A 56,595-nucleotide genomic window follows, 5' to 3' on the forward strand; every position below is an offset into this window, starting at 1 on the left:
ACGGGCTGCTGCATAACGGGCTGACGGATCACGGGCTTTGGGGATTGAGCGCCGCACCATTCACGCGGGGGAGGTGAAGTCAAGGCGACGGGGGTGCGGGGGCGAGGCCGGGCGCCCGCCCGAAGTCTGCGCGAAGTCCGCCGGAACGCGGCGGAAATGGCCCCGAAACCCTTCCGGAATCGACCCGCGATTCCCATATTAGTCCCATGAATTCCAACGCTTTTTTCGATATTCTGCGGCAGGCCGCGGCGGAGGCGTCCGAGCCGGCCCGCGCGCCCGCCCCCGCGGCGGGCGAGCGGCAGACGCGCGAGGGGCAGACACGCGAGGGGCAGGAGGGCCGATGGCGCGTCCTGCCCCTCGAGGGCACCTTCGAGATCGTCTACGAGGATTCGCGCGGGGCCTGGAGCACCCGGCGGGTCGAGGCGCGCGAGCTGAAGCTCGGGCCGGGCCGGACGCTGCTGGGCGGCATCGACCGGGGACGTGGCGGCTACCGCGGCTTTCGCGCCGACCGCATCCGTCGGCTCACCGACCCGGCCAGCGCCACGCGGATCGAGGCCGGCATCCTCGACTGGCTCCTCGCCCGGGCCGAGGCGCAGCGCCGGGAGCGCGCGGCCCAGATCCGGGCCCTGGCGTCCCGCCGGCGCGGGGCGAGCAGGTCGGATACGCCGCGCGACGCCGCCGCCTGACCGTCCTCGGGCGCGCGAATTCTGGTGACCGGGTCCGGCGTCCCTCGCCTGAGGCGAGAACCTTCGGTATAGCCGATTCTATGGATTTGATCGCCACCACTGCGGCCCTGGCCGAGGCCTGCACCCGCCTGTCCGCCCATCCCTTCGTGACCGTCGACACGGAGTTCATGCGCGAGACGACCTACTATCCCAAGCTCTGCCTCATCCAGATGGCGGCGCCCGACGGGACGGGCGTGCTCGTCGATCCCCTCTCCCCCGACCTCGACCTGGCGCCGTTCTTCGCCCTGATGGCCGACGAGGGCGTGGTGAAGGTGTTTCATTCCGCCCGCCAGGACCTGGAGATCATCTGGCTCCTCGGGGGCCTGCTGCCGCAGCCGTTCTTCGACACCCAGGTCGCCGCCATGGTCTGCGGCTACGGCGACTCGGTCTCCTACGAGCAGCTCGTCAACGACGTGGCCAAGGCCAAGATCGACAAGTCCTCGCGCTTCACCGACTGGTCGCGCCGGCCGCTCTCGGACGCCCAGCTCAGCTACGCCCTCTCGGACGTCACCCACCTGGTGAAGGTCTACGAGGTGCTGGCCGGCAAGCTCCTCTCCACCGATCGCGGCGAGTGGCTCGACGAGGAGATGAGCGTGCTCACCTCGCCGGAAACCTACCGGGCCGATCCGGCCTCCGCCTGGCGCCGCCTGGCGGGGCGGATGCGCAAGCCCCGCGAGATCGCGGTGCTGATGGAGGTCGCCGCCTGGCGCGAGCGCGAGGCCCAGAACCGCAACGTGCCGCGCGGGCGCATCCTCAAGGATGAGGCGGTGATCGACGTGGCGACCTCCGCCCCGCGCAGCGTCGAGGCGCTGGGCCGCCTGCGCTCGATCCCCGCCGGCTTCGAGCGCTCGCGCACCGGCACCGACATCCTGGCGGCGGTGGAGCGGGGCTTCACCCGCGACCTCTCGGACATCGCGCTGCCCGAGCGCACCCGCAGCCGGGGCGGCAACGGGGCGCTGGTCGAGTTGCTCAAGGTCCTGCTGAAGGCCGTGTGCGAGACCGAGGGCGTCGCCCCGAAGATCATCGCCACCGTGGACGACCTCGAGGCCATCGCGGAGGACGACGCGGCCGACGTGCCCGTGCTGCACGGCTGGCGCCGGGCGCTGTTCGGCGAGAAGGCCCTGGCCCTCAAGAGCGGTCGCCTCGCCCTCTCGGCCGAGCGCGGCCGGGTGGTGGTGCGCGACTTGGCGTGAGCCAGTCCGGCGTGAGCCAGTCCGGCGTGAGCCAGTCCGGCGTGAGCCAGTCCGGCGTGAAACCCTCCGGCGCGACGCCCCGCGGCGGAGGCCCGGTCGGGCGGCCGCCGTGGAGCTGAAGTGGCTGGAGGATTTCCTCAGCCTCGCCCAGACCCGCAGCTTCTCCCGCTCGGCGGAAGCCCGCCACGTCACCCAGTCGGCCTTCAGCCGGCGCATCCGGGCCCTGGAGCTCTGGCTCGGCGTGGCCCTCGTCGACCGCAGCACCTACCCCACCACCCTGACCCCTGAGGGCCGCCGCTTCCGCGACACCGCCGAGGAGAGCGTGCGGGTGCTCCTCGGCGCCCGGGCCGACCTGCGCGCCGGCCTCGACGCCGCCGAGCCCCTGGTGCGGATCGCCGGCCTGCACACCCTGGCCCTGACGTTCTTCCCGGCCTGGTTCCGGACCCTCGCCCCGCGCACCGGACCGGTGGCGACGCGGCTCCTGCCGGACGACTTCCACGACTGCCTGCAGGCCCTGGTGGAGGGCGGCGCGGACTTCCTCCTGACCTTCCATCATCCGGGCGTGCCGATCCCCCTCGACCCGGCGCTCTACCCCCACCGGGTGGTCGGGGCCGACGCGCTGGTTCCGGTGCGGAGCCCGGACCTCGCCGCCGGGGCGGAGGGCCGGCCGCTGCCGCGCCTCGACTACGGACGGGATTCCTTCCTCGGCCGCGTCAGCGCGCTCGCGCAGGCCGAGCTCGGCCTGCCGCCGGGGCCGGTGGTCCACGCCAACCCGATGGCCGAGGCCCTGAAATGCATGGCCCTCGAGGGACACGGCCTCGCCTTCGTGCCGCGCAGCCTCGTCACCCGGGAACTCGCCGAGGGCCGCCTCGTCGCCAGCGGGCCCGCGATGCCCCTGGAGATCCGCCTCTATCGCAACGGCGCCCCGACCCACGGCCCCCGGGCGCGGGCCGCCGTGGCGGCGATCTGGGCCGCGGCCGAGGCGGGGCCGTCCGGACCCGCATGACGCCAGAAGCGGGTTCCTCCGAACCCGCATGACCCCAGGAGCGGGTTCGTCAGAACCCGCATGACGCCAGAGGCGGGTTCGTCCGAACCCACACGACCCAAGGAGCGGGTTAGTCCGAACCCGCATGGGCCGTTCCGACACGGCATTGGCCCCCGCGCCGGTCCTCGCGCATCCCGTCAGCGGAACGCGCGACGGGGATCAGGATGATGGCGGGGAACGAGGTGCTGGGCGCGCCCGTGTTGGGTGTCCTCGGCGGCATGGGGCCGATGGCGACGGTGGATTTCCTGCGGAAGCTCGTGGAGGCGACGCCGGCCGCCCGCGACCAGGACCATCTTGCCGTGATGGTGGCCCAGGCCGCCGACATTCCCGACCGGACCCGGGCGATCCTGGGGCAGGGGCCCGACCCGCTCCCGGCGATGACCCTGGCCCTGCGCCGCCTCGAGGCGGCCGGCGCCACCCGCCTCGCGATCCCCTGCAACACCGCCCACCATTGGCACGGCGCGCTCCAGGCGCTGACGCCCGTCCCGATCCTGCATATCGTCGACGCGGTGGCGGCGGCGCTCGCCCGCCGGGGCCTCGCGGGCGGACCGGTGGGGCTGCTCGCCACCGACGGCACCCTCCGGTCCGGGCTCTATCCCCGGCATCTCGGCCGCCACGGCTTCACCTGCCGCGTGCCCGCGGACCAGGCGGCGGTGATGCGGGCGGTCCGCCTGGTCAAGGCGGGGCAGGGGGCGCAGGCGCGGCCCCTGCTGGAGGCCGCGGCCGCGGCGCTGGTGGCGCAGGGGTGCCGGCAGGTGGTGATGGCCTGCACCGAGATCCCCCTCGCCCTGACCGATCCGGCCGGGCCGCCGAGCGCGGTCCTGCTCGACGCGACCGACGCCCTGGCGCGGGCCTGCGTGGCGGCGGCCGCGCCGGCCCGCCAAGCGGCGTGATCCTGCTGCCCGGCGCGCCTGCCGCGATGCCGCGGCCTCAATTCGCCTTGGCGTTCACCTCGAGGCGATCGAACAGCGCGGCCGGGGTCGGGGCGGCGCTGAATTCCAGCATGCCGATGCCGGCGGCGTTCTTCGGCCGCAGGCTCACCGAGAGGCTGCCGGGCTTGGTCACGAACTGGCCCATCGCGGCGCCGATCGCCTTGGCGCCCACCGAGTTGCCGAGGATCGCGGGCACGCCGAACACGCTCGCGGTGACGTATTCCTGCTTCAGCTCCTCGGGCTTGAGGCTGAGCACCTTCGACTGCGCGGCGATGAAGCGGTCGAACAGGCCGGTATTCTCGACCGTGAGGTCGAGGGCCTTGGCGGTGGCCGACAGCATGGCGAAGCTCGACACCGCCACGTCCGGGTTGAAGACCTCCGGGCCGATGCCGCCGATCATGCCCTTGATGCGCAGGCTGCCCATGTCCTTGCCGGAGACCGAGACCTCGCCGAGCTTGAGCTCGCGGGCGGTCTCGTCCCAGGAGGTGTCGGCCACCAGGGCGAGGTCGAGGTCGTTGTAGCCGTAGAGGCCGAGGGAGCCGAGGCCCGGCACCCCCGCCACCGCCGAGGCCGGCAGGGTGAGACCCGACAGGCTGAGGCGCCCGGCCGTCGGCACCCCGTCGCGCGGGGGCGCGAAGTTCATCGAGCCGTCGCGCAGGCCGACATGAAGGCCGACCTGGGTCGGGGCGGGCGCCGTCCTGTCGGCCAACGCCTTGTCGGTCAGCATCTTCTCGGCCGGGTCGCGGGGCGCCTTCGCCTCGGGCGGCAGGTCGAGGCTGAGATCCTTCAGGGCCAGGGTGCCGAGGGCCGGGGTCAGCAGGCGCAACTCGGCATCCGAGGGCGGCGTGGTCAGGGCAGCGAGCTTGCGCAGGGCCGCGACCGTCGGGCCGAGGGAGAAGCCGTCGAGGGAGAGCCGGGCGAGGCGCGCCTTGGCGCCGTCGACGCCCGCGAAGCTGATGTCTTCCAGGAGGAGGCCGGCACCGGTCAGCCCGAGGCGGGCGATGCCGAGGCTGAAGGCGTCCCGGGGCTTGGCCTCCTGGACGCTGAGGCCGGTGGCCTCCAGGGAGCCGACGGAAACGGCCTCGGCGAGGTCGGCCCCGAGGCTCATCAGGCGCGTGCGCTCGGGCAGGGCCAACCGCTCGTAGTCGACGGCCGTGAAGGCCTGGAGCGCGCCCGTCCAGGTCGCCGGGATCTGGCGGCCGCTGAGGTCGCGCCCCTCGATCCGGGCGATCTTCACGGCGGTGCCGCGGGCATCCACGTAGGCGACGTCGTCGACCGCGAAGGTGGCGTAGATCCGCTGCAGGGCGCTCTTGCCGTCGCCCGGCTCGCCGTAGAGGCGGGCGAGCACGGTCATGTCGAGATCGGTCGCCTGCATCCGGCCATAGGTGCCGGTGCCCTTCTGGGGGCCGCCCTCCAGGAGGATCGAGGCCCCGGCGGCGGTGACCTCGGCGGCGCGCCCGGCCCGAACGTCGCGGGCCACCACGTCGCGGTAGGTGACCACCGGCGTCGCTCCGGCGGTGCCGGTGCGCTCCACCCGCAATTCGGGCATCGCCAGGCTCGCGGCGTCGAGGCGCACGAGGCGGGAGGCCCAGGATTCGCCCGGGCCGGGCTTGAGCAGGGCGGTGAGTTCGTCCTTCGAGAGACGGGTGCCGCTGGCGGTGAGGCGCGGGGCCTTCAGCACCGTGTCGCCGAAGGTCAGGGTCACGTCCTGCAGGGTGACGTCCTGGACCGCCGAGGCGGCCTCCTGGGCCTGCGCCGCACCGGGCTGCACGGCGCCCCCCGCGCCGAGGAGGACGAGGACACAGGCCGAGGCACCGGTCGCCCACGCGAGGAGGGGGCGGCCTTTCGAGCAGGTCATGGGCTTATCCGGATCGCTGGCGAAGAGGCGCTTTCAGGGGAAAGGCCCGGAGGCGTCGGGGAGAGGGCCCATCCGTGCCGCAGTTTCACGCGGGAGGCAATCGCGTGGGCGGGCCCCCGCGGGGGCCGCGCCGCATTCACAGCGAGAACGAGGTTCCGCAGCCACAGGAGGCGGTGGCCTGGGGGTTCTCGATCTTGAAGGATTGCCCGATCAGGTCGTTCACGAAGTCGATGGTCGAGCCGCTCATGTATTCCAGCGACATCGGGTCGACCAGGACGGTGGCGCCGTCGCGCTCGATCGCGACGTCGTCGGCGGCCCGGGCCCGCGCGATGTCGAAGGCGTAGGAGAAGCCCGAGCAGCCGCCGCCGTTCACGCTGATCCGCAGGGAGGCGCCGGGCGGCTCGGCGCCCATGATCTCGTTGATGCGCTTGGCGGCGCGGGGCGTCAGGGTGATGTCGGCCATCGGGGTATTCTCGCGGGGTGCTCTCGAGATCCGCCGGCCGTCCCGGCCGATCGTGGCGCGTGGCGGCGTTGGAACAACTGCTAGGGAACACAAGATATGCCTGGGGGCCCGATGCTGCAACGCGTCGGAGGACCGGGCCGGGGCGGGCGGACCGTTCCCGGTCGATCGAATGTGGGGCGGCGAGACGTGATGCAGGCGGACGAGACAGGTCCCGGCGCGGCCCGGCGGCGCGGCGAGCGCTGGCGGGCGCCCTATGCCACCGATCCGGCGGCCACCCGCGGACGCCTGATCCCGGAGGCGATCTCGCCCACGCGCAGCGATTTCCAGCGGGACCGCGACCGCATCATCCATTCCTCGGCCTTCCGGCGCCTCAAGCACAAGACCCAGGTCTTCGTGCATCACGAGGGCGACCATTACCGGACGCGGCTGACCCACACCCTGGAGGTGAGCCAGATCGCCCGGGCGCTCGCCCGGGCGCTGGGGCTCGACGAGGACCTCGCCGAGGCCCTGGCCCTCAGCCACGACCTCGGCCACACCTGCTTCGGGCATACCGGGGAGGACACCCTGGATGCCTGCATGGCGGACCATGGCGGCTTCGACCACAACGCCCAGGCCCTGCGCATCGTCACCCGGCTGGAGCGGCGCTATGCCGGCTTCGACGGGCTCAACCTCGCCTGGGAGACCCTGGAGGGCCTCGTCAAGCACAACGGCCCGCTGCTGGAGCCGGACGGGCATCCGACCCGGCGCTGGGCCGGCCGGGGCATCCCGGCCGCGATCCTCGAATACAACGCCCTCAACGACCTGGAACTGGCCCGCTTCGCCGGGCCCGAGGCGCAGGCCGCGGCCCTGGCCGACGACATCGCCTACGACAGCCACGACCTCGACGACGGCCTGCGCGCCGGCCTGTTCGACCTCGCCGACCTCGCCGCGGTGCCGTTCCTGCGCAGCCTGCTCGACGAGATCGAGCGCCTGTACCCGGACCTGGAGCCCTCGCGGAAGATCCACGAGCTGGCGCGGCGCGTCATCACCCGCTTCGTGGAGGACGTGATCGCCGAGAGCACCCGGCGCCTGGCGGCGCTGAACCCGCGCTCGGTGGCCGACATCCGGGCGGCGCGGGAGCCGGTCATCGCCTTCTCGGCGGCGATCGCGGAGGCGGACGCGGCGATCAAGACCTTCCTGTTCGCCCGGATGTACCGCCATCCCGGCGTGCTCGCGGTGCGGGCCAAGGCCAACACCATCGTGTCCGACCTGTTCGCCCGGTTCACGGCGGAGCCCGCGGCGATGCCGGAGGAATGGTCGTCGGGGCTGGACGGGGCGGAGCCGGGACGCGTCGCCCGCCGGGTCGCCGACTACATCGCGGGCATGACCGACACCTACGCGGCCCTGGCCCACCGGCGCCTGTTCGCGACCACGCCGGACCTGCACTGGAGCCCGGGCGACCGCAGCCTGCCCCTCACCGATCCGTAGGGGCCCGGGCGGGCGACCTCAGAGCGTCAGCCCCTCGTGGAACAGGTCCGGAGAGATCGGCAGCATGAAGTGCACGCCGATGCCGCCCTCGAAGTGGCGCACCACCCGGCCGGGGGTGCGCCCGACCATCAGGCTCATGCCGATGGCCGGGGTACTGGTCGTGCTCAGCGCCACGCCCGACATGGAGATGTCGATGATGCGCGCCGGCACCTCGCGCCCGCTCTCCAGGCGCAGGACGACGCCCGGGACCAGGGGCGTGAGGCGCTCGTGCGTGCGGCCCTCGGGCAGGCCCAGGCTCTCGCGGTTGGCGAGCCAGGTCAGCTGCGAGGCGATCTTGTCGCGCTTGCGCGGCGTCGCGCTGAGGCGGACGGCGAAGCCGCCGGGGCTCAGGCGCGCGATGGTGCCCTCGATCCGGCCGACATGTTCGAGATAGAGCACCACCCGCTCGCCGATCTCGCCCGGGACGGCGCAGTTCAGGCGGACGCCCCCCGGCGACATGTCGACGGTCTGGCACGGATATTCCCGCCGGTCCGCGAGCATGTAGCGCCCCAGCATCGAGACCTTGACGCGGTGGTGCCGGCGCAGGTCCGAGATCCGGACGTCACGGGGCAGCCTCGCGGGCGGACGGGCGGCGACCTCGATCATGGGGGCAGGGCGACTCGTTTCGAGGCTTCACTGCCGATCAGGCTAACAGCCGCTGGTTACGAAAGCTTTTCCCGTCAGGCGCGGCCGCCGGGATGGACCAGGAGGTGGCCGCGGCGGAGCGGCGCACTGTCGTTGGCGGGCTCGGGCAGGTTCTGCAGGGTCGCCCGGGCATCCCGGTAGGCCGGGGCGGTCTCGTGGCCGAGGATGCGCAGGGAGGTGGTCCGCATCTGGGTCAGGGGACGCAGGCCGAGCCAGTGCGGCACGCAGGTCGGGCTCAGGGCGCCGAGGATGCGGGTCTGCGTCTCGCCGTGGTGGCGCAGGGGCAGCAGCAGGAGTTCGAGGTCGATGGTCTCGTCGCGCTCCGTCAGGCCCTGCAGGCCCGCCACGGCCCCGACGGTGTCGACGGCCACGGCCTCGATCAGGAGCCACGGATCGGCGTCGGGCCGTCCCCAGAGGCCGGCGAAGTCCCGTCCCTTCAGCTCGCGCCCGAACAGGGCGCAGACATGGGTCCCGGCCAGGCGGACCGTGGCCGCCCCGCGCGCCATGTCGACCTCGAGGATCAGGCTGTCGGCCAGGAGGTTCCGGATCTCGCCGGGCTCGATCTCGCTGCGTTCCGGCGCGGCGCGGGAATTCCGCAACCGATCCCAGTAGGCGTGGAGCAGGCGGCTGGTCGGATGCTTCATGGGAGTCCCACAATGGCACGGTCCGGCGACGGACCTTCTCGAATCGGGCGCTTTCGGGACGGTTCTGGGCCGCTCCCGAAGTCTGTGCCAGGCTCGGCGCAGAGCTTATGCCGACCACCCTCGCGGCGCCCCCTTAACCTTTCATCAAGGTTAATGCGCTGCGCGGGTTGTCCACCGGCAAGTTCGGTCAACCGGCAAGTTTGCGCGCGCCCCGTGCCGGCGGATTGTCCCAGACGGCGCGGCCCGTTCCCGCGCCGCGGGGCTGCTTTCGCGTGCCGCGGCCTTGTTTCGCGTGCGGCAGGGCTTGTTTCCCATCCGGCAGGGCTTGCGGCCCCGCCTGCGGCCCCGACATGGTGGCCGCATGGATGCCAGCCCCGACCTGCCGCCGCAGAACCGCGTTCCGATCTTCAACATGCCGGGCGTGGTCACCGCGTCGATCGGCGTGCTCGTGGGCATCCACGCCCTGCGCGAGTTCGTCCTGCCGGACACCTGGGACATCGCGGCCCTGATCGACCTCGCCCTGATTCCGGGGCGCTGGAGCGTGGCCATCGATCCGGCCCGGGCGGAGGCGTTGCTGCGGAGCGCCACGGCCCTGGCGGGCGACCCCGACGTCGTCGAGGCCCGGCAGGCCTTCGCCCGCTACGTGGTGGCCGACCCCGCCGCGATGCCCTGGACCTTCGCCACCTACGCGCTGCTGCACGGCTCGTGGATGCACGTGATCTTCAACACCGTCTGGCTCGCCGCCTTCGGCTCGCCGGTGGCCCGCCGCTACGGCGCCTGGCGCTACGGCCTGATCGCCCTCGTGGGCACCGTGGCGGGCGGCATCCTCCACGTCCTCCTCGATCCCCTGAGCACCGCCCCCCTGATCGGGGCCTCGGCCGGCGTCTCGGCCCTGATGGCGGCGGCGGCCCGCTTCGTGTTCCAGCCGCCCCCCGTCTATGCCGGCGCGCCCCCCTGGCAGCGCCCGGCCTCGCCCCCGCTCCAGACCATCCCGGAGCTGATGCGCAACCGCACCGCGGTGGTGTTCCTGGCGATCTGGCTGGTGACGAACTTCCTGTTCGGCGTCATCGCCCTGCCGCTGGGCGCCGAGGCGACCTCGGTGGCCTGGGACGCCCATCTGGGCGGCTTCATCGCGGGCTTCTTCCTGCTGCCGCTGCTCGACCGGGCCCGGCGCTGACGGCGGGCCCGGTCGGCCACCCCGGATAATGCATTATCCTGCGATATTCGCGGACAGATCCTGCGGGATCTTGCCATATGCGGCCGCACGCCACACAATCGCCATAGACCGAGCCGGGCACCCTGCCGTTCTGGCCAAGCCCGGCCGCCCCGTCCCCGGGGTGACTTGAGGGAAAGGACACGTCTATGACCGTTGCTCGCATCCTCGCCGAGAAGGGCCGCTCCGTCGTCACGGTGGAGCCCCAGCGCACCCTCGACGAGGCCATCCACCTCCTGGCCGAGAAGCGCATCGGCGCCGTCGTCGTCAGCGATGCGGACGGGGCGGTGCGCGGCATCCTCTCCGAGCGCGACATCATGCGGGCGCTCGCCGCCAAGGGCGCCAACGCCCTCGACGCCCTGGTCTCCGAGCACATGACCGCCGAGGTCACCATCTGCACCCGCGCCTGCAGCATCGAGGAGGTCATGCACCTCATGACCGAAGGCCGCTTCCGCCACGTGCCCGTGCTCGAGGATGGCCGGCTGGCCGGCCTCATCTCCATCGGCGACGTGGTCAAGCGCCGGATCGAGGCCGTCGAGGCCGAGCACCGGGCCATGCGCGACTACATCACCATGGCGTGAGGCGGGGATCGGGCCCGGATCAGGTCCGGGCGGCGGCCGCCGCCACGAGGCCGCGGATCTGCGGCAGGGCGGCGCGCGCCGCCTCGCGGCCGAGGGCGATCCCCTCGGCCGCCCGGTGAAACTCGAACAGGCCCATCCCGGCCAGGCGCGGCACGACGGCGATGTCGGGCGGGTCGCCGGCCAGGCGCGCCCGCGAGATCCGGTCCTGCGTGATGTTGAAGGCGTCGAGCATCACCCGCGCCATGCCGGGGGTGGCGAGGCCGTTGGCCGGCGCGGGCTCGCGATCAGACATGCGATCGGACTCGGCGTGGCGCGGGCCCGGCCGGCGCAGGATCCAGCGCCGGGGCCGGCGGGGGGCGGGCAGCACCGCCTCGGCCGTGACCCGCGCGGGCGCCGCCTCCCGCACGCCGGGGCGCGGGTCGCCGTTGAGATTGACGCAGATCACGAGGTCGGCCCCCAGGGCCCGGGCGATCGTCACCGGCACCGGGTTGACCAGGGTCCCGTCCAGGAGGAGCCGGCCGCCGCAGCGCACCGGCGGGAAGATGCCCGGCAGGGCATAGGAGGCGCGCAGGGCCTCCACCAGGCTGCCCCGGGTGAGCCAGACCTCCTCGCCGCTGTCGAGGTCGGTGGCGACGCTGGCGAAGCGGATCGGCAGGCCCTCGATCCGGCGGTCGGCGAGGTCGCGCTCCAGGCGCCGCTTCAGGCGGTCGCCCGCGATCAGGCCGGAGCGGAGCCGCAGGTCGAGGAGCCCCATCACGCTGCGCCGGGTCAGCGACAGGGCGAAGGCCTTGAGCAGGCCGAGCTGGCCCGCCGCGTAGCAGCCGCCCACCACCGCGCCGATGGAGCAGCCCGCCACCACGGCCGGGTGGAGGCCGGCCTCCTCGAGCACCTCGATCACCCCGATCTGCGACCAGCCCCGGGCCGAGCCGCCGCCGAGGGCGAGGCCGATGCGCGGGCCGGGGACGGGGGGCGCCGCCACGGGCTCGACGGCCCCGGCGGGGAAGCGCGCGCGCGTGGGGGCGGCCTGGCGGATGTCCGCCTGGGCGGGACGCACCGGGGACAGGCCGTCCCACATCAGCGGCACCGGGTTGAGGGAGAGGGGGCCGACAGAGACCGGGCGCAGGAACACGGAACGCAGGGAACCGGGACGCAGGAACACGGAACGCGGGGATCGCGGCAGGGTTGGCCCCGCCCCGGACGGACGGGCCGCGCGCCGGGATCAGGCATCGGCGGGCCGCAGGGTCGCGTGGCCGGTCGCCGGATCGTGATCGACGCGGCGATAGAAGCAGGCGCGCCGGCCGGTGTGGCAGCAGCCGCCGTCGCCGCCGACCGCGACGCGGATCAGCACCGCGTCCTGGTCGCAATCGACCCGCATCTCGACCACGCGCTGGATCTGCCCGCTGGTGGCGCCCTTGTGCCAGAGCTCGCCGCGGGAGCGGGACCAGTACCAGGCCTCGCCGGTCTCCAGGGTGCGGGCCAGGGATTCGGCGTTCATGTGGGCGAGCATGAGCACCTGCCCGTCGGCGGCGTCGACGGCGATGCAGGAGACGAGGCCGTTCGCGTCGAAGCGGGGCGTGAACACGGCCCCCTCCTCGACCTCGGCCCGGCTGCCCGGCTCCGGGAAGGCGCCGGTCATGGGGAGAGAGACGTCATCGCGGCCCGGCTCAGGACTTGTTGCGCACGAGGGTGAGGAAGCGGACCTGCTCGTTGGCGTCGTTGCGGAAGGCGCCGCGGAACTGGGTGGTGATGGTGGAGACGCCGGCCTTCTGGACCCCGCGCATGGCCATGCAGAGGTGCTCGGCCTCGACCATCACGGCGATGCCGCGGGGCTTGAGGATGCTCTCGATCACGTCGGCGATCTGCGCCGTCATGGTCTCCTGGGTCTGGAGGCGGCGGGCGAAGGTGTCGACCACGCGGGCGAGCTTCGACAGGCCGACCACGCCCTTGGTCGGGTAGTAGGCGATGTGGGCCAGCCCCATGAAGGGCACCATGTGGTGCTCGCAATGGGAGTAGAACGGGATGTCGCGCACCAGCACGATGTCCGAGTAGCCCTCGACCTCCTCGAAGACCCGCTCGAGGAGCGCGTCGGCATCCTGGCCGTAGCCGCCGAAGATCTGGCCGTAGGCCTTGACCACCCGGGCCGGGGTGTCGCGCAGGCCTTCGCGATTCGGGTCGTCGCCGGCCCAGCGCAGGAGCGTGCGCACGGCGGCCTCGGCCTCCTCGCGGCTCGGGCGGCCGGTGGCGATGGCGTCCGGCACCCGCTGGGCGGACGCGGGCAGGGGCGCGATCTCGGGGGCGCTCTCGGGCGCGGGCGCAGGCACGGAGGTCGCCCCGTCGGGGGCGCGCGCGTTGTCGTTGCGCATGGCGCTGAGGGCGCCGTTCTGGCGTGTCGGTTCCATCCCGGATTCCTCCGTCTCGGTCAGGCGGTAGGAGAGGGACTTGAGCGCGGCATCCATGGCATCTTCCGCCCGGGCGATCCGGGTCGTCATCGGGTGGCTGTCAGGCTTTGCGTACATCGTCGAACCATGGGGCCGTCGGGTGAGGACGGCCGATGCCCGGACGGTGCCGTCTGCCGTGGCGCAACCCTGGCCGTGGGCGCGACCCGGGTCGACGAGCCGCCTCCTCGCGAAACGGTGCGTGGGGGCCTATATCGTCGTTATCGCGCCGTCGCGCAATGCAGGCCGCGCGGATCAGATCTCCGGGATCGAAAGCCGGCTTCGTGCCCGGCCCTCCCGGTGGAACGGCAAATGGTCCCGGCGGAACGGCAAGTGGCGCCGACGGAACCGCAAGTGGACGGAACGGCAAGGGGATCGGAATTCCATGCTCGACGACATCTACAACCGTCGCATCCTCGAACTGGCCGCCGACATCCCACGCCTGGGACGCCTGGCGACCCCGGATGCCAGTGCCACCGCGCATTCGAAACTCTGCGGCTCCACCGTCACGGTGGACCTCGCGGTGCGGGACGGCACGGTCACCGATTTCGCCCACGAGGTGAAGGCCTGCGCCCTCGGCCAGGCCTCGTCCTCGCTGATGGCCCGCCACGTGGTCGGCACCAGCGCCGGGGAGCTGCGCGAGGTCCGCGCCGCCATGCGGCGGATGCTCAAGGAGGGCGGCCCGGCGCCCACGGGCGCCTGGGCGGACCTCGCGGTCCTGAAGCCGGTGCGCGACTTCAAGGCCCGGCACGCCTCGACGCTCCTGACCTTCGACGCGGTGGTGGACGCCCTCGACCGGATCGAGGCCGGGGCGGTGGCGGCCGCGTAGCGTGCTGCTCCGCCGCGTCGCCCACGGGGCGATCCGCACCTATCAGCTCACCCTGTCGAGCCTGGTCGGCCGCCAGTGCCGGCACTGGCCCTCGTGCTCGCACTACACGGACGCGGCGATCCAGCGATACGGGCTCTGGGCGGGCGGCTGGATCGGCGTCGCCCGGATCTGCCGCTGCGGCCCCTTCGGCACCCACGGCATCGACCTGGTGCCGGAGGCCCTGCCGGCGCGGGCCGCCTGGTTCACCCCCTGGCGCTACGGCCGCTGGCGGGGCGTGAACGCGCCGCCCTCGCCCTTCTCCGGGGAGTCCTTCTCCGGAGACTCCTTCTCCCCTGAGCCTTTCCCCCCTGAGCCCTGCACCTGCGACGCCGGCAGGGGAGGGGGCGGCGCCTAGACCGGCGCCGCCGTGATCCACTTCAGGAACACCAGCGTCCCCGTCACCGTGAGGGCGCCACCGATCCGGGTGGCGATCTGGGCGAAGGGCATCAGCGCCATCCGGTTGGCGGCGGTGAGGATCGCCACGTCGCCGGTGCCGCCCTGGCCGCTGTGGCAGGCGTTCACGATGGCGGTCTCGATCGGGTACATGCCGAGCCGGCGCCCGACGCCGTAGCCCGTCGCCATCAGGGTGACGACGGTGGCCACGATGGTGATCAGGTTCGGCAGCGTGAAGGCCGCCACCAGCTTGTCCCAGGGCGTGAGCGAGACGCCGATGGCGAAGAGCAGCGGGTAGGTCATGCCCACCTGCACGAACTTGTAGACGATGAAGCCGCCGGCCTGGAGCCGGGGCGAGACCGCGCTGGCGAGCTTGGCCAGCACCGCCAGGAACAGCATCGCCACGGGGGCGGGCAGGCCGGTGAGGTGGTGGCACATCACGCCCAGCAGGTAGAGCGTCACCGCCGTGAGGCCGGCCGCCGCCACCGTGGCGGCGTCGATCGGTCCGGTCTCCACGGGCGCGGTCGCCTCCATGTCGTTCTCGGTGTCGGGCTGCAGGCGGCCCTCACCGGTGAGGTGCGGCTTGCGCTTGCCCACCGCGTTGAGGGTGCCGGCCAGGATGATCGCCGTGAGGCTGCCCAGCATCACGGGCGGCAGCACCTGGGCGAAGACGTCGCCCTGCGGGAGCCCCAGGATGTTGCCGTAGCCGATGGAGAGCGGGATCGCGCCCTCGCCGACGCCGCCGGCCATGATCGGCACCACGATGAAGAAGAAGGTGTGGTGCGCCCCGAGCCCCAGCAGGGTGCCCACCAGGGTGCCGACGCAGCCCGCCGCCAGGGAGCCGAGGCCGAGGGGGACGAAGATCTTGAGGAAGCCCTTGATCAGCACCGCCCGGTCCATGCCCAGGATGCTGCCGACGATGATCGCCGCGATGTAGAGGTAGAGGAAGTTGGTGAACTTGGTGAAATCCGTGATCGCCTTGACGATCGGCCCCGGGATCAGCGCGTAGTAGACCAGCGCCGAGGGGATGAAGGTGGCGAAGATCGCCCCCGCCCCGATCTGGCGCAGGACGGGCAGGCGCTTGCCGATCTCCGCGCAGGTGAAGCCGCCCAGCACCAGGACGGCGATCATCGTCGGCGCGTCGGCCTTGATCTCGCCCTCCGCGGTCAGCACCCAGAGCAGCGCCGCCAGGATCAGGTAGACCGGCAGCGGGATGATGCCGATCTGGATGTCGACGAGACGCCACCAGCCCTGCGGCCAGAATCGTGTTCCGGTCTGGACCCCCGGCAGGTGGGCCGTCGTGGTGATCGCGACGCCCTCGGGGTGCGCCGTCGGTACGCGGCTCGGCATGAACGTGTCTCCCGGCGAAAGCCCTGTCTGCCCCGGGGGGCCGGCTCTCGTCTGATTTTCTGGATCTCGTTGCTGGTCTCGACCGTGTGGAACGGAAGGCCATCCGTCAGCAGAAGTCGGGGCAGGCCGTCTTTGTCAATTGATCGGCCCGCACGCGGCCGCAATGGTGATTGAGGATCACTGGCGATTGTCAGTGACCCGGGACGGGACCCGCGGCCCCGGGGCCGGGAGCGGATGCGCGGAATCCGCGTTCCTTCGCGCTGCGAATGGGTCTAAACGGCCCGGCGCGGCGCCGCATCGCGGCCGCCCCGATCAACGACCCGCCCGACCCGCCCCCGCTTACCTGCCGCGTACGCAGGAGTGAGCCTCCAAGGAGCCCCGGCCATGCCGATCCTGACCTTCCCCGACGGCAACACCCGCAGCTACGACGCCGCGATCACCGGCCGTGCGGTCGTCGAGGGCATCGCCAAGTCCCTGGCCAAGCGCACCGTCGCCATGGCCCTCGACGGCACCGTGCGCGACCTCGACGACCTCGTCGAGCGGGATGCCCGCATCGAGTTCCTCGACCGCACCGATCCGCGCAGCCTCGAGCTGATCCGGCACGACTGCGCCCACGTGCTGGCGGAGGCGGTGCAGGCCCTGTGGCCGGGGACGCAGGTCACCATCGGCCCGGTGATCGAGAACGGGTTCTACTACGACTTCGCCCGGGACGAGCCCTTCACCCCGGAGGACTTCCCGAAGATCGAGGCGAAGATGCGCGAGCTCATCGCCCGCGACGCCCCCTTCACCAAGGAGGTCTGGAAGCGGGACGACATCCGGGCGCTCTTCGCCGAGAAGGGCGAGGCCTACAAGGTCGAGCTCGTGGACGCGATCCCGCCCGGCGAGGACCTCAAGGTCTACCGCCAAGGCGACTGGTTCGACCTCTGCCGCGGCCCGCACATGACCTCCACCGGCAAGGTCGGCACCGCCTTCAAGCTGATGAAGGTGGCGGGCGCCTACTGGCGCGGCGATTCCAACAACCCGATGCTGACCCGCATCTACGGCACCGCCTGGGCCTCCAAGGAGGACCTCGACGCCTACCTGCACCGCCTGGAGGAGGCCGAGCGCCGCGACCACCGGCGCCTCGGCCGGGAGATGGACCTGTTCCACTTCCAGGAGGAGGGACCGGGCGTGGTGTTCTGGCACGCCAAGGGCTGGACCGTGTTCCAGGAGCTGATCGCCTACATGCGCCGGCGCCTGCGCGGCGACTACCAGGAGGTCAACGCCCCCCAGATCCTCGACAAGGCCCTGTGGGAGACCTCCGGCCACTGGGGCTGGTACCGCGAGAACATGTTCGCGGCCCAGAGCGCCGGCGACGAGGCCGAGGACAAGCGCTGGTTCGCGCTGAAGCCCATGAACTGCCCCGGCCACGTGATGATCTTCAAGCACGGCCTGAAATCCTACCGCGACCTGCCCCTGCGCATGGCCGAGTTCGGCGTGGTCCACCGCTACGAGCCCTCGGGCGCCATGCACGGCCTGATGCGGGTGCGCGGCTTCACCCAGGACGACGCGCACATCTTCTGCACCGAGGACCAGCTCGCCGACGAGTGCCTGAAGATCAACGACCTGATCCTCTCCACCTACGCCGATTTCGGCTTCGGCGAGATCGTGGTGAAGCTCTCGACCCGCCCCGAGAAGCGGGTCGGCTCCGACGCGCTCTGGGACCACGCCGAGGACGTCATGACCCGGGTGCTCGCCCAGATCGAGGAGCAGTCCGGCGGCCGGATCAAGACCGCGATCAACCCGGGGGAGGGCGCCTTCTACGGGCCGAAGTTCGAGTACGTGCTGCGCGACGCCATCGGGCGCGACTGGCAGTGCGGCACGACCCAGGTCGACTTCAACCTGCCGGAGCGCTTCGGCGCGTTCTACGTCGATGCCGAGAGCGGCAAGAAGCCCCCGGTGATGATCCACCGCGCCATCTGCGGCTCCCTGGAGCGCTTCACCGGCATCCTGATCGAGCACTTCGCCGGGCATTTCCCGCTCTGGCTCGCGCCCGTGCAGGTGGTGGTCGCCACCATCACGGGCGATGCCGACCCCTATGCCCGCGCGGTGGTCGCCGCCGCGACCCGCCTCGGCCTGCGGGTGGAGTCCGACCTGCGCAACGAGAAGATCAACTACAAGGTCCGCGAGCACTCCCTCGCCAAGGTGCCGGTGATCCTCGTGGTCGGCCGCAAAGAGGGCGAGGAGCGCACGGTCTCGATCCGGCGGCTCGGCAGCCAGCAGACCCGCACCGGCGGCCTCGACGAGACCCTGGCGGCCCTGGTGGCGGAGGCGACCGCGCCGGACCGCATCCGGGCGGATTCGGTGGTCGAGACCGTGCCGAGTGCCGACGTCGTCCTCGACGGCCGGCACGGCGAAGCGCCGACGCCGTGAGGCGCCGCGTCCCGCCCCGGAGCCGGGGCGGGGCTCACTGTGCCTTCGCTGTCTCGGCTATGGCTCACCCGGTCTCGGCTGATCCGGCCTCCGCTCACCCGGTCTTCGCTCACCCGGCCTTGGCGATGACCTCGACGTCGCGGTTGAGGCCGCTCTCGACCTTGAACTCGCGGGTGTAGACCTGCCCGTCGTGCCGGGCGATCAGGACGTAGTCGCCCTCCGCCAGGGTCACCTGCGGGAAGGCCCCGATGGCCTCGCGGATGGTGTCGCCGCCCGGCGTCAGCACGCTGAAGGCGGTGCCGGCGAAGGCCTCCGCTCCTTCCGCGGCGACCAGCTTCAGGGTCAGGGTGGCGGCGCGGTGGTTCAGGGTGGCGTCCGTGACCTTGCCGTTCTCCACCTTGAGGTCCGCGCGCTGGATCGCGTTCGAGCCGCCATAGGTCGAGACCACGTGGTAGGTGCCCTCGGGCAGGCGCAGGAGCTCGCCCGCCTTGACGCCGCTGCGCACGAGGCGCCCCTCGGAGTTCGTCCCGATCGGCACGAAGACCGAGAAGGCGAGCTGGTCGGGACTGAGCTTCACGTCGCCGATGGCGCCCGAGAGCTTGAGCGCCCCGGCGCTGACCTTGAGCTGCTCGGCGGCCGGCTGGCCCGCCATGACGACGCGGCGCGAGGCGCTGGCGAAGCCGTAGGTCACGGTCGCCACGTAAGCGCCCGGCGCCAGGGTGAAGCTCGGGTCGGCCGCCTCGGAGCGGGCCACGATGGCGGGCTTCGTGCCGTCGGTGCGATCCTCGTAGATGCGCCAGGCGAGGCCGGAGCGCAGGGGCTTGTCGCCGCCCGCGAACACCGCCGACAGGGTCAGGGCCGCGCTCGCCACGCTGGGCAGCGGCGGCACCGAGGGGTCCGACATCGACGGCGCGGACAGGGAGGGCGAGGGGAGGTTGGGCCCGATCCGGTTGTGGAAGGCGTTGCCGTCCTGCGCCGCGGCGGTTCCGGGGTGACCGCCGAGGAGAAGGGCGCAGCTCAGCCAGACCGATCCGTACCCTGCCCGCGCCATCCCGCACCTCCCCCATCCCGACCGGGGCGTCCCGCCGGCGTTGCCAATCCGCCGCCGGCGCGCCATGTCACGGGCGGCCGCCGCGCCCGGTGCCCGCCCTCTGGAACCGGACCATGGCGGCGGCAAGGCCGTGGTCCCCCCGAGGACCGGTCGGCCCCGCCTCTCTCGCTCGATCCTGCTCCAGGGATGCCATGAACGCCACCCTCGATCTCCTGCGCACCCGCCGCTCGGTCCCGCCCCTCCGCCTGGACGGGCCGGGCCCGGACGCGGCCGAACTCGACGCGCTCCTGACCATCGCGGCGCGCGTGCCGGACCACGGCAAGCTGGCGCCCTGGCGCTTCCTGGTGATCGCGGGGGACGCCCGCACCCGCATCGGCGACGCCATCGCGGCGGCCTATGCCGCCGATCACCCGGAGGCCGACGCCGCCCGCCGCGACCTGGAGCGCAACCGCCTCGCCCTGGCGCCCCTGGTGGTGGCGGTGGTGTCGCGGGCGGGTCCGCACATCAAGATCCCCGAATGGGAGCAGGTGCTCTCGGCCGGCGCGGTGGCGATGAACCTCGTGGTGGCGGCCAACGCCGCGGGCTACGCCACCGCCTGGCTCACCGAGTGGTTCGCCTACGATTCGCGCATCCTCGACGTCCTCGGCCTCGAGCCAAGCGAGCGCCTCGCGGGCTTCATCCATATCGGGCGCGCCCAGGAGGTGCCGCCCGACCGGCCCCGCCCGGCGCTCGCCGACATCGTCACCCGGCTCTGAGGGGCACCCCATGCATTACGACGCCGAGACCAAGGGCCTGCCCCACAACCCGCTGAAAGCCCTGGTGGCCCCGCGCCCGATCGGCTGGATCAGCGCGATGAGCCGCGACGGCGCGGTGAACCTCGCGCCCTATTCCTACTTCAACGCCGTGGCGGCGGGCCCCGACATGGTCATGTTCTCCTCGTCCGGGCGCAAGGACGCGATGACCTTCGCGGAGGAGGGGGGCGAGTTCGTCTGCAACATCGCCACCTACGACCTGCGCGAGGCGGTGAACGCCACCTCGGCGCCCCTGCCCCGCGGCGAGAGCGAGTTCGCCTATGCGGGCCTGACCCCGGCGCCATCGCGAAAAGTGCGGCCGCCCCGGGTGGCCGAATCGCCGGCCGCGCTCGAGTGCAAGTGGCTGCAGACCGTGCCGCTCACCCCGCTGGACGGCAGCGACGCCTCGCACTTCCTGGTGATCGGGCAGGTGGTCTCGATCTACATCGACGACCGCTTCATCCGCGACGGCCTCGTCGATACCGGCGCCATGCGGCCGATCCTGCGCGGCGGCTACTTCGACTACTTCACCGCCGAATCCGACACCCGGTTCGAGCTGCGCCGCCCGGCGGGCGGGGGCGGATAGCGTTCGTCAGGGACAAGGGGGAACCGGTTGTCCCGAAACGACGACCGTCGAGACAGACCCTGGGCGCCCCGGCGCCGCCGCCCCGGGCGCTCCGCGATGGCGATGCCCTCGATGACGAGGGCGAGGGCCAGGGCGTCGTGCCCGCGGAAGGGCTCGCCCACCAGCAGGATGGCGAGGCCGGCGACCGGCGACCGGGGGGGGGATAGCCCGCCCTGCCCGGTGGGGACAGGCCGTCCGGCGCAACACCGCCCGCGAAATCCACCCGCGGCCGCGGCGCCAACACGTGGCCGCGGCCCGGCGGAGAACCGGAGCCGGCCCCATCCCCCGGTATCGATCGGCCGGCCGATTCCCTCTGCGGGTGAACACCGTTATGCCGGGCGGAACACGGCGGCGACACGACCGCGGACCAGGGGAGGGCGAGACATCCGGTGACGTGGCGATCCCTCCTCCTGGCCGGCGTGCTGGCGGCCGGCCTCGGCGGCCTCGCCGTCTCGCCCCCGGGCGCCCGCCTCCTGGGCGAGCTGCGCGCGCATGTCGAGGCCCTCCAGGCCCGCCCCGGGCCGGCGAAGCCCGCGCACCTGCCGGCGCAGCGCACCGCCGTCGAGGAGGGCCGCACCGTGGTGCGCCTCTCGGCCGCCGAGCGCGCCCGCATCGGCATCACGACCGAGGCCCGGCCCCTGGCCGACCACCGGGAGGAGTTGCAGGCCTATGGCAGCGTCCTGGACCTCGCCCGAGTCACCGACCTGACCAACGCCTATGCCAGTGCCCGGGCCGCCCTCCAGACCGCCCAGGCCCGCGCCGAGGTCTCGCGCAGCGCCCTGCAGCGGGCGAAGTCGCTCGGGCCATACGCCACCACCGTGCAGGTCGAGACCGCCGAGGGCACCGCCCAGACCGACCAGGCCGCCCTGGCGGCGGCGGAATCCCAGGTGCGCACCCTCTCGGCCACCGCCCAGCAGGAATGGGGACCGGTGATCGGCCGGGCCATCGTCGAGCGCTCGGCCGTCGTCACCCGGCTGATCGAGCGGACGAACTTCCTGGTGCAGGTCACCCTGCCGCCGGGGGAGGGCCTGAAGGGCCCGCCGGCGGCGGCCTTCGCCGAGGTGCCGCCCCAGAGCGCCCGGGTCGCCCTGGCCTACGTCTCGCCCGCCACCCGCACGGATCCGCGGATCCAGGGCCTGAGCTTCTTCTACACCGTGCCGGGCGACAGCGGCTTCCTGCCCGGCATGAGCATGCTGGCCTTCCTGGCGGCCGACCGCAGCGTCACCGGCCTCAGCGTGCCCGAGGACGCGGTGGTGCACTGGCAGGGGGCGGCCTGGATCTACCGGGCGGTGGGGGCCGACGCCTTCGCCCGCCACCGGCTGAAGGCCGACCCGCCGATGTCGGCCGACGCCTTCGTGGTGGAGGATCTGCCGGGCGGCACCGAGATCGTGCTCTCGGGCGCGCAGGCGCTCCTCTCCGAGGAGATGAAGAGCCAGCTCCAGGTCTCGGGCGGCGTCGATGACGATTGAGGCGAGGGGGCCCGAAGGGCCGGGCGGTCGCGGCCCGCAGGCGGCCCTGGTCGCCTTCGCGGTCCGCTTCCGCGGCATCGTCCTGGCGCTGAGTCTGGCGCTCGCCGCCTACGGCTTCGTCGTGCTGGCGGACGCCCAGTACGACGTCTTCCCGGAATTCGCGCCCCCCGCCGTGGTGATCCAGACCGAGGCCCCCGGCCTCAACCCGGAGCAGGTCGAGGTGCTGGTGACGCAGCCCGTGGAGGTCGCGGTCAACGGCCTGCCGGGGGTGGTCTCCCTGCGCTCGAGCTCGATCCAGGGCCTGTCGGTGATCACCGTCACCTTCGGGGCAGGCAGCGACATCTACCGGGTGCGCCAGCTCGTCACCGAGCGGCTGACGGCCCTGGCCGGCCGCCTGCCCCAGGGCGTCCTGCCGCCGGCGATGACGGCCCTGACCTCCGCCACCAGCACGGTGCTGCTCGTCGGCCTGACCACGCAGACCCGCTCGGACATGGACCTGCGCACCCTGGCGGACTGGACCGTGCGCCTGCGCCTCCTGGCCGTGCCGGGGATCGCCCAGGTCTCGGTCTATGGCGGCGCGGTGCGCTCGCTGCAGGTGCAGATCCGCCCCCACGACCTCGTGCGCTTCAACATCGGCGTCAACGACGTGCTGGCCGCCGCGCGCAAGGCCACCGGCGTGCGCGGCGCCGGCTTCGTCGACACCGCCAACCAGCGCATCGCCCTGCAGACCGACGGCCAGTCGCTCAGCCCCGAGGCGGTCTCGCGCACGGTGCTGATCAACGAGGGCGGGGCCAGCGTGACCCTAGCGGACGTCGCCACCGTGGTCGCCACCGGCGAGCCGGCGATCGGTGCCGCCCTGGTGGATGGCCGGCCCGGCGTCCTCCTCATGGTCGGCGCCCAGTACGGCGCCAACACCCGCGCGGTCACCGCCCGGGTCGAGGCGGCCCTGGAGGACCTGCGCCCGGCCCTGGAGCGCGAGGGCGTGACCCTGCACGCCGACCTGTTCCGCCCGGCCAACTTCATCGCCATCGCCAACGGCAACGTGCTGCAGGCCCTCGGGCTCGGCGGCATCCTGGTGGTCGTGGTGCTGTTCGTCTTCCTGTACGACTGGCGCACCGCCGTGATCTCGGCGCTCGCCATCCCGCTCTCGCTCATCGCCGCCGTGGTGGCGCTCCAGGCGCTGGGCGAGAGCCTCAACACCATGACGCTGGGGGGGCTCGCCATCGCCATCGGCGAGGTGGTGGACGACGCGGTGATCGGCGTCGAGAACGTGGTCCGGCGCCTGCGCGAGAACCGCCGCCTCGGCGGCCCTCGGCCCGAGGGGAGGGTGGTCCTCGACGCCATCCTGGAGGTGCGCACGGCGGTGGCCTACGCCACCATCGCGGTGCTGCTGGTGTTCCTCCCCGTCCTCGCCCTGTCGGGCATCGCCGGCCGGCTGTTCGGCCCCCTGAGCCTCGCCTACATCCTCGCCGTGGTGGCCTCGCTCGCCGTTGCCCTCACGGTGACCCCTGCCCTGGCGATGTGGCTGCTGACGAACCGGCGCGAGGCCTCGACCCTGGACCCGCCGGTGATGCGCGCCGCGCGCCGCCACTACGCGAGCCTGCTGACCCGGATCGACCGTGCCCCGCGCCTGGTCATGGCCTGCGGCCTCCTCGTCACCCTCCTGGGGGCCGCCGTGGTGCCGTTCTTCGGCTCGACCTTCCTGCCCGACCTCAAGGAGGGCCACCTGATCCTGCACATGGCGGCCGCGCCCGGCACTGCGCTGCAGGAATCCATGCGCCTGGGCACCCGCATCACCGCCGCCCTCAAGGAGATTCCCGGCATCCGGGCGGTCGCCTCGCAGATCGGCCGGGCCGAGGCCGGCCAGGACACCGCCGGCACCCATTACAGCGAGATCCACATCGACCTGGAGCCCGGCCTCGACGGGGCGGGGCAGGGGGCGGCGGAGGCCCGGATCCGGGCCGTGATGGCGGGCTTCCCCGGGGCCGCCTTCTCCCTCAAGACCTTCCTCACCGAGCGCATCGAGGAGACCGTGTCGGGCTTCACCGCGCCGGTGGTGGTCAACGTCTTCGGCACCGATCTCGGCGCCATCGAGACGGCCGCCCGGGACATCGCCCGCGAGCTCGCCGAGGTGCGGGGCGCGGCGGACATCCAGCAGAGCTCCCCCGCGGGCTTGCCCCAGGTCAATGTGGGCCTGCGGCCCAACGACCTGCGCCACTGGGGCCTCTCGGCCATCGAGGTGATGGAGGTGGTGCGCACCGCCTACCAGGGCGACATCGTCGGCCAGACCTATGCGGGCAACGCGGTGTTCAACGTCCTGGTCATCCTCGATTCCGCCACGCGGGGCCGGCTCTCCGCCCTGAGCGACCTGCCCCTGCGCGGCTCCGGCGGCCGGGTGGTGCGCCTCGCGCAAGTGGCGGACATCTACGAGACCTCCGGCCGCTACCAGGTCCAGCACGAGGGCGCGCAGCGGGTCCAGGCGGTCACCGCCAACGTGACCGGCCGCGACATCGCCGGCTTCGTGGCCGATGCCAAGCGCAAGATCGCCCGCGAGGTCGCCCTGCCCCCCGGCACCTATGTGGGCTTCGCCGGCTCGGCCGAGGCGCAGGCCCGGGCCCGGCGCGACCTCCTGGTCTATTCGGGGCTGGCCGGCCTCGGCATCGTGCTGCTGCTGGCCATCGTGACGGGGAGCCTGCGCAACCTCATGCTGGTCCTGGTCAACCTGCCCTTCGCCTTCGTGGGCGGCGTGCTGGCGGTCTTCGCCACCGGCGCCGTGCTGTCGCTGGGCTCGATCGTCGGCTTCGTGACCCTGTTCGGGATCTCCCTGCGCAACACCATCATGATGATCGCCCATTACGAGCACCTCGTGGGGGAGGAGGGGCAGGCCTGGAACCGGGACACCGCGGTGCTCGGGGCCGCCGACCGCATGGTGCCGATCCTGATGACCTCCCTGGTCACCGGCCTCGGCCTCCTGCCCCTCGCCCTCGGGGCCGGCGAGCCCGGCCGCGAGATCGAGGGTCCGATGGCCATCGTGATCCTCGGCGGCCTCGCCACCTCGACGGTGCTCAACCTCCTGATCCTGCCGACCCTGGCCCTGCGCTTCGCGCGCTTCGGCACGCCGCAGGGCAGGGCGCTCGAACCGGTCGCCTGAAACGCCCTCGCCCCGCGCGACCCGGACGGCGCGGTGGCGTCGACCAGGAGGGCCGGATCCCGGCCCGGACGGCGGCCGGATGGCCGTCCCGGACCCGTGCTCAGACCCCGGTTCGGGCCTGGGAACGCCGTTCGCATAAGATATATTATGGAACTAGAACCCACCGGACTGGGGCAGGGGCCTCAGGCTACGAAGGGTTCACCCATTCCCGACACCCCGTATTCATGCAATCTCCACACGGCCGATTCACGCCGTTGCCAGTTCTCCGGCGCGCAACGGCCGCCCGGGGTGCTAAACCGCTGGCGGACGACACAATTCCTCCCCATAATACATGATACCGGGCACCATTCGAGCGGATGCCCATCCGAATCGATCCTCTCCGAAGCGAATGCGATGCCGATCCTTGCGCGCCCCTCCGCTGCCCTGAGCCTGGTCTTGCTGGCCGTCGGATCGGTTGCGCTCGCCACCGGCACCCCGGGGCGCGCGCAGGCCGAGCCGCAGCGCACCGCCCTGGTGCAGCCGCCCCAGGCCGCCGCACCGGAGGCGGCCCGACCGCTCGTCCGGACGGCGATGCCGCGCCGGGCCCTCGCCCGCCTGCCCCGTCTCGCCGGCCTGATCGCCCAGGGCCAGGCCGTCCGCATCGTGGCCTTCGGCTCGTCCTCAACCGAGGGCTCCGGCGCCTCCTCGGCGGCCACCACCTACCCGGCCCAGCTCCAGCGCGACCTCACGGCGCGTCTCGACGCGATGGGCGCCGCGCATTCCGCCGTCACGGTGCTGAACCGCGGCAAGGGCGGCGACGATTCCGAGGCCATGGCCCGGCGGCTGGAGCGCGACGTGCTCGCCGACAAGCCGGACCTCGTGATCTGGCAGACCGGCAGCAACGACCCCATGAGCGGCGTCAGCGTGGAGCGCTTCACCGAACTCACCCGCGCCGGGATCCTCGCCATGCGGGCCACCGGCGCCGACGTGGTCCTGATGGACCAGCAATGGTGCAAGAAGCTCTCGACCACCGACGGGGCCGAGGCCTACGGCGCCGCCCTGCACGCCATCGCCACTGAGCTCAACGTGCCGGTGATCCGCCGCAATGCGTTGATGCGCGCCTGGGCCGCCCAGGGGCTGCTGACCCCGACCCAGATGATCGGTCCCGACGGCCTGCACATGACCGATGCCGGCTACGACCGCCTGGCCCGCGCCGCCACGGCGCAGCTCCTGGCCAATGCGGGCCTGCCGCCGGACGCCGGCAGCCAGAACTGAGGCCGGCGCGGGGATCGGGGGAGGCGGCGGACCGCCCTCCTCCCGAGAGATCCGGTATGCCGAGAAATCCAAAGTCCCGAGAGATCCAAAGGGCCTAGAGATCCAGCGTGACGCTTAAGCCGTCATGGGCCGGCACGACGTTCGGCGGCAGCTTGGCGCTCAGCGTGGCGTAGTCGAGATCCGTGTGCAGGTTGGTCAGGATGGCCCGGCGCGGGCGCACCGTCTCGATCAGCGCCAGGGCATCCGAGACCGAGTAGTGGGTCGGATGCGGGGTTTCCCGCAGGGCATCGATGATCAGCAGGTCGAGGCCGTGCAGCCGCGCCTGCGACGCCTCCGGCATCAGGCTGACATCGGGCGCGTAGGCCGCCGGACCGAAGCGGAAGCCGAGGGCCGCCTCGTTGCCGTGCTCCATGCCGAAGGGCAGGGCCGTGATCGCGCCGCCCGGCCCGTCCACCACCGTCGCTTCCCCGTCCGCCAGGTCGTGCATGTCGAGGATCGGCGGATACTCGCTGCCGGGGGGCGTCTCGAAGCAGTAGCCGAACCGGGCCTCCAGAAGGCTGCGCGTGCGGGCGTCGGCGAAGACCGGGATGCGCCGGCGCATGTGGATGACCAGGGGCCGGACGTCGTCGATGCCGTGGGTGTGGTCGGCATGGGCATGGGTGAACAGCACCGCGTCGAGGTGCTTCACCGCCGCGTCGAGCAGCTGCTCGCGCAGGTCCGGCGCGGTGTCGACGAGGAGGGTGGTGGCGGCGCTCTCCGCGTCGCCGTCCTGCCGCTCCACCAGGAGCGAGCAGCGCCGACGCCGGTTCCGTGCCTCCTGCGGGTCGCAGGCGCCCCAGCCGTAGCCCACGCGGGGCACGCCCCCGGACGAGCCGCAGCCGAGGATCGTCAATCGCAATGCGCCCATCGGCACCTCCGCCCCCGTTGGTATCGGAGGGGGCGGGGGCCTGTCACGCCCGATCCGAGCCCCCTGCCCGGCTCAGGCCGCGGCCTTGTGGAACAGGCGGTGGAAATTGGCCGTCGTCAGCGCGGCGAAATCCGCCGGATCCATGTCGAGGGTCTGGGCGAGGGAGCGGGCGGTGTCCGCCGTGTAGGCCGGCTCGTTGGTGCGGCCGCGATGCGGCTCGGGGGCCAGGAAGGGGGCGTCGGTCTCCACCAGGAGGCGGTCGGGTGGGATCGACCGGGCGATCGCCCGCAGGTCGTGGGAGCGCCGGAAGGTGACGATCCCGGAGAAGGACACGCAGAAGCCGAGTTCGACGCCGACCTCGGCCAGGCGCGCGCCCGACGAGAAGCAGTGCAGGACGGCCGTGAACGCGCCGCGCCCCATCTCGTCGACTAGGATCGCCTCCATCTCCGCATCGGCGTCGCGGGCGTGGATGACCAGCGGCAGGCCGGTCTCGCGGGCGGCCGCGATGTGACGGCGGAAGACGCGCGCCTGAACCGCCTCGGGGGCGGCGTTGTCGTAGTGGAAGTCGAGGCCCGCCTCGCCGATGCCGATGCAGCGGGGGTGATGCGTGTGCGCCACGATGGCCTCGGTCGGCACATCGGGCTCGTCGCCCGCCCCGTCCGGGTGGGTGCCGATGGTGTGCCAGATCTCGGGGTTGGCCTCCGACAGGGCTTCGTAGGTCCGGGCCTTGGCCACCCGGGTGGCGATCGTGACCATCCGGGTCACCCCGGCCGCCCGGGCGCGGGCGAGGACGTTGGGCAGATCCGCCGCGAAATTCGGGAAATCGAGGTGGCAGTGGCTGTCGACCAGCATGAGGCGAGGCTCGGAAAACGGTGGGGTGGGCAGGACGTCGTGGAAGACGCCGGGGAAGTCGCCGCGGTTGACACCGCGGCTCACGCCGACGGCGCCTCCGGCTCGACGAAGCGCGGGAACAGGCCGACGGGGGCGGGGAGCGGCGTACCGGGCACGAGGCGACCGCCCTCCCCCACATCGGCCAGCCGGCGCCGGTCCGCCGGCACGGCCAGGAGGTCGAGGAGCTTGGCGCCGGAGCCCGGCATGAAGGGCTGCACCAGGATGCCGATGGCCCGCAGGGTCTCGGCCACGACGTAGAGCGAGGCCGCCATCCGGACCGGATCGGATTTCCGCAGGACCCAGGGCTTCTGCGCGTCGAAGTAGCGGTCGGCGGCGGTGATCACGGCCCAGATCTCGGCCAGCGCCGTGTGCAGGGCGAGCTTGTCCAGCGCCGCCCGCACGGTGGCGGGCAGCCCGTCGGCCAGGGCCAGCAGCGCCCGGTCGTCCTCCGTGAAGGCGCCGGGCTCGGGAACCGTCCCCCCGAGGTTCTTGGCGATCATCGAGAGCGAGCGCTGGGCGAGGTTGCCGAGGCCGTTCGAGAGGTCCGCCGTGTAGCGGGTGATGATCGCCTCGTGGCTGTAGTTGCCGTCGCCGCCGAAGGGCACCTCGCGCAGCACGAAGTGGCGCACCGCGTCGACCCCGTAGGTGGCGATCAGGTCCATCGGGTCGACGACGTTGCCGAGCGACTTCGACATCTTCTCGCCCTTGGAGAGCAGGAAGCCGTGGCCGAAGACGCGCGTGGGCAGCGGAAGGCCGGCCGACATCAGGAAGGCCGGCCAGTACACCGCGTGGAAGCGGACGATGTCCTTGCCGATGACGTGCAGGTCCATCGGCCAGAATCTCGCCCGCGGGTCGGCCGCGTCGGGGAAGCCCGTGACGGTGAGGTAGTTCGTCAGGGCATCGACCCAGACATACATGACGTGGTCGGGGTGGCCCGGCACCGGCACGCCCCAGTCGAAATTGGTGCGGCTCACCGAGAAGTCCTTGAGGCCGGAGCGCACGAAGCTCGCGACCTCGTTGCGCCGGGTCTCGGGGCCGATGAAGTCTGGTTGCGCCTCGTAGAGGGCGAGGAGCCGATCCTGGTAGGCCGAGAGCCGGAAGAGGAAGTTCTCCTCCTCCATCCAGGTCACCGGCGTGCCGGTGGCCTTGGCCACGGGAACGCCGTCGGGACCGGTCTCGAGTTCGTCCTCGGCGTAGTAGGCCTCATCGCGCACCGAGTACCAGCCGGCATATTTCGACAGGTAGAGGTCGCCGTTGGCCTCCATCCGGCGCCACAGCTCCTGGGCGGCGGCGGCGTGCGCGGGCTCGGTGGTGCGGATGAAGCGGTCGTGGCTGCAGTCCAGGGCCTCGGCCATGGCCCGGAAGCGCGCGGACATGTCGTCGACGAGTGCGCGCGGGGTGATCCCGGCCTTGGCCGCCGTCTGCTGGATCTTGATGCCGTGCTCGTCGGTGCCGGTGGAGAACAGCACGTCGTAGCCGTCGAGGCGCTTGAAGCGGGCGATCGCGTCCGTGGCGATCACCTCGTAGGCATGGCCGATATGCGGGGCGCCGTTGGGATAGGAGATCGCGGTGGAGAGACCGAAGGTCTTCGCGGTTGCCGGGTCGGTGGCGGTCACGTCGAGGGGTTCCCCGGATACAGGGTTCACAGGATCAGGCCCCGGAATCGGGTCCCGGGATCACAGGACGGCGGGAGACGACCATGCCGTGTCAGGCGGCGTCGCGGAGCGCGCCCGCCAGGTCGCCGAACAGGGACAGGACCAGCGGCCGGCGGTCGAGATTGTAGGTCGCGGCCTCCCGCGCGGCGCGGGCGATCTTGTCACATACCTCGACCAGGGCCGCAAGGCGGGCGGGCGACTCGTGCCGGCGCCGGTCGAGCTCGGCCGAGACGAAGCGGAACACCGTGTCGAGGCTCGCCGCGAAGAGCTCGTCGGAGTCCCGTCCGCTGAGCTTCTCGGCCAGCGCCAGGATGCGGCGCCAGTCGGGAGGGTCGAGCCGGGCCAGCAGGGTCTCGACCTCCGCCACGAGGTTGGCCCGGGCGGGATCGAGCAGGGCGACGGCCTCGGCGACCGAGCCCTCCGCGAGCTGCGCCGCCCGGGCGAGCGCCTCCGGGGCGGGCTGCACGAAGGGGGGCGCGAAGCCGCCGATCACCCGCGCCACGTCGGCCTCCGCCAGCGGGCGCAGGGTCAGGGCCCGGCACCGCGAGCGGATGGTCGGCAGGAGCCGGCCGGGCGCGTGGCTGACGATGAGGAACAGGCAGCGGGGCGGGGGCTCCTCCACCATCTTCAGGAGCGCGTTGGCGCTGTTCGCGTTGAGGTCCTCGGCGCTGTCGACGATGCAGACGCGGTAGCCCGCATTGCCGGCGGTGGAGCCGAACAGCGCGAGGGCGCCCCGGGCCGCATCCACCGAGATCCGGGTCGCCAGGGTCTTGGCATTGGCCGCCCGGGTCCGGCGCAGGGCCACGAGGTTGGGATGCGACAGGGCCGCGACCTGGCGCGCCGCCGGATGGTCCGGGGCGACGGCGAGACTGGCGGGCGCCCCCTGCGCCGCCGGATTGGCGATGAGCCAGCGGGCGACCCGGTAGGCCAGCGTCGCCTTGCCGATGCCGCGCGGGCCGCCGATGAGCCAGGCGTGGTGCAGGCGACCGGAGGCGATCGCCTCGACGAAGGCGGCCTCCGCCTCGGCATGGCCGACGAGATCGGCCTGCTCGCGCGGGCGCGGGACTTCCGTCAGGTCGCCGGGCTCGACATCCTCGGGGGCGCGCTCAGGCCGCATCGCCGTGCTCCGTCCGGGGGCGATCGTCGCTCCGGCCATGAGTCTGCGCCGGCAGCACTCCGGGCAGGCGCTCGGCCACGACGGCGCGGATCGCGGCCTCGACGGCATCGGCGGGCAGGGCGGCGTTGACGACGGCGCAGCGTGCCGGCTCCTCCGCCGCGATGGCGAGGAAGGCGTTACGCAGGCGGGCATGGAAGGCCAGGGCCTCGGCCTCGAAGCGGTCGACCGCGCCGTCGGACCCCGCGTCGCGGCGCGCCCGCGCGCGGGCGAGCCCGAGCTCCGGCTCGCAGTCGAGGATCAGGGTCAGGTCGGGCCGGGTCGGGCCGACGACGACGCCCTCGAGGGCCCCCAGCACCTCCGGATCCAGGCCGCCGGCCGCGCCCTGGTAGGCCCGGGTGGAATCGGCGAAGCGGTCGCAGAGCACGATCTCGCCCCGCGCCAGCGCCGGGCGGATCAGGGTGTCGAGGTGGTCGATCCGGGCGGCGGAGAACAGCAGCGCCTCGGCGAAGGGGCCGTAGGGCTTGGCCAGCCCCGCCAGCAGCGCCTCGCGGATCCGCTCGGCCCGGGGTGAGCCGCCGGGCTCGCGCGTCGTCAGCACGGGGCGGCCGGCTTCGGCACGGAGATGGGCGGCGAGGCGGCGGATCTGCGTGGACTTGCCGGCCCCCTCCCCGCCCTCGAAGGTGATGAAGGTCCCTCCCCCCGTCCCGGGCGCCGTCACGATTTCGCGCCGGCCTTCTCGAACGCCTTGCGGAACAGGCCGGTGCCGACCTCCCAGGCCGCGTCGAGCGCCCGCTGCGGGAGGGTGCCGGCCTCCACCGTGTCGGCGGCATAGAGCGGTTGGTCGAGGGCCTGGGTGTCGCCGCGGGTGATGCGCAGGCGACCGATCTCGCGGCCCTGCGCGACCGGGGCGACCAGGGGCCCCTGATAGACCACCCGGGCGGAGATCTTGTCGCCGGAGCCGCGCGGCAGCAGAACCCGCACCGCCTTCTTGGCGACCAGGGGCACGCTGCCCGCCGCGCCGCCGTAGACGGAGGCCTCCGCCACGGTCTCGCCGGCGGTGAAGATCTGGCGCGGCTCGAAGGCGCGGAAGCCCCACTCCATCAGCTTGCGCGATTCCGCCGCCCGGTCGCGGGCGGTCTTCAACCCGCTCACCACCATGATCAGGCGCTGCCCGCTCTGCACCGCCGAGCCCGTCAGGCCGTAGCCGGATTCCTCGAGGTAGCCGGTCTTCAGCCCGTCGGCGCCGATATCGAGCGTCAGCAGCGGGTTGCGGTTCTGCTGCTTGATCTTGTTCCAGGTGAACTCGCGCTCGGCGAAGATCTTGTAGAGGTCCGGGTAGGTCTCGATCAGGTGCAGGGCGAGCTTGGCGAGATCGCGGGCGGTCACCTTCTGGTCGGGGGCCGAGTAGCCGGTCGCGTTGCGGAAGGTCGAGCGCGTCAGCCCGATCTCCCGTGCCCGCGCCGTCATCATCCGCCCGAAATTCTCCTCCGAGCCGGCGATGCCCTCGCCGATGGCGATGGCCGCGTCGTTGCCCGACTGCACGATCAGGCCGCGCAGCAGGTCGGACAGCTTGATGCGGCTGTTGAGCTGCGCGAACATCGAGGAGCCGCCGCCCCCCGCCCCGCCCCGGCGCCAGGCGTCCTCGGTGATCTGGAACTCCGACTCCATCGTGAGCCGGCCCTGCCGGATCTCGTTGAACACGATCTCGGTGGTCATCAGCTTGGCCATGCTGGCCGGGGAGAAGAGCTCGTCGGCCCCCTTCTCGAACAGCACCGAGCCGGAATCGGCATCGATCAGGATCGCGTGGGGCGCCGCCGTCTGGAAGCTCTGGGCCAGGGCGGAGCCCGCCGCGAACAGGCTCAGCGCCGCGGCCAGGACCAGCCCCGACACCGCCGCGCGGCCCGCTCCGTTCCGACCCGCGAGGACCACTCTCACACTCATCGCCTGTCCCACGCCCACCCGTTCATCGCCCCCACGATCAAGCGTGACGTTACAGGTATTTGCCGCCGAGATCGAACCCAAATCACGTGCGATGACCCATCGCGCGTCGATGCGTCCCGACGGGTGCGGATGCGCCGCGTGCCGGCTCAGCGCGCGTCTCAGCGGGCCTCGGCGAACTGGGCGCGCGTCCGGGCCGGCGCCTTGGCGGCGACGGCCGTGCGCGCCGCGGCCTTGGCCGGGAGCGTGGCCTTGGCCAAGGACGTCCCCTGGGCCGGAGACATCCCCTGGGCCGGAGACGGCCCCCGGGCCAGGACGGCGGCCGGGCCGGCGGGTTTGCCGACCGGACCGGCCTTCGCGACGGCGACGGCCTTGGGCGCGGCCTTGAACTCCGAAGCGGTCCTGGTCTCCGAAGCGTGTTTGGCCTCGGAAGGGTTTTTGGCGGCCACCATCCGGGCGGTGCCGGGCTGGAGGGCCGATTTGGGTCCGGCAGCCGACAGCCTGACGGGGGCCGCCTTCGGCGCGGGGGCCGGGGTCGCGGCGGCGAAGCGGGCGCTGGCGGCGCGGGGATCGGCCTTGGCCGGCGCTCCGCCGAGCTGGGCGACCTTCGCCGGCCCCTGGCCGGCGGGCGACCCGGCGGCGACGCGGCTGGCAGCGGCGTGCGGCTCGGGCCGTGCCCCGGCGAGCCGCAGCGGCGGCGGGGTCAGGCTGAGGGGCGCGGGCCGGGCGGCGGCCAGGGTCTGGTGCGGCTCGGACGGGCTATGCCGCACGGGCCGGAACCCCTCGGCCCGCACCGCCGTCGGCTGCAGCGCGGCCGGGACCGCGACGGTGGCGGCGCTCGCCACCAGGATGGGGGCAGGCTTGGCCGGATGGGGCACCGGCGCCACCTCGGTCGCCGCGACCGGGGCGGCCTCGGCCGCGGGCTGGTCGTCGGCCTCCTTGAAGGCCAGGGCGGGGCGGCTCGCCCGGGCGAGGCGCTCGGCGGAGACCTGCGGCGCGTCCGGGCCGAGATCGGCCAGCATGACCGGCGAGGGTCCACGGATGGCGGCGGGCTGGCCGTCGGTGCGCAGGGTGGCGAGGAGCTTGCGGTCGTCGCTGCCGGCGGTGGAGGCCTTGCCGGCATACTCGACGCGGACCCGCGCGGTGCCGCTGCGGCGGAATTCCAGCGCCTCGGCCACCTCCTCGGAGACGTCCATCAGGCGATTGGCGTGATAGGGGCCGCGATCGTTCACCCGGACGATCATCGAGTGGCCGTTGGCGAGGTTGGTGACGCGGGCATAGCTCGGCAGCGGCAGGGTCGGGTGCGCCGCGGCGATCGAGTGACGGTCGAACACCTCGCCGTTGGCGGTCATGCGCCCGTGGAAGGCCGAGCCGTACCAGGAGGCCAGGCCCTCGCGGACATAGCCCTTGGCGTCCTCGCGCGGGACGTAGGTGCGCCCGGCCACCACGTAGGGCTTGCCCGAGAAGCGGCGGCCGCCCCCCTTCGGGATCACGTCGCCCTCGTTGTAGAGGCGCGGGCTGGCCTTGACGCCGTATTTCGGATCGAGGCTGGAGCCGCTTCCGGCGGCGCCCGCGAGCTTCTGGGGAGACTGGGCGCAGTTGGCGGTGGTGAGCGCCACCGCCGAGACCGCCAGCAGCCGCCAGAGCGGCAGCGGGGCCGGCCCCGGATGTCCCGGCTTCGTCGTACGCGCCATCGCGATGATCCGCCCCAGCCCCCGCCCTGATCCACGCAACACGTTCGAGAGGGACCGCCGGCGGGCGAGAGCAGGACCGGACGAGCCCCCGGGATCGGCGCCGTAGGCCGCTCCCGAGACGAGCAAGAATGTCCGAATGCCGTAAAGGAAGGCTGAACGCCGGTGCCGTTCCGCCCGGGACCGGGCCGCAACCGGGGCCACCGGGCCGGGCGGATCCTCCGCATGAGGATCCCCCGGCAAGTCTTCGTCAGATCAGCGAAAAACCTCGTTCCTTCGAGCGAGGCAGGCGACTAGACCGCATCGAACGCGGCTGATCCGGAACATCGAGAAGCCCCAGCAACCGTCTGCCGGGGCTCGTCTTTCGTTCTCAGCGCCCGTCCGGCTCGTTGAGCTGGTCGATCGAGCGTGCGCCGCGCTGCTTGAACAGCAGATCCAGCGCCTCGAGCATCAGGCCGTGCATCTTGGCCCGCTCCGCATGGGCGATGTCCCGCAGCTGATCGTAGACCGGCGGCTCCAGGTAGACTGACATCTGACGGGCGCGCTGCTTCAGGGTGGCGTTGGGGCGCCGCAGCGAGGGCGCACCCGTGTCGAGCTGGACGATTTCGGCCGTCTGCTGGGGGGTCTGGTGGGGGCCCGGGTGAGACTTGCCCGGCGGAGTCGAGGCGGCAACGATGGAGGCGAGACTCAGCTTAGGCGGCTTTGGCATGCTTGCTCACCTGCATGCGCTTCTCGATCCAGCTCCAGAGCTTGCGCACCTCGAAGGCGGCTTGGCCCTTCGGATTGAACTCGGTGACGCCCTGGCCGACGCCGATGGCGTCCTGGTGGTCGGTGCGGGCGACGATGTTCACGTCCGGCAGGATGCCGAGCACGGCGAGGCCGTCGGCGGCATCGCGGATGCGGTAGGAGCGGGGCGGGGTCTGGTTCAGCACGAAGGCGAACTTCTTCTCGAGCCGGTAGATCGCCGCCAGGGTCGGCTTGAAGGCGCGCAGATCCGCCGGGGTCGGGCGGCACGGGATGATGCAGAGATCGGCCGCGCGGATCGCCGAGAGGGTGCCGGCGGAATCGACGCCGGGGGTGTCGATGAAGACGTAGTCGTAGGCGGACTCGCGCAGCTGGGCCATCACGCCCTCGATCTGCGTCGCGTCGATCTGCGCCACTTCCGGGCCCTCGGCGGTGCGATGGTCGAGCCAGTCGCTGATCGTGGCCTGACGGTCCATCTCGAGGATGCAGACCGAGAGGCCGCGCTCCTGGGCGGCGACCGCCAGGGAGATGCAGAGCGTGCTCTTGCCGCTGCCCCCCTTCTGGGTGACGAACGTGATGGCTTTCATCCTGGCATCCCTTCGCGAGCGTCGACGAGTTCGGGTGACGGTGGGGGCGGACGGATCCGGCAGTCTGGATCGCCGGTGGACGGGGCGGGGGCCTTCCGTCCTGTGACCCAAGGATGCTGCGATCCCGGATGTCGCCGATCATGGTTAACCAACGGTTAAGCCCCGGCGCGAGGACGGACTTTCGGACAGGCAATCTCAGGTTGCTAATTTCACCCTGACAGTGCTCGGGCCCTTTTCGCCACCGCAGTTCCGCTCTACGGTGGCCGCACGCCGAGCCCTGCGTATGGCCGACATGGCAACCTCAGGTCGTTTCAGTGGATTCGGTCCTGCCGGTGAGGAGGCCCATGATGCGATCCCCGCCACCGGAGACGGAGGCTGATATCCCCGGCGGCCTGCGGGCGGCCCTCGCCGCCTCGGGCGTGGTCGGCGCCTGGGTGCACGAGATCTGGGCGGACCGCCTCGTGGTCTCGGCACCGGTCGCCCGGGCCCTCGGCTGGTCGCCGGATGCGGGCGTTCGAGGCGTGCCGCTGGCGCGCTTCCTCTCCCGCATCCACGACGAGGACCGCGCGCGGGTCGACAATGCACTCCAGGCGGCGATCGCCCGGGGCGGCGCCTTCGCGGTCGCCTTCCGCACCCGCGGGCCGCGCCGGCTGGACCTGCGCGGGCGCATCGAGCCCGACGCCGCAGGGAACCCGGCGCGGGCGCGCGGCCTCGTCCTCGACCTCAGCGAGGACCGCGCGGACGGGCCCCGGGACCAGCATGCGGTGAACCGGATGGCCGAACACGCCATCGCCCTGCGGGGCCTGGCCGACGCTCTCGCCCGGCCCGGCCTGTCGCGGCTCCTCGATCGCCTGATGGTGGAGATCGGCCATGAACTCGCCCGCCACCTCCGGGACAGCCCGGACGGCCAGCGGCACTGACGCCGAAGGTCCGAGAAAGAGGCGAAGGGTCCGGAAAGCGGCGAAGGATCCGGAAAACTTGAGGGGTCTGGAGAACACGAAGAGCCCGGTCAGCGGGGCAGCGCCGTGGCCTCCCGCGTCGGCGGGACCCGGCGGTTCGCGAGCCCCCGCAGGACCGGCCCGGCCCCGGGCCGCGCCAGGGCATCGGCGTAGGCCGCGATCAGGCCGGCGCAGTCCCGGGCGAGGCGGGCCGATGGCGCGGGCGCGGCCATCCCTGCGCGAGCCCCCTGCCCGGCCGCCCGGGCCAGCACGGTCGCCGCCGCGTCGTCGGCCAGGACGTCCTGCGCCGCCAGGAGGTTGCCCTCCCCGCCGATGGTGAGGCAGGCCTGCGGATCGGCGCCCCGCATCGCCCGCAGGAGGACGCGGCCGGTCGCGACCCAGGAGGCGTCGTCGGCGTCGCGCAGGATACGGGCGATGGCGCGCTCGGCCCCGGCCCGCAGGCGGTCGAGGGCCGCGCCCTCGGGCAGGCCGGCCCGGTAGCCGTCGAGATAGGCGGCCGCAAGCGCGTCGAGCACGTCCCCCCGCCGCGCGAGGGCTCCGAGAAGCGGCAGGGCGCGCAGGATCGCCGCCCGGGCACCGGCGGAACTCGGATCGTCGTCGAGGGTGGAATCGGGGAAGCGGTCGGTGTCGACCAGCTCGGTGGCGACCCGCGCCTGGATCAGGCGGGCGGGCTCGGGGATCCACAGGCTGTCGGAGGCCACGGCGAGGGCCTCGGCGACGAAGGCGGGGTCGACGCCGGCGGCCACGTAGGCCGCCCGCTCGGCCGAGGCGTCGGCCTGCACCACCTGTCCGAACAGGCCCGGATCGTAGGGGGCATGGAAGCCGAGCCGCCCGTTCGTCACGAGGGCGCGCCCGGTGCCGCGCACGAAGGCCAGGGTGCAGGCGGAGACGCAGTAGTCCGGCACGTAGGTGGCGAGGCCCCGGGCGGCGATGAGGTCGCCGATCGCCGTCGCCTCCTCCACGAGGCCGCCCTCGCTGGTGAGATGGATCCGGGTCACCTCCGGATGGGCGGCGAGCAGGGCGCCGAGGCGCGCGGCCGTCCCCGCCCCGATCTCCCCGGCGAACCGGATGTCGCGCCCCTGCGGCCCCAGGGCGATGCGCGCCGGGGGCCCGGGCACCTGCGTGTGGAAGCGCTCCTCCAGGCGCAGGGACAGGGCGGTGTAGGCCGAGCCGAGGGCGGGAAGCGCCCCGGCGGCCGCCAGGACGGCGCAGGTGGCACCGGCGACAAGCCGCGCAGAGAGCAGCCGCGCCAGCCCTTGCCGCGCGGACCCCTGCCGGGCGGGGCCCCGCCCGCCGAACCTGTCCGCCCGAACCCCGTGCGCTGCCATCCGCAAGCCCTCCCGATCCCGGTCCGCGACCGTCATCGTCGTGGCAGGATCGGCCGATTATTGGCCCTGCAAAGTCTCACGCAAACACCCTGCCAGTCCCGGGACAGTCACGCGCCGCGGCAGACTTGGAGAAAAGGGATTTTTGTTGATGTGTCCGGCCCGCAACGGGGGAGGATCCCCTGTCGGCCGGGCCGGAGCCCGGACGATCCTTCCCGCGGCCGGTCGACGATGCCGCAGGCGGCCTCAGGCCTGTTCGGGCGGGCGCAGGAGGTAGGTGTCCATGATCCAGCCGTGCCGGGCGCGGGCGGCCTCGCGGACGGCGCCGATCTCCGCGGCGACGTCGCCGAGGCGGCCCGAGACCAGGATCTCGTCGGCGGTCCCCAGGAAGGCGCCCCAGTAGATAGTCAGGTCCGGGTCGAGATGGTCGAAGCGGGGCCGGCCGTCGAGCATCACCACGGTGGCGTCGCTGCCCGCGGGCAGGCCGCCGGCGATCTGCCGGCCGGTGGTGATGGTGATCGGCCCGCCGATGCGGTTGAGGGGGATGCGGTGGCCAGCCGCGAGCGCCTGGACGCTGGTGATGCCCGGGATCACCCGGACGGCGAGGTCCAGGGTTCCGCGGGCCCGGATGCGGTCGATGATTCGCAGCGTGCTGTCGTAGAGGGAGGGATCGCCCCAGACCAGGATGGCGCCGCAGCCCTCCGGGCCGAGCTCGCGCGCGATCATCGCCGCGTAGAGCGCCGCCCGCGCGGCGTGCCAGGCCTCGACGGTGGCGCCGTAATCGGCGGGATTGCGGTCGCGCTCGGGATCCTGCGCCTCCACGAAGCGGTAGGGCTTCTCCGTGAGGTAGCGGTTGCAGATCTCCCGGCGCAGGTCGACGAGGTCGGCCTTCGCGCGGCCCTTGTCGAGGGCGAAGACCACGTCGGCGGTGTTGAGGGCGCGGATCGCCTGGATCGTCATGTGCTCGGGATTGCCGGTGCCGATCCCGATCACCAGGAGAGTTCTCATCGCGCGCCGTCCTCCGCTGCCGCCTCAAGGCGGTGCCGCTCGAAGGCGGTGCCTCCGGGTCGCCCGCTTAGAGCATGCGGCGGGGGAGGGGAACCGGCGCCGCGAGAAACCCCGTGCGTTCCCAGCCCCTTAGCCCGAGCCGGGGGAGGCCCGGGCACGCCGGGCACGCGAACCGGCCTGTCGGCGGCCTGCGCGGTGTGCTATGCACGTCGTCGACATGACTTGCGTCCGGCACATGGCACTCTGGCTCGCGGCGGTGATCGTCCTGATCACGGTCGGCCTCATGCCGTCCGGCGCCGCGGCCCATGCGGGGCATCCGCACGGCGCGGGCGTCGCGGCGACCGCCCCCTCCCCCGCCGTTTCGGCCGAGGCCCGGCTCAGCAGCGAAGACCGGATCCTGCTGCCGCGGGCCGCGATCCGCACCATCGTGGTGCTGACGGCCGCCCCGCCCCAGGCGCTGAGCACCGGCGCCTGCGACGGCACCTGCTGCAATGCCGGCTGCCGCAGCCCGAACGCCTGCTGCACCGGGGCCGGGCTCGCCCCGGACAGCGACGACGCCGCCGGCCCGCGCCGGTCCGGCGACCGCGCCCTGGCGCGCGCCCTCCCGGCCCGGACGGACGTCGTTCCGGAAGCCCTCCCCGAACCGCCCAGATTCGACGCCTGACGCTGCCCTGCGTCCCGGCTTTCGCGCTTCCCGATGGAGGCGCGAGGCCGGGACGCCGTTCCGTGCTCCTCGGCGAAAGAATCCCGGTCCATGCTCCGTTGCCCCGCGGCCGCCCTGCGCGCGCTCGCCGTCCTCGTCACCCTCGCGCTCCCCGCCCTGTCCGGGCCCGCCCTCGCCCATGAGGGCCACGATGATGGCGCGGGAGCGCCGCCGGCTCCGGCCGCCACCGCCCCGCGGGCGGAGGCCGTCTCCGAGCGCTTCGAGCTCGTCGCCGTGGTGCAGGGCACCGATCTGGTGCTCTACCTCGATGCCGTCGCCACCAACGCGCCCGTCCCGGCGGCGAGCGTCGCCGTGATGACGCCCGAGGGCCGGCGCAAGGCCGCCGAGACCGCGCCCGGCACCTACCGCCTCGCGGCGCCCTGGCTCGCGACCGGGGACGACCACGACTTCGTCGTCGGCGTCTCCGCCGAGGGCCGCACCGATCTCCTCGACCTGGACCTCCACCGGCCCGCCCCGGCGGACGCTCCGGCCGCCGCGCCGTCGGCCCCGGGCGCCGCCGCCGCGGCCACCGCCACGGGGCTGGCCGATCGCCTCGCCCGGCAGAACCCCGCGGCCCTGGCAGCCGGCGGCTTCCTGTTGGGGCTCGGGGTGTTCGCCCTGGCGCGCCGGCGGCGCGCGGGCTCCGTCCTCGTCGGCCTCCTGGCGGTCGGGGCGACCCTGGTGCTGGCCCTGCTCCTCGGCGGCGCGGCACAGGCGCACGAGGGCCACGCGCACGAGGCCAAGGCACCGCCCGTCACCCCGGCGGCGCTCACCGGCGGCACCCTGATGGAGCGGGCGCGGCGCCTGCCCGACGGCTCGGTCTTCGTGCCGAAGTCGCTTCAGCGCCTGCTGGTCCTGCGCACCGGCCTGACGGCCGAGGCGTCCGTCACCCGCAGCGTCGAGCTGCCGGGCCGGATCATTCCCGACCCGAATGCCAGCGGGGTGGTGCAATCCTCCGTGGGCGGCCGGCTGGCGCCGCCGGAGCGCGGCTTTCCCCGCCTCGGCACCCGGGTGGCGCGCGGCGAGGTGCTCGCCACCGTGACCCCGCCCGTCCAGGCGGTGGACGTCTCCGACATGCGCCAGCGCCAGGGCGAGCTCGACCAGCAGATCGCCATCCTGGAGCGCCGTGTCGGGCGCTTCGAGCGGCTCTCCACCACCGGCGCGGTGGCGCAGACCCAGCTCGACGATGCCCGCTCGGAACTCGGCGGCCTGCGGGACCGCCGCGCCGCCCTCGACGCCATCCGGCGCGAGCCCGAATCCCTCGTCGCCCCCGTCGACGGGGTCATCGCCGAGGCGAACGCGGTGGCGGGCGCCATGGCGGCCCCCGGCACGGTGGTCTACCGCATCGTCGATCCCGCCAAGCTCTGGGTCGAGGCCCTGAGCTTCGAGGCGCTGGCCGAGGGAAGCCGGGCCACCGCGCGGCTGGGCGACGGCGGCACCCTGCAGCTCGCCTATCGCGGCACGGGCCTCGCCGACCGAAACCAGGCGGTGCCGGTCCAGTTCGCCATCGCGGGCGACGGGCAGGGCCTGCGCCTCGGCCAGTTCGTCACCGTGCTGGCGCCCGTCGGCCAGGCCCGCCCCGGCCTGCCGGTGGCGCGCTCCGGCGTGGTGCGGGCGGAGGGCGGCAGCCTCGTCTACGAGCATGTCAGCGCCGAGCGCTTCATGGGCCGCCCGGTGCGGGTGGCGCCGCTGGATGCCGACCGGATGCTGGTGGAGGACGGGATCGCGGCCGGGCGCCGCGTCGTCGTCCAGGGCGCCGAACTCCTCGACCAGATCCGCTGAAGGGCCGCCCGATGTTCGAGACCATCGTCGCGCAGTCCCTGCGCAACCGCCTGCTCGTGGTGGCGCTGGCCGCCGCCCTGGTGCTGACCGGGCTCCTCGCCCTCACGCGCCTGCCCGTGGACGTGCTGCCGGACCTCAACCGCCCCACCGTCACGGTGATGACGGAGGCCGAAGGGCTCGCCCCCCCGGAGGTCGAGCAGCGCGTCAGCTACCCGATCGAGACTCGGATGAACGGCCTGCCCGGCGTCACCCGGGTGCGCTCGGTCTCGGGCATCGGCCTGTCCATCGTCACCGTGGAATTCGCCTGGGACGCCGACCTCTTCCGCGCCCGCCAGTTCGTGGCTGAGCGCCTGGCGCTGGCCCGCTCGGAACTCCCCGCCGGCGTGATGCCCCAGATGGGGCCGGTCTCGTCGATCATGGGCGGCATCCTGCTGGTGGCGGTGACCTCCGAGACCGCGAGTCCGATGAGCCTGCGCGAGACCGCCGACTTCACCATCCGGCCGCGCCTGCTGGCGATCCCCGGGGTGGCGCAGGTCATCCCGATCGGCGGCGCGGTGCGCCAGTTCCGGGTGGCGCCGAACCCCGCCGCCATGCGGGCGCTCGGCGTCACCCATGCCAGCCTGACCCAGGCCCTGGAGGGCTTCGGCACCAATGCGGGCGGCGGCTTCACCGATGCGGGCGCGCGCGAGGTGCTGATCCGCGCCATCGGCCGGACCATCGACCTCGACGACCTGCGCAACCTCGTGCTGGGCACCCCGAGCGGGCCGGTCTACCTGCGGCAGGTGGCGGAGGTGGATTTCGCGCCCCGGCCCCGGCGCGGCGATGGCGGCTACATGGGCAAGCCCGCCGTCATCGTCTCCGTGGAGAAGCAGCCGGGCGTCGATACGGTGCGGCTGACGAAGACCGTGGAAGAGGCGCTGGCTCAGCTCGGCCCCAGCCTGCCGCCCGGCATCAAGGCCGACAAGGTGCTGTTCCGGCAGGCGGATTTCATCGAGACCTCCCTGCACAACGTGGCGCAGGTGCTGCTCGAGGCCGTCGCCGTGGTGGCGGTGGTGCTGTTCGCCTTCCTGATGAACGCGCGCACCACCCTGATCTCGCTCACGGCGATCCCGGTCTCGATCCTGGCCACGGCGGCGATCTTCTCCGCCCTGGGGCTGTCCATCAACACGATGACCCTGGGCGGCCTCGCCATCGCCATCGGCGAGCTCGTCGACGACGCGGTGGTGGATGTCGAGAACATCCTGCGGCGCCTGCGCGAGAACCGGCAAGAGAACCTGAATGGGGGGACGCCCCGCTCGGCCTTCGCGGTGATCGTGGCGGCCTCCAACGAGGTCCGCTCCGGCATCGTCTACGCCACGGTGATCATCTGCCTGGTCTTCGTGCCGCTCTTCGCCCTGTCGGGCATCGAGGGCCGGCTCTTCGCGCCCCTGGGGCAGGCCTACATCATCGCGATCCTGTCGAGCCTTCTCGTCTCGCTCACCCTGACCCCCGCCCTCGCCTCCTGGCTGCTCCCCGGCCTGAAGACCCTGGAGGCGCCGGAGGGCCGGCTGATCCGTTGGCTCAAGGCCGGCAACAGCCGCCTCGTCGCGCTCGCCTTCGGCCACCAGCGCGCCGCGATGGCGGCCGCCATCCTGGGCGTCGGTGCCGCGGCCTATGCCGCCACCACGCTGCCGCGGGCCTTCCTGCCGGCCTTCAACGAGGGCTCGTTCACCGTCAACCTCGCCTTCATGCCCGGCCTCTCGCTCACCGAATCGAGCCGGATCGGCGCCATCGCCGAGGGGCTGGTGCTGGACATCCCGGAGGTGGCCCAGGTCGGGCGCCGCACCGGCCGCGCCGAGCTCGACGAGCATGCCGAGGGCGTGCACTCCTCGGACCTGGAGATCGCGATGAAGCCCGGCGGACGGCCACGCGAGACCGTCGTGGCGGATCTGCGGGCGCGCCTCGGCGTGCTGCCGGTCTCGCTCAATGTCGGCCAGCCCATCTCGCACCGCCTCGACCACATGCTCTCGGGCGTCCGGGCCGAGATCGCCCTCAAGCTGTTCGGCGAGGACCTCGACGGCCTGCGCCGCACGGCCGAAGCCCTCACGGCCGCGTTCGAGACGATTCCCGGCATCGCCGACCTGTCCGTCGAGAAGCAGGTCCGGATCCCGCAGCTCGAGGTCCGGGTCGATTCCGGACGCGCCGCCCTCTACGGCATCGCCCCCGGTGCCGTGGTCGAGGCGGTGAGCCGCCTGGCCAACGGCCGGGTGGTCTCGACCCTGGTGGACGGCCTGCGCCGCTACGACGTCACCCTGCGCCTGCCCGAATCCGGCCGCTCGGTGGCGGCGCTCCGCGACCTCCTCATCGAGACGCCCACCGGCTGGGTCCCGGCCCACGCGCTGGCCGACATCACCGAGCGCGACGGGCCCAACCAGATCCTGCGCGAGAACGGACGGCGGCGCCTCGTCGTCCAGGCCAACACCCGGCCCGGGGCCGACGGCTCGGCGGTGGCCGCCGCCATCGCCGGGACCCTGGCGCGGACCCCCCTGCCCCAGGGCATCACCGCGAGCCTGGAGGGCGCGTTCCAGGCGCAGGGGGAGGCGACCCGCACCATCGGGCTCCTCAGCCTCGTCTCCCTCGCCCTGGTCTTCGCCCTGCTGGCGAGCCGCTACCGCTCCGGCGTGCTGGCCCTCATCGTCATGGGCAACGTGCCGCTGGCCCTCATCGGCAGCGTCGCGGCGCTCTTCGTCGCCGGGCTTCCCCTCTCGGTCGCCTCGATGATCGGCTTCGTGACGCTCACCGGCATCGTCGCCCGCAACGGCATCCTGAAGATCAGCCACATCCTCAACCTCGGGCTGACCGAGGGTCTGCCCTTCGGGCCGGCCCTGGTGCTGCGGGCCAGCAACGAGCGGCTGGTGCCGGTGCTGATGACGGCGCTCGCGGCCGGCATCGCCCTGGTGCCGCTCCTCGTCGACGGCACGGCGCCCGGCAAGGAGATCCTCCACCCCGTCGCGGTGACGATCTTCGGCGGCCTGTTCAGCGCCACCCTCCTCGACGCGGTGCTCACCCCCGTCCTCGTCCTGCGCTTCGGCCGGGGCGCCTTCGCCCGCCTGCAGGCGGCGCAGGGCGCTGCCCCTGCACCGGCCGCGGGCGCCCCCGCGCCGGACCAGGCCGCCGGGGCACCCGCTCCGGCTCTGTTCTGAACCTGTCCTGTCCTGATCCTGCCCTGTTCGGATCCTGCCCCGTCCTGACCTTCCGCGAACGGAGACCCCCCATGAGAACCGCGCCCCACCTGCTCGCCGCCCTCGCGCTCCTCGCGCTGGCGGGCGCCGCCCCGGCGGCGGAGGACCCTCACCACGCCGGCGACGGGCACGATCACGGCCACGGCACGCCGGGCCACACGCACACGCCGCCGGCCAAGGCGGGGGCCGCCTCCCCCTCCACCAAGGCGTTCCAGGACGCCGCCATGCGCATGCACGGCGACATGGAGATCCGCTATTCCGGCGACGTCGACCGCGACTTCGCCGCCGGCATGATCCCGCATCACGCCGGCGCCATCGCGATGGCCCGGGTCGCCCTGCAATACTCGAAGGACCCGGAGGTCCGCGCGCTCGCCGAGCGCATCGTCAAGGCGCAGGAGGCCGAGATCGCGCAGCTGCAGGCCATCCTGAAGCGCAAGGAGGCGGGGGCGGAGGCGCCGGCAGCCGCGCGCTGACGCGCCCCCTGGTCGGGAAGCGTCGCGGTTCTATCTGGACCGGTTCCAGACAAGCCACGGCGGAGACAGCCCGGCATGAGCTTTCCCATCACGCTGACCGTGAACGGCACGCGCCGCAGCGTCGTCCTGGAGGATGCGCGCGTCACCCTCCTCGACCTCCTCCGCGAGCGCCTCGACCTCACCGGGGCCAAGAAGGGCTGCGACCGGGGCCAGTGCGGCGCCTGCACCATCCTGCTCGACGGCGTCCGGGTGAATGCCTGCCTGGCGCTCGCCGTCAGCCACGACGGGGCGTCGATCACCACGATCGAGGGCCTCGCCGCGGGCGAGGCCCTGCATCCGGTCCAGGCCGCCTTCCTGGAGCATGACGGCTTCCAGTGCGGCTTCTGCACCCCGGGCCAGATCCTCAGCGCGGTCGGGCTGATCCAGGAGGGCCAGACCGGGGGCGACCCCGAGCGGGTGCGCGAGGGCATGAGCGGGAATCTCTGCCGCTGCGGCGCCTATGCGGGCATCACGGAGGCGGTGCTCACCGCCCATGCGGCGCTCACGGGGCCGGACGTCCTGCCCGGCCGCCAGCTGGCGGAGGATGCGGCGTGAAGGCCTTCGACTATATCCGCGCGACGAGCATCGCCGAGGCGGTGGCCGCCGCCGCCCGGCCCGGGGCGGCCTATCTCGCCGCGGGCACCAACCTCGTCGACCTGATGAAGGGCGGGATCAGCCGGCCCGACACCCTCGTGGACGTCACCCGCCTGCCCGGCCTCGACCGCATCGAGCGCGGCACGGACGGGTCGACCCGGATCGGCGCGCTGGTGCGCAACGCGGCCCTGGCGCACGATCCCGTCATCGCCAGGCGCTACCCGGCCCTGGCGGAAGCCCTGCTCTCGGGCGCCTCCGGCCAGCTGCGCAACGCCGCCACCACCGCCGGGAACGTGCTGCAGCGGACCCGCTGCCCGTATTTCTACGACACCGCCAGCGCCTGTAACAAGCGCGACCCCGGCGCCGGCTGCGCGGCGCTCGGCGGCGTCACCCGGAGCCACGCGGTGCTCGGCTGGAGCGAGCACTGCATCGCCACCCACCCGTCCGACTTCTGCGTGCCGCTCGCCGCCCTCGACGCCAGCGTCGAGATCGCGGGCCCCGGCGGCCCCCGCTCCGTGCCCCTGGAGGCGTTCCACCGCCTGCCCGGCGACACGCCGGAGCGCGAGACCGTGCTGGAACCCGGCGACCTCGTCGTCGCCGTCACCCTGCCCCCCGAGGCGGAGGCCTTCGCCGGGCACAGCCGCTACCTCAAGGTCCGCGAGCGCACCTCCTACGCCTTCGCGGTGGTGTCGGCGGCGGTCGGATTGCGGATGGACGGCGATCGGATCGGGCAGGCCCGCATCGCCCTCGGCAGCGTCGCCCTGAAGCCCTGGCGCGCCCGGGCGGCGGAGGACCTGCTGGCCGGGGCCGCCCCCACGCCCGAGACCTTCGCCGCGGCGGCCGAGGCGGCGCTGGCGGACGCCAGGCCCTCGGGCGACAACGCCTACAAGATCGAGCTCGCCCGCCGCATCGTGGTCCGCGCGCTCACCCGCGCGGCCGCCGGCACCCCGGACCGCGTCCCCGCGCTGCCGGCCAGCCCCTTTGCTCCCAATCCTTCCGCTCCCAATCCTTCCGCCCCCAGCCCTCTCGCCGGAGCCCCCGTGCATGCCTGAGCGTCAGCGCCACGGCGCCTCCATCGGCCAGCCGCTCACCCGGCGCGACGGCCACGCCAAGATCACCGGGGCGGCCCGCTACAGCGCGGATATCAAGCCCGAAGGTCTGCTCCACGCCGTGATGGCGGTGAGTTCGGTCGCCCGCGGCCGGGTCGCCCATCTCGATGTCGCGGCGGCGGAAGCCCATTCGGGCGTCGTCGCCGTGATGACGCCGCGGAATGCCCCGGCGCTCGCCCAGTCGCCGGACCTGAAGGACCATCCGTTCGCCTTCCGCCTCGACCTCCTGCAGAACGACGGCGTGCGCTACGCCAACCAGCCGATCGCGGTGGTCATCGCCGAGACCCTGGAGGCCGCCACCGAGGGCGCGGCCCTGCTGGCGCCCCGCTACGAATCCGAGCGCGTCAGCGTCGCCCTGGGGGCCGGGGAGGTCTTCCGCCCCGAGACCATCGGGGCCGGCTCGGCCACCGACGAAGGTTCGGGCGACCTCGCCGCCGGCATGGCGGCCGCCGAGACCCGGATCGAGGCGACCTACGACACGGCGGCGCAGTACCACAACGCCCTGGAGCCCCATGCCAGCGTGGCCGCGTGGGACGGCGACCGCCTGACCCTCTACACGCCGACCCAGGCCCTCTGGATCGCCAAGGGCCGGCTCGCCGGCCTGTTCGGCATTCCCCCCGAGAACATCCACGTGGTCTGCCACTATCTCGGCGGCGGCTTCGGCTCGAAGGGCTTCATCGCCGCGCCGCAGATCCTCGGGATCATGGCGGCGAAGCTCGTGGGGCGCCCGGTCAAGCTGGTGACCCGACGCGAGCAGATGTTCGGCCCGGTCGGCCATCGCGCCGCCACGCGCCAGACCCTGAAGCTCGGCGCCGCCCGGGACGGCACCCTCACGGCCCTCGACCACCACACCCTGACCCTGACGAGCCGGCACGACGACTTCGTCGAGCCCTCCGGCATCCTCTCGCGCCACCTCTACGCGGCGGGGGCGATCGCCACGACGCACGCGGTCTCCCGGGCCGATATCGGCACCCCGATCTTCATGCGGGCCCTCGGCGAGGCCTCGGGCAGCGTCGCGGTGGAGAGTGCCCTCGACGAGCTGGCCCTGGAACTCGACCTCGATCCCCTGGAGATCCGCCTGCGCAACTACGCGGAGGTCGAGCCGATCACCCACCGGCCCTTCTCCTCGAAGGCCCTGCGCGAATGCTACGCGCAAGGGGCGGCACGCTTCGGCTGGGCCTCCCGCCCGCGGCAACCGCGCCAGATGCGCGACGCCGACGGGCTCCTCGTCGGCTGGGGCCTCGGCACCGCCACCTACCCGGCCGGGATGATGCAGGGCGAGGCCCGCGCCACGATCCGGGCCGACGGCACCGCGCTGATCGAGACCGCCGCCCACGACATGGGCCAGGGCGCCTGGACGGTGCTGGCGCAGATCGGCGCCGACGGGCTCGGCCTCCCGATCACCCAGGTCGAGCTGCGCATCGGCGATTCGAACCTGCCGAACGGCGGCCTGGCCGGCGGCTCCACCGGCACCGCCACCAGCGGTACCGCCGTGGACAACGCTGCCCGGGCGGCCATCGCCGCCCTGGCGGACCTCGCCGTCAACGACCGGGCCTCGCCCCTGTACGGCGCTGGGAATGCCGGCGTCACCGCCGCGGACGGGCGCCTCGCCCGCCGGGACGACCCCGCCCGCTCCGAAGCCTTCGGCGAGATCCTGGCCCGCGCCGGCCGGACCTCCGTCGAGGCCAAGGGCCAGGGTGCGGGCGACCCGGCCACGCGAAAGGCCTACGCGATGCACGCGCACGGGGCGGTCTACGCGGAGGTGAAGGTCGATCCCGATCTCGGCCAGATCCGGGTGACGCGCCTCGTCGGCGCCTTCGCGGCCGGGCGGATCATCAACCCGCAGCTCGTGCGCAGCCAGTATTACGGCGGCATGATCTGGGGCGTGTCCCTAGCCCTGCACGAGCACGCGGTGCTCGATCCGCGCTCGGGCCGGGTGATGAACGGGAACCTGGCCGAGTACCACATCCCGGTGAATGCCGACGTGCCCGCGATGGAGGCGATCCTGGTGGAGGAGCACGACCCGCACGTGAACCCGCTGGGCATCAAGGGGGTGGGCGAGATCGGCATCACCGGCACCGCCGGCGCCATCGCCAACGCGGTCTGGCACGCCACCGGCGTGCGGGTGCGCGACATCCCGATCACCCTCGACCGGCTGCTGGGGTGAGGCGGAGGACGCCGGCGGCCCGCTCCGCCGACGCCTATTCGCGGATCAGCTTGCCGGAATAGACCACCGGCCCGGTCGGCTGGCCGGTGGGCGAGCCGCCCGCCGGCTCGACGGAGACCGCGAAGGTGCCGGCCTCGGCCGGCAACCCCTGTTCCTTGCCCAGTTCCTTGCCCAGCGCCATGCCCAGCGCCTTGTCCAGCACCTTGGCGTCGGTGCCGACGAGACCCAGGGTCTTCGGGGCCGCGCCGGCGCCGACGTACCAGAGCTCCAGGCTGTGCCCCGCCGGGGCCTGCGCGCCCACCGGGCGCACCCGTGCGGTCCCGGCCCGGGTGTCGATGCTGACGAGGAGCGCCGGCGCCTCGCCGCCGCTGCTGACCACCGCGACGTAGCGCCCGTCGGCCTCGCCCGGCCCCGTGCCGGGACGCGGTCCGCCGAGAGCGATGACCAGGGCGAGCCCCGCCGCCAGGGCGGCCGCGGCGCCGGCGGTCAGGCGCCAGCGCCGCAGGGCCCCCTGCAGGGCGCCGATGCGGTCGTCGTTGGCGGCGGGTCCGAGATCGCCTCCGGGGTGGACGGCCGTCGACGGGGCCGGAAGCGGACCGTCGGCCGCGAGTTGCCGGGCGATCGCCGGCCAGACCTCCGGCCCCGGCGCGACCGCGGGCGCCCCGAGGGCGAGGGGCGCGAGGCGGCGTTCCCAGGCGTCGCGCGCCGCCCGGGCGGCGGGGTCCACGGCGAGTTCGAGATCCACCGCCGCCCGCTCGGGCAGCGGCAGGGTGCCCAGCACGTACTCGGCCAGGCGCAGGTCGCGCTCCTCCGGATCGGGGGTCATGGGGCACCGTCCAGGCAGCCGCGCAGGGTCGCGAGGCCGCGATGCAGCCAGGTCTTGATGGTGCTCACGGGACGGTCGTAGCGCAGGGCGAGATCCTCCCGGGACTGGCCCTCGCAATAGGCCAGCACGATGCAGTCGCGGTGCAGCGCCTCGAGCCGGCCGAGGCAGGCCTGGAGCGCGTTGCGCCCGAGGATCGTGCCCTCGCTGTCGTGGGGGTCGGCCAGCCGCTCCACCCAATCCTCCCCGTCCTCGGTCACCGGCCCCTGCGTCTCGCTCCGCCGCCGCACCCCGTCGATCGCCCGGTTGCGGGCGATGGTGCAGAGCCAGGCCAGCGGCCGTCCGGCCGCCGGGCTGTAGGAGGCGGCCTTCTGCCAGATGCGCAGGAACACGTCCTGCAGCACGTCCTCGGCCATGCCGCGATCGGACTGGATACGGAGGACGACGCCGAGAAGTTTCGGGGCCGTCCGATCATAGAGGGTGCGCAGGGCGGCCTCGTCGCGCCGGGCGATCCGGGCGATCAGATCCGCCAGGATCGCATCGCCACGCGCCGGATCGTCCGCCGGGGGACCACCATGCAGGGAACCGTCACGCAGGGGACTGGCACGCAACGGCTGGGCTTCCTCTGTATCCGGCGCGCGCGGGGTCGGTCCGGCGACGGTCCGTCGGGCGGGAGCGTCTCAACACAGGTTAACCGAGGCGGCGCCGGTGCGCCACTGTGCGGGCCCGTCAGCGGCGCTCGTAGAGCAGGCGGGCGCGGATGGTGCCGTCGAGGGCCCGGATCTCCTCGAGCAGGCTCTCGGCATCCGCATCGGTGACGTCGGTCTCCACCACCACGTAACCGACCTCGCCGTCGGTCTGGTAGAACTGCGCCGCGATGTTCACCCCGCGCCGGGCGAAGGTGTCGTTGAGGCGCCCCAGCATGCCCGGGATGTTGCGCTGGACGTGGATCAGGCGGGTGCCGGTGGGACGGGCGGGCAGCTGCACCTGCGGGAAGTTCACGGTGCCGACGGTCGAGCCGATGTCGGAGTAATCGACGAGCTTGCGCGCCACCTCGGAGCCGATGCGCTCCTGCGCCTCCTCCGTCGAGCCGCCGATATGCGGCGTCAGGATCACGTTGGGCAGGCCCTGGAGCGGGCTGACGAAGCGCTCCTGGTTCGAGCCGGGCTCCACCGGGAACACGTCGACGGCGGCGCCCCGCAGGTGGCCGTCGCGCAGGGCCCCGGCCAGGGCGTCGAGGTCGACCACGGTGCCGCGGGCGTTGTTGATCAGGAAGGCGCCGGGCTTCATCGCCCGGATCTCGGCCGCGCCGATCATGTTGTGGGTCTCGGGCGTCTCCGGCACGTGGAGGGAGACCACGTCGCTCTGGGCGAGCAGGGTCTCCAGGCTGTCGGTGGGCTCGGTGTTGCCGTGGCGCAGCTTGTCGGTCTGGTCGTAGAACACCACCCGCATGCCCATCGCCTCGGCCAGCGTCGAGAGCTGCGAGCCGATATTGCCGTAGCCCACGATGCCCAGCGTCTTGCCGCGCACCTCCTGCGAGCCGGTGGCCGACTTGTCCCAGGCGCCCGCATGGGCCCCCACCGAGCGCGGCACGATCCGGCGCAGCAGCATCACGATCTCGCCGATGACGAGCTCGGCCACCGAGCGGGTGTTCGAGTAGGGCGCGTTGAAGACCGGGATGCCGCGGTGGCGGGCGGCCTCGAGATCGACCTGGTTGGTGCCCACCGAGAAGCAGCCCACCGCCAGCAGGCGCTCGCCGTGGGCCAGGGCCGCCGCGTCGAGCTGGGTGCGCGAGCGGATGCCGAGGATGTGCGTGCCCTTCAGGGCCTCGTGCAGGGCCTCCCGGTCCAGGGCCTTGGCCACGCGCACGACGTTGGTGTAGCCGGCGGCGGCGAACAGCTCGGCGGCACTGTCGTTGATGCCTTCGAGCAGCAGGACGCGGATCTTGTCCTTCGGGAAGGAGAGTCTTTCGGCCATGGTCGTGTTCTTCTCGGATCTCGCGCCCGTGGCGGGCGGATGGGGCGCCGGACCCGAAGGCCGCGCGACGCGGTCGGGACCGTGACGCCAGCGCCCGAATGGGCCGTGTGAGAGGCCAGTTCACGGGTCCGGTCAAGGCCCGCCCTTGAACATCGGGGGTGATTGTCAGGCCGCCCCCTTGACCCGGCGGGCCGGCGCCGGAATGCCGGGGCAACCCGTTTTCCGGGCGGTCCGGCCCGCCAGCACGAGGAGTCCTCCGATGAGCCAGACGCGCGCACAGGCCGACCTCCTCGGCCGGCTGGAGGCCTGCCTCGGCCGGGGCGGCCTGCTCACGGGCGCGGACGACCTCGCGCCCTACGCGGTGGATTGGCGCCGCCTGTTTCCGGGCCGCCCTGCGGCGGTGGCGCGCCCGACGGGCACCGCCGAGGTCGCGGCCGTGATGGCGGCCTGCCACGCCGCCGGCGTCGCGGTGGTGCCCCAGGGGGGACATACCGGCCTTGCGGGGGGCGCAACGCCGGACGCCTCCGGGGGCCAGGTGGTGCTGTCGCTCGCCCGCATGAACGCGATCCGCCGGGTCGATCCCCTCGGGCTGACCCTGGAGGCGGAGGCCGGCTGCATCCTCAAGGTGGCGCAGGATGCGGCGGAGGCGGAAGGCCGCCTCCTCCCCGTCAGCCTGGCGGCGGAGGGTTCGGCCATGCTCGGGGGCATCATCGCCACCAATGCGGGCGGCCTCAACGTCCTGCGCTACGGCATGACCCGCAACCTCGTCCTCGGCCTCGAGGTGGTGCTCGCGGACGGGACCGTGGTCGACGGCCTGCGCGCCCTGCGCAAGGACAATGCGGGCTACGACTGGAAGCAGCTCTTCATCGGCAGCGAGGGCACGCTGGGCATCGTCACCGCCGCCATCCTGCGCCTGGTGCCGCGCCCGCGCCACACCGCCACGGCGCTCCTGGCGGTGCCCGATCCGGCGGCGGCCCTGCGCCTGCTCCGGGCGGCCCAGGACGCCCTCGGCGACACCATCCAGGCCTTCGAGCTGATCGCGGGCGAGTCCCTCGCCCTGGTGGCCGAGCAGGCCGGCCTCGCCAGCCCGATCGCCGCCGCCGGCTGGACCGTGCTGATGGAGGCGGGCTCGAGCCTCGGGGGCCTGCGCGAGGCGGTGGAGAGCCTGCTCGGCGAGGCCCTGGAGCGGGGCGACGCCGTCGACGGCGTGCTCGCCGAATCGGGCCAGCAGGCGGCCGCCCTCTGGGCCCTGCGCGAGCACATCACCGAGGCCGAGGCCCGGGCCGGCAAGAGCGTCAAGCACGACGTCTCGGTGCCGATCCCGGCGATTCCGGACTTCCTGGCGGCGGCGGGCGAGGCCCTGGCCGCGGGCGCGCCGGGCACCCGGCCGAACATCTTCGGCCACATGGGCGACGGCAACATCCACTACAACGTCCTCATCGGCCCCGAGCACGGATCGGACGCCATCAACCGCATCGTCCACGACGCGGTGGCGCGGTTCGGCGGCAGCATCTCGGCGGAGCACGGCATCGGCCAGTACCGGGTCGACGAACTCGTCCGCCACCGCCGGCCGGAGGAGATGGCCCTCGCCCGCCGGATCAAGGGCGCCCTCGACCCGAAGGGCCTGCTCAATCCCGGCAAGGTCCTGCGCGCCGCCCCCTGAGCGGGGGCGGGATCGCGGCGCGACGCGCGGGTCTCGACGGCCCGAGACTGTCGGAATCCGAGCCGACGACCTATCTCCCGTCTCAACGACGCGACACGACGGCAGGAAAGACGCGCCCATGGCCTCGCCCGGAGACTGGAAGATCCCCGCATCCGCCCAGCCCAAGGCCGCCGATTACGGCTACGACCTCGAGCAGGCGCTCACCGCCGTGGTGGCGCTCTCGACACGGGTGCCGCCGGAGGCCTTCACGGCCGAGACCCTGGGCACCGAGCGGGCCGGCAACGGCGTCGTCATCGGCGAGGACGGCCTCGTCCTCACCATCGGCTACCTCGTGACCGAGGCGGAATCCGTCTGGCTCACCACCCATGACGGGCGCTCCGTGCCCGGACACGTGGTCGGCTTCGACGCGGTCACCGGCTTCGGCCTCGTCCAGGCCCTGGGCGACCTCCGGCTGAAGCCGCTGAAGCTCGGGCGCTCCGCCCCGGTGCGCATCGGCGACCGGGCGGTGATGGCCGGGGTCGGCGGCCGGGCGCGCAGCCTCGCCGTCGAGATCGTCGCCCGCCAGGAATTCGCCGGCTACTGGGAATACGTCCTCGACGAGGCCCTGTTCACCGCGCCCTCGCACCCGCACTGGGGCGGGGCGGCGCTGATCGGGCCGGACGGGGCGCTCCTGGGCATCGGCTCGCTGCAGCTGCAGCAGGGCGGCACCGCCGGGCCCAAGACCATCAACATGATCGTGCCGATCGACCTCCTGATCCCGATCCTGGACGACCTCACCGCCCGCGGGCGGGTCGACCGGCCGGTGCGGCCCTGGCTCGGCCTCTATGCCAGCGACGGCGAGGAGGCCGTGGTCGTGATGGGGCTCGCCGACGACGGTCCCGCCGAGGCGGCGGACCTGCGCCCGGGCGACGTCATCGTGGCGGTGGCGGGCGAGCCCGTCGCCGATCTGGCCGGCTTCTTCCGGCAGGTCTGGGCCCTCGGGGAGGCCGGCGTGCGGGTGCCCCTGACGATCCAGCGGGACGGCAAGCCCCTCAAGCTCTCGGTGACCTCCTCGGACCGGGAGCGCTTCCTGGTCTCGCCCCAGCTCCACTGATCCGGGGCCTCCCGGATCGGCCAGGATTCCCGGATCGGCCAGGATTCCCGGATCAGCAAGAAATCCCGGATCGGGGCCTCCATTGATCCGAGCCCCCGGCGGGTTTATCCCGTGCCGATGACGGACAACTCCCTCCATATCGTCGGCGGCGGCCTCGCCGGGTCGGAAGCCGCCTGGCAGATCGCCGAGAGCGGCCACGACGTGGTGCTCCACGAGATGCGTCCGGTGCGCGGCACCGAGGCCCATCACGGCGGCGACTTCGCCGAGCTCGTCTGCTCGAACTCGTTCCGCTCGGACGACGCCAACGGCAACGCCGTCGGCCTGCTGCACCAGGAGATGCGCACCCTCGGGTCGCTGATCCTGCGCGCGGCCGACGCGCACCAGGTGCCCGCCGGCGGGGCGCTGGCGGTCGACCGCGAGGGCTTCGCCAAGGCCGTGACCGCCGCGCTCGAGGCCCATCCGCGCATCCGCATCGCGCGGGAAGAGGTCCAGGGCCTGCCGCCCGAATCCTGGGGCCGGACCATCATCGCCACGGGGCCCCTCACGGCGCCGTCCCTGGCGGAGGGCATCCGCGCGCTGACCGGAGCCGAGTCGCTGGCCTTCTTCGACGCGATCGCGCCGATCGTGCATCGCGATTCCATCGACATGGGCAAGGCCTGGTTCCAGTCGCGCTACGACAAGGTCGGGCCCGGCGGCACGGGGGCGGACTACATCAACTGCCCCATGGATCGCGCGCAGTACGACCGGTTCATCCAGGCGCTCGTCGAGGGGGACAAGATCGGGTTCAAGGAGTGGGAGGCCTCGACGCCCTACTTCGACGGCTGCCTGCCGATCGAGGTCATGGCCGAGCGCGGCCCCGAGACCCTGCGCCACGGCCCGATGAAGCCGGTGGGCCTCACCAACCCGCACGACCCCACCGTGAAGGCCTGCGCGATCGTCCAGCTGCGCCAGGACAACGCGCTCGGTACCCTCTACAACATGGTCGGGTTCCAGACGAAGCTGACCTATTCCGAGCAGGTCCGGGTGTTCCGCACGATCCCGGGCCTTGAGAACGCCGAGTTCGCCCGCCTCGGCGGCCTTCACCGCAACACCTATCTCGACAGCCCCCGCCTCCTCGACGCGACCCTGCGCCTGAAGGCGCGGCCCTCCTTGCGCTTCGCCGGCCAGATCACCGGCTGCGAGGGCTACGTGGAGAGCGCCGCCATCGGCCTGATGGCCGGCCGCTTCGCGGTGGCCGAGGCCCGCGGGGCGTCGCTCGAGCCCCTCCCCGCCACCACGGCGCTGGGGGCCCTGATCGGCCACATCACCGGCGGCCACATCGCGGCCGAGGAGGCCGGCGCCCCGCGCTCGTTCCAGCCGATGAACGTGAATTTCGGCCTGTTCCCGCCCCTCGACCACGCCCCCAAGGGCGAGGGCGGCAAGCGCCTGAAGGGCCCCGAGAAGGCGGTGGCCAAGAAGAAGGCCCTCACCGACCGGGCCCGGGCCGACCTCGCGGCCTGGCTCGGCCACGGCCCGGCGCAGATCG

Annotated in this window: 49 protein-coding genes (1 of these 49 cut by a window edge); 26 read left to right on the forward strand and 23 right to left on the reverse strand. The window is 73.1% G+C overall.

The window, feature by feature from the left end; all coding sequences use genetic code 11:
- The first annotated feature begins 206 nt into the window (after positions 1–206).
- The 4 genes from CRT23_RS08900 (at position 207) to CRT23_RS08915 (ending at position 3,856) form a co-directional block, all read left to right on the forward strand.
- Positions 207–686: a hypothetical protein gene (locus CRT23_RS08900; protein WP_181017297.1), complete on the forward strand. Its 480-nt coding sequence runs from the start codon at positions 207–209 to the stop codon at positions 684–686.
- An 80-nt stretch (positions 687–766) separates the two neighbouring features.
- Positions 767–1,918, forward strand: a complete 1,152-nt coding sequence (gene rnd / locus CRT23_RS08905) for a ribonuclease D (protein ID WP_055950928.1) — start codon at positions 767–769, stop codon at positions 1,916–1,918.
- Positions 1,919–2,027: 109 nt separating this feature from the next.
- A complete protein-coding gene (locus CRT23_RS08910; protein ID WP_103709398.1) occupies positions 2,028–2,924 on the forward strand; it encodes a LysR family transcriptional regulator in 897 nt (298 codons plus the stop codon).
- Positions 2,925–3,127: 203 nt separating this feature from the next.
- On the forward strand, positions 3,128–3,856 hold the full coding sequence (locus tag CRT23_RS08915) for an amino acid racemase (RefSeq protein ID WP_348271579.1): 729 nt from the start codon (positions 3,128–3,130) through the stop codon (positions 3,854–3,856).
- A gap of 37 nt (positions 3,857–3,893) precedes the next feature.
- Here the strand turns inward: CRT23_RS08915 and CRT23_RS08920 are convergent, their stop codons facing one another.
- On the reverse strand, positions 3,894–5,753 hold the full coding sequence (locus tag CRT23_RS08920) for a hypothetical protein (RefSeq protein WP_103709399.1): 1,860 nt from the start codon (positions 5,751–5,753) through the stop codon (positions 3,894–3,896).
- A gap of 136 nt (positions 5,754–5,889) precedes the next feature.
- Positions 5,890–6,216: an iron-sulfur cluster assembly accessory protein gene (locus tag CRT23_RS08925; protein ID WP_055950933.1), complete on the reverse strand. Its 327-nt coding sequence runs from the start codon at positions 6,214–6,216 to the stop codon at positions 5,890–5,892.
- Between the two features lie 189 nt (positions 6,217–6,405).
- Between CRT23_RS08925 and CRT23_RS08930 the strand changes: the two genes are divergently transcribed.
- Positions 6,406–7,683 carry a deoxyguanosinetriphosphate triphosphohydrolase gene (locus CRT23_RS08930; protein WP_055950935.1) on the forward strand — a complete coding sequence of 426 codons (1,278 nt, stop codon included), beginning with the start codon at positions 6,406–6,408 and terminating at the stop codon, positions 7,681–7,683.
- 18 nt (positions 7,684–7,701) lie between these two features.
- On the opposite strand, the gene CRT23_RS08935 is transcribed toward CRT23_RS08930, so the two are convergent.
- Positions 7,702–8,328 carry a PilZ domain-containing protein gene (locus CRT23_RS08935; protein ID WP_055950937.1) on the reverse strand — a complete coding sequence of 209 codons (627 nt, stop codon included), beginning with the start codon at positions 8,326–8,328 and terminating at the stop codon, positions 7,702–7,704.
- 74 nt (positions 8,329–8,402) lie between these two features.
- Positions 8,403–9,011, reverse strand: a complete 609-nt coding sequence (locus CRT23_RS08940) for a PAS domain-containing protein (protein WP_055950939.1) — start codon at positions 9,009–9,011, stop codon at positions 8,403–8,405.
- A 361-nt stretch (positions 9,012–9,372) separates the two neighbouring features.
- On the opposite strand from CRT23_RS08940, the gene CRT23_RS08945 reads away from it, so the two are divergent.
- Complete coding sequence (locus tag CRT23_RS08945) at positions 9,373–10,188, forward strand: rhomboid family intramembrane serine protease (protein ID WP_103709400.1); 816 nt, start codon at positions 9,373–9,375, stop codon at positions 10,186–10,188.
- A gap of 185 nt (positions 10,189–10,373) precedes the next feature.
- Positions 10,374–10,805 carry a CBS domain-containing protein gene (locus CRT23_RS08950; RefSeq protein ID WP_103709401.1) on the forward strand — a complete coding sequence of 144 codons (432 nt, stop codon included), beginning with the start codon at positions 10,374–10,376 and terminating at the stop codon, positions 10,803–10,805.
- 19 nt (positions 10,806–10,824) lie between these two features.
- Here the strand turns inward: CRT23_RS08950 and CRT23_RS08955 are convergent, their stop codons facing one another.
- Genes CRT23_RS08955 through folE form a run of 3 tightly spaced genes read right to left on the reverse strand, consistent with a single transcriptional unit; the run spans position 10,825 to position 13,321 of the window.
- Positions 10,825–11,964, reverse strand: coding sequence for a patatin-like phospholipase family protein (locus CRT23_RS08955; RefSeq protein ID WP_245436074.1), 1,140 nt, complete (start codon positions 11,962–11,964; stop codon positions 10,825–10,827).
- Between the two features lie 60 nt (positions 11,965–12,024).
- A complete protein-coding gene (gene hisI, locus CRT23_RS08960; protein ID WP_055950944.1) occupies positions 12,025–12,441 on the reverse strand; it encodes a phosphoribosyl-AMP cyclohydrolase in 417 nt (138 codons plus the stop codon).
- A gap of 28 nt (positions 12,442–12,469) precedes the next feature.
- Positions 12,470–13,321 carry a GTP cyclohydrolase I FolE gene (gene folE / locus CRT23_RS08965; RefSeq protein WP_103709402.1) on the reverse strand — a complete coding sequence of 284 codons (852 nt, stop codon included), beginning with the start codon at positions 13,319–13,321 and terminating at the stop codon, positions 12,470–12,472.
- A gap of 304 nt (positions 13,322–13,625) precedes the next feature.
- On the opposite strand from folE, the gene CRT23_RS08970 reads away from it, so the two are divergent.
- Together CRT23_RS08970 and yidD are read left to right on the forward strand one after the other, a co-directional pair.
- Entirely contained in the window at positions 13,626–14,069 is a 444-nt protein-coding gene (locus CRT23_RS08970; RefSeq protein WP_103709403.1) for an iron-sulfur cluster assembly scaffold protein, read from the forward strand.
- A 4-nt stretch (positions 14,070–14,073) separates the two neighbouring features.
- Positions 14,074–14,463, forward strand: coding sequence for a membrane protein insertion efficiency factor YidD (gene yidD / locus CRT23_RS08975; RefSeq protein WP_103709483.1), 390 nt, complete (start codon positions 14,074–14,076; stop codon positions 14,461–14,463).
- On the opposite strand, the gene CRT23_RS08980 is transcribed toward yidD, so the two are convergent.
- Positions 14,460–15,851: a 2-hydroxycarboxylate transporter family protein gene (locus CRT23_RS08980; RefSeq protein WP_103709404.1), complete on the reverse strand. Its 1,392-nt coding sequence runs from the start codon at positions 15,849–15,851 to the stop codon at positions 14,460–14,462. The genes yidD and CRT23_RS08980 overlap by 4 nt on opposite strands.
- Before the next feature lie 384 nt (positions 15,852–16,235).
- Between CRT23_RS08980 and thrS the strand changes: the two genes are divergently transcribed.
- Positions 16,236–18,263, forward strand: a complete 2,028-nt coding sequence (thrS, locus tag CRT23_RS08985) for a threonine--tRNA ligase (RefSeq protein WP_103709405.1) — start codon at positions 16,236–16,238, stop codon at positions 18,261–18,263.
- A gap of 109 nt (positions 18,264–18,372) precedes the next feature.
- Here the strand turns inward: thrS and CRT23_RS08990 are convergent, their stop codons facing one another.
- Entirely contained in the window at positions 18,373–19,314 is a 942-nt protein-coding gene (locus CRT23_RS08990; protein WP_245436076.1) for a hypothetical protein, read from the reverse strand.
- 191 nt (positions 19,315–19,505) lie between these two features.
- On the opposite strand from CRT23_RS08990, the gene CRT23_RS08995 reads away from it, so the two are divergent.
- The 5 genes from CRT23_RS08995 to CRT23_RS09015 all read left to right on the forward strand — a co-directional run bounded on the left by CRT23_RS08995 (position 19,506) and on the right by CRT23_RS09015 (position 26,604).
- Complete coding sequence (locus tag CRT23_RS08995) at positions 19,506–20,069, forward strand: nitroreductase (protein ID WP_103709406.1); 564 nt, start codon at positions 19,506–19,508, stop codon at positions 20,067–20,069.
- 10 nt (positions 20,070–20,079) lie between these two features.
- Positions 20,080–20,691, forward strand: a complete 612-nt coding sequence (locus CRT23_RS09000) for a flavin reductase family protein (RefSeq protein ID WP_103709407.1) — start codon at positions 20,080–20,082, stop codon at positions 20,689–20,691.
- Between the two features lie 428 nt (positions 20,692–21,119).
- A complete protein-coding gene (locus CRT23_RS09005; RefSeq protein ID WP_055950961.1) occupies positions 21,120–22,199 on the forward strand; it encodes an efflux RND transporter periplasmic adaptor subunit in 1,080 nt (359 codons plus the stop codon).
- Positions 22,189–25,350, forward strand: a complete 3,162-nt coding sequence (locus CRT23_RS09010) for an efflux RND transporter permease subunit (RefSeq protein ID WP_103709408.1) — start codon at positions 22,189–22,191, stop codon at positions 25,348–25,350. The genes CRT23_RS09005 and CRT23_RS09010 overlap by 11 nt, the downstream gene beginning before the upstream one ends.
- A gap of 393 nt (positions 25,351–25,743) precedes the next feature.
- Complete coding sequence (locus CRT23_RS09015) at positions 25,744–26,604, forward strand: SGNH/GDSL hydrolase family protein (protein ID WP_103709409.1); 861 nt, start codon at positions 25,744–25,746, stop codon at positions 26,602–26,604.
- A 94-nt stretch (positions 26,605–26,698) separates the two neighbouring features.
- Here the strand turns inward: CRT23_RS09015 and CRT23_RS09020 are convergent, their stop codons facing one another.
- The 9 genes from CRT23_RS09020 to CRT23_RS09060 form a co-directional block, all read right to left on the reverse strand.
- Positions 26,699–27,511 (reverse strand): MBL fold metallo-hydrolase, encoded by an 813-nt coding sequence (locus CRT23_RS09020; RefSeq protein ID WP_103709410.1) that lies wholly within the window; start codon positions 27,509–27,511, stop codon positions 26,699–26,701.
- Positions 27,512–27,583: 72 nt separating this feature from the next.
- On the reverse strand, positions 27,584–28,363 hold the full coding sequence (locus CRT23_RS09025) for a TatD family hydrolase (RefSeq protein WP_055949252.1): 780 nt from the start codon (positions 28,361–28,363) through the stop codon (positions 27,584–27,586).
- Between the two features lie 80 nt (positions 28,364–28,443).
- On the reverse strand, positions 28,444–30,018 hold the full coding sequence (metG, locus tag CRT23_RS09030; RefSeq protein WP_103709411.1) for a methionine--tRNA ligase: 1,575 nt from the start codon (positions 30,016–30,018) through the stop codon (positions 28,444–28,446).
- A gap of 91 nt (positions 30,019–30,109) precedes the next feature.
- A complete protein-coding gene (locus CRT23_RS09035) occupies positions 30,110–31,174 on the reverse strand; it encodes a DNA polymerase III subunit delta' (RefSeq protein WP_103709485.1) in 1,065 nt (354 codons plus the stop codon).
- Positions 31,164–31,892: a dTMP kinase gene (gene tmk / locus CRT23_RS09040; protein ID WP_103709412.1), complete on the reverse strand. Its 729-nt coding sequence runs from the start codon at positions 31,890–31,892 to the stop codon at positions 31,164–31,166. Before tmk ends, CRT23_RS09035 begins: the two co-directional genes overlap by 11 nt.
- Positions 31,889–33,115 carry a D-alanyl-D-alanine carboxypeptidase family protein gene (locus tag CRT23_RS09045; RefSeq protein ID WP_103709413.1) on the reverse strand — a complete coding sequence of 409 codons (1,227 nt, stop codon included), beginning with the start codon at positions 33,113–33,115 and terminating at the stop codon, positions 31,889–31,891. The genes tmk and CRT23_RS09045 overlap by 4 nt, the downstream gene beginning before the upstream one ends.
- A 158-nt stretch (positions 33,116–33,273) precedes the next feature.
- Complete coding sequence (locus tag CRT23_RS09050) at positions 33,274–34,806, reverse strand: septal ring lytic transglycosylase RlpA family protein (RefSeq protein ID WP_103709414.1); 1,533 nt, start codon at positions 34,804–34,806, stop codon at positions 33,274–33,276.
- Between the two features lie 367 nt (positions 34,807–35,173).
- Positions 35,174–35,512 carry a ribbon-helix-helix domain-containing protein gene (locus tag CRT23_RS09055; protein WP_103709415.1) on the reverse strand — a complete coding sequence of 113 codons (339 nt, stop codon included), beginning with the start codon at positions 35,510–35,512 and terminating at the stop codon, positions 35,174–35,176.
- Positions 35,496–36,134 (reverse strand): ParA family protein, encoded by a 639-nt coding sequence (locus CRT23_RS09060; RefSeq protein ID WP_055949176.1) that lies wholly within the window; start codon positions 36,132–36,134, stop codon positions 35,496–35,498. Before CRT23_RS09060 ends, CRT23_RS09055 begins: the two co-directional genes overlap by 17 nt.
- A gap of 344 nt (positions 36,135–36,478) precedes the next feature.
- On the opposite strand from CRT23_RS09060, the gene CRT23_RS09065 reads away from it, so the two are divergent.
- Positions 36,479–37,054, forward strand: a complete 576-nt coding sequence (locus CRT23_RS09065) for a PAS domain-containing protein (protein ID WP_245436078.1) — start codon at positions 36,479–36,481, stop codon at positions 37,052–37,054.
- Between the two features lie 89 nt (positions 37,055–37,143).
- Here the strand turns inward: CRT23_RS09065 and CRT23_RS09070 are convergent, their stop codons facing one another.
- Both CRT23_RS09070 and cobF read right to left on the reverse strand, forming a co-directional pair.
- Positions 37,144–38,421: a hypothetical protein gene (locus tag CRT23_RS09070; protein WP_146056353.1), complete on the reverse strand. Its 1,278-nt coding sequence runs from the start codon at positions 38,419–38,421 to the stop codon at positions 37,144–37,146.
- A 243-nt stretch (positions 38,422–38,664) separates the two neighbouring features.
- Complete coding sequence (gene cobF / locus CRT23_RS09075) at positions 38,665–39,426, reverse strand: precorrin-6A synthase (deacetylating) (RefSeq protein ID WP_055949167.1); 762 nt, start codon at positions 39,424–39,426, stop codon at positions 38,665–38,667.
- A gap of 235 nt (positions 39,427–39,661) precedes the next feature.
- On the opposite strand from cobF, the gene CRT23_RS09080 reads away from it, so the two are divergent.
- The 7 genes from CRT23_RS09080 (at position 39,662) to CRT23_RS09110 (ending at position 49,514) form a co-directional block, all read left to right on the forward strand.
- Positions 39,662–40,090, forward strand: a complete 429-nt coding sequence (locus CRT23_RS09080; protein WP_146056354.1) for a hypothetical protein — start codon at positions 39,662–39,664, stop codon at positions 40,088–40,090.
- A 90-nt stretch (positions 40,091–40,180) separates the two neighbouring features.
- The gene (locus tag CRT23_RS09085; RefSeq protein ID WP_103709418.1) at positions 40,181–41,911 is read left to right on the forward strand and encodes an HlyD family efflux transporter periplasmic adaptor subunit; all 1,731 of its coding nucleotides are present in this window, start codon (positions 40,181–40,183) and stop codon (positions 41,909–41,911) included.
- An 11-nt stretch (positions 41,912–41,922) separates the two neighbouring features.
- Positions 41,923–45,093, forward strand: a complete 3,171-nt coding sequence (locus CRT23_RS09090) for an efflux RND transporter permease subunit (protein WP_103709419.1) — start codon at positions 41,923–41,925, stop codon at positions 45,091–45,093.
- Between the two features lie 71 nt (positions 45,094–45,164).
- Positions 45,165–45,605 carry a DUF305 domain-containing protein gene (locus CRT23_RS09095; protein WP_103709420.1) on the forward strand — a complete coding sequence of 147 codons (441 nt, stop codon included), beginning with the start codon at positions 45,165–45,167 and terminating at the stop codon, positions 45,603–45,605.
- 75 nt (positions 45,606–45,680) lie between these two features.
- A complete protein-coding gene (locus CRT23_RS09100) occupies positions 45,681–46,199 on the forward strand; it encodes a (2Fe-2S)-binding protein (RefSeq protein ID WP_103709421.1) in 519 nt (172 codons plus the stop codon).
- Entirely contained in the window at positions 46,196–47,290 is a 1,095-nt protein-coding gene (locus CRT23_RS09105) for a xanthine dehydrogenase family protein subunit M (protein ID WP_103709422.1), read from the forward strand. Before CRT23_RS09100 ends, CRT23_RS09105 begins: the two co-directional genes overlap by 4 nt.
- Positions 47,283–49,514 carry a xanthine dehydrogenase family protein molybdopterin-binding subunit gene (locus CRT23_RS09110; RefSeq protein WP_103709423.1) on the forward strand — a complete coding sequence of 744 codons (2,232 nt, stop codon included), beginning with the start codon at positions 47,283–47,285 and terminating at the stop codon, positions 49,512–49,514. The genes CRT23_RS09105 and CRT23_RS09110 overlap by 8 nt, the downstream gene beginning before the upstream one ends.
- Positions 49,515–49,548: 34 nt before the next feature.
- Here the strand turns inward: CRT23_RS09110 and CRT23_RS09115 are convergent, their stop codons facing one another.
- The 3 genes from CRT23_RS09115 to serA form a co-directional block, all read right to left on the reverse strand.
- Positions 49,549–50,340 (reverse strand): anti-sigma factor, encoded by a 792-nt coding sequence (locus tag CRT23_RS09115; protein ID WP_103709424.1) that lies wholly within the window; start codon positions 50,338–50,340, stop codon positions 49,549–49,551.
- Positions 50,337–50,918: a sigma-70 family RNA polymerase sigma factor gene (locus tag CRT23_RS09120; RefSeq protein ID WP_103709487.1), complete on the reverse strand. Its 582-nt coding sequence runs from the start codon at positions 50,916–50,918 to the stop codon at positions 50,337–50,339. The genes CRT23_RS09115 and CRT23_RS09120 overlap by 4 nt, the downstream gene beginning before the upstream one ends.
- Positions 50,919–51,066: 148 nt before the next feature.
- Positions 51,067–52,314: a phosphoglycerate dehydrogenase gene (gene serA, locus CRT23_RS09125; protein ID WP_055949143.1), complete on the reverse strand. Its 1,248-nt coding sequence runs from the start codon at positions 52,312–52,314 to the stop codon at positions 51,067–51,069.
- A gap of 259 nt (positions 52,315–52,573) precedes the next feature.
- Here serA and CRT23_RS09130 point away from each other — a divergent pair, with 259 nt between their 5' ends.
- From CRT23_RS09130 to trmFO, 3 genes are all read left to right on the forward strand, one after another.
- Positions 52,574–53,977 (forward strand): FAD-binding oxidoreductase, encoded by a 1,404-nt coding sequence (locus CRT23_RS09130; RefSeq protein WP_103709425.1) that lies wholly within the window; start codon positions 52,574–52,576, stop codon positions 53,975–53,977.
- A 118-nt stretch (positions 53,978–54,095) separates the two neighbouring features.
- A complete protein-coding gene (locus CRT23_RS09135) occupies positions 54,096–55,070 on the forward strand; it encodes a S1C family serine protease (protein ID WP_055949137.1) in 975 nt (324 codons plus the stop codon).
- A 117-nt stretch (positions 55,071–55,187) separates the two neighbouring features.
- On the forward strand, positions 55,188–56,595 hold the 5' portion of the coding sequence (gene trmFO, locus CRT23_RS09140) for a methylenetetrahydrofolate--tRNA-(uracil(54)-C(5))-methyltransferase (FADH(2)-oxidizing) TrmFO (RefSeq protein ID WP_103709426.1). 11 nt of this gene lie beyond the right edge of the window; the window shows 1,408 of its 1,419 coding nt (coding positions 1–1,408); the start codon lies at positions 55,188–55,190; its stop codon lies off the right edge, out of view.

Origin of the sequence: Methylobacterium sp. V23 (assembly GCF_002917135.1) — a bacterium.
GTDB lineage: Bacteria > Pseudomonadota > Alphaproteobacteria > Rhizobiales > Beijerinckiaceae > Methylobacterium.

Coding starts and splice junctions, on each gene's coding strand:
- CRT23_RS09000 (WP_103709407.1), top strand. CDS start 20,080: ATGCATTACGACGCCGAGACCAAGGGCCTGCCCCACAACCCGCTGAAA.
- CRT23_RS08945 (WP_103709400.1), top strand. CDS start 9,373: ATGGATGCCAGCCCCGACCTGCCGCCGCAGAACCGCGTTCCGATCTTC.
- CRT23_RS09045 (WP_103709413.1), bottom strand. CDS start 33,115: ATGAGTGTGAGAGTGGTCCTCGCGGGTCGGAACGGAGCGGGCCGCGCG.
- CRT23_RS09050 (WP_103709414.1), bottom strand. CDS start 34,806: ATGGCGCGTACGACGAAGCCGGGACATCCGGGGCCGGCCCCGCTGCCG.
- cobF (WP_055949167.1), bottom strand. CDS start 39,426: ATGAGAACTCTCCTGGTGATCGGGATCGGCACCGGCAATCCCGAGCAC.
- CRT23_RS09130 (WP_103709425.1), top strand. CDS start 52,574: ATGAGCCAGACGCGCGCACAGGCCGACCTCCTCGGCCGGCTGGAGGCC.
- CRT23_RS08930 (WP_055950935.1), top strand. CDS start 6,406: ATGCAGGCGGACGAGACAGGTCCCGGCGCGGCCCGGCGGCGCGGCGAG.
- CRT23_RS08950 (WP_103709401.1), top strand. CDS start 10,374: ATGACCGTTGCTCGCATCCTCGCCGAGAAGGGCCGCTCCGTCGTCACG.
- folE (WP_103709402.1), bottom strand. CDS start 13,321: ATGTACGCAAAGCCTGACAGCCACCCGATGACGACCCGGATCGCCCGG.
- CRT23_RS08915 (WP_348271579.1), top strand. CDS start 3,128: ATGATGGCGGGGAACGAGGTGCTGGGCGCGCCCGTGTTGGGTGTCCTC.
- CRT23_RS09115 (WP_103709424.1), bottom strand. CDS start 50,340: ATGACCCCCGATCCGGAGGAGCGCGACCTGCGCCTGGCCGAGTACGTG.
- CRT23_RS09110 (WP_103709423.1), top strand. CDS start 47,283: ATGCCTGAGCGTCAGCGCCACGGCGCCTCCATCGGCCAGCCGCTCACC.
- CRT23_RS09080 (WP_146056354.1), top strand. CDS start 39,662: ATGGCACTCTGGCTCGCGGCGGTGATCGTCCTGATCACGGTCGGCCTC.
- rnd (WP_055950928.1), top strand. CDS start 767: ATGGATTTGATCGCCACCACTGCGGCCCTGGCCGAGGCCTGCACCCGC.
- CRT23_RS08900 (WP_181017297.1), top strand. CDS start 207: ATGAATTCCAACGCTTTTTTCGATATTCTGCGGCAGGCCGCGGCGGAG.
- CRT23_RS08920 (WP_103709399.1), bottom strand. CDS start 5,753: ATGACCTGCTCGAAAGGCCGCCCCCTCCTCGCGTGGGCGACCGGTGCC.
- CRT23_RS09070 (WP_146056353.1), bottom strand. CDS start 38,421: ATGGCAGCGCACGGGGTTCGGGCGGACAGGTTCGGCGGGCGGGGCCCC.
- CRT23_RS08940 (WP_055950939.1), bottom strand. CDS start 9,011: ATGAAGCATCCGACCAGCCGCCTGCTCCACGCCTACTGGGATCGGTTG.
- CRT23_RS09025 (WP_055949252.1), bottom strand. CDS start 28,363: ATGCTGGTCGACAGCCACTGCCACCTCGATTTCCCGAATTTCGCGGCG.
- CRT23_RS09095 (WP_103709420.1), top strand. CDS start 45,165: ATGAGAACCGCGCCCCACCTGCTCGCCGCCCTCGCGCTCCTCGCGCTG.
- CRT23_RS08925 (WP_055950933.1), bottom strand. CDS start 6,216: ATGGCCGACATCACCCTGACGCCCCGCGCCGCCAAGCGCATCAACGAG.
- CRT23_RS08935 (WP_055950937.1), bottom strand. CDS start 8,328: ATGATCGAGGTCGCCGCCCGTCCGCCCGCGAGGCTGCCCCGTGACGTC.
- CRT23_RS08970 (WP_103709403.1), top strand. CDS start 13,626: ATGCTCGACGACATCTACAACCGTCGCATCCTCGAACTGGCCGCCGAC.
- CRT23_RS09135 (WP_055949137.1), top strand. CDS start 54,096: ATGGCCTCGCCCGGAGACTGGAAGATCCCCGCATCCGCCCAGCCCAAG.
- CRT23_RS09060 (WP_055949176.1), bottom strand. CDS start 36,134: ATGAAAGCCATCACGTTCGTCACCCAGAAGGGGGGCAGCGGCAAGAGC.
- CRT23_RS09035 (WP_103709485.1), bottom strand. CDS start 31,174: ATGCGGCCTGAGCGCGCCCCCGAGGATGTCGAGCCCGGCGACCTGACG.
- CRT23_RS08990 (WP_245436076.1), bottom strand. CDS start 19,314: ATGGCGCGGGCAGGGTACGGATCGGTCTGGCTGAGCTGCGCCCTTCTC.
- CRT23_RS08980 (WP_103709404.1), bottom strand. CDS start 15,851: ATGCCGAGCCGCGTACCGACGGCGCACCCCGAGGGCGTCGCGATCACC.
- hisI (WP_055950944.1), bottom strand. CDS start 12,441: ATGACCGGCGCCTTCCCGGAGCCGGGCAGCCGGGCCGAGGTCGAGGAG.
- CRT23_RS09055 (WP_103709415.1), bottom strand. CDS start 35,512: ATGCCAAAGCCGCCTAAGCTGAGTCTCGCCTCCATCGTTGCCGCCTCG.
- CRT23_RS09100 (WP_103709421.1), top strand. CDS start 45,681: ATGAGCTTTCCCATCACGCTGACCGTGAACGGCACGCGCCGCAGCGTC.
- serA (WP_055949143.1), bottom strand. CDS start 52,314: ATGGCCGAAAGACTCTCCTTCCCGAAGGACAAGATCCGCGTCCTGCTG.
- CRT23_RS09015 (WP_103709409.1), top strand. CDS start 25,744: ATGCCGATCCTTGCGCGCCCCTCCGCTGCCCTGAGCCTGGTCTTGCTG.
- thrS (WP_103709405.1), top strand. CDS start 16,236: ATGCCGATCCTGACCTTCCCCGACGGCAACACCCGCAGCTACGACGCC.
- CRT23_RS09065 (WP_245436078.1), top strand. CDS start 36,479: ATGATGCGATCCCCGCCACCGGAGACGGAGGCTGATATCCCCGGCGGC.
- CRT23_RS08995 (WP_103709406.1), top strand. CDS start 19,506: ATGAACGCCACCCTCGATCTCCTGCGCACCCGCCGCTCGGTCCCGCCC.
- CRT23_RS09020 (WP_103709410.1), bottom strand. CDS start 27,511: ATGGGCGCATTGCGATTGACGATCCTCGGCTGCGGCTCGTCCGGGGGC.
- CRT23_RS09085 (WP_103709418.1), top strand. CDS start 40,181: ATGCTCCGTTGCCCCGCGGCCGCCCTGCGCGCGCTCGCCGTCCTCGTC.
- CRT23_RS09090 (WP_103709419.1), top strand. CDS start 41,923: ATGTTCGAGACCATCGTCGCGCAGTCCCTGCGCAACCGCCTGCTCGTG.
- CRT23_RS09010 (WP_103709408.1), top strand. CDS start 22,189: ATGACGATTGAGGCGAGGGGGCCCGAAGGGCCGGGCGGTCGCGGCCCG.